The sequence below is a fragment of the Accumulibacter sp. genome (assembly GCF_023806635.1).
In the GTDB taxonomy this organism is placed as follows: Bacteria; Pseudomonadota; Gammaproteobacteria; order Burkholderiales; family Rhodocyclaceae; genus Accumulibacter.
Genome location: NZ_JAMTDQ010000095.1, coordinates 1 through 57,671, shown reverse-complemented (window position 1 = coordinate 57,671; position 57,671 = coordinate 1). Strand labels below are relative to the sequence as shown.

43 protein-coding genes (1 of these 43 running past the window's edge) are annotated in these 57,671 nt (G+C 65.5%); 18 read left to right on the top strand and 25 right to left on the bottom strand.

The window, feature by feature from the left end; all coding sequences use genetic code 11:
- Nucleotides 1-73: the final stretch of an orotidine-5'-phosphate decarboxylase gene (gene pyrF, locus NFW30_RS16835; protein ID WP_295358221.1), read on the top strand. 767 nt of this gene lie to the left of the window's left edge; 73 of the gene's 840 nt are visible here — the last part of the coding sequence; its start codon lies beyond the left edge, outside the window; its stop codon occupies nucleotides 71-73.
- A gap of 63 nt (nucleotides 74-136) precedes the next feature.
- Here pyrF and gyrB read toward each other — a convergent pair whose 3' ends face one another.
- The 3 genes from gyrB to dnaA form a co-directional block, all read right to left on the bottom strand.
- Complete coding sequence (gene gyrB / locus NFW30_RS16830; protein WP_295358228.1) at nucleotides 137-2,608, bottom strand: DNA topoisomerase (ATP-hydrolyzing) subunit B; 2,472 nt, start codon at nucleotides 2,606-2,608, stop codon at nucleotides 137-139.
- 65 nt (nucleotides 2,609-2,673) lie between these two features.
- A complete protein-coding gene (dnaN, locus tag NFW30_RS16825; RefSeq protein WP_295358219.1) occupies nucleotides 2,674-3,807 on the bottom strand; it encodes a DNA polymerase III subunit beta in 1,134 nt (377 codons plus the stop codon).
- 214 nt (nucleotides 3,808-4,021) lie between these two features.
- The gene (dnaA, locus tag NFW30_RS16820) at nucleotides 4,022-5,422 is read right to left on the bottom strand and encodes a chromosomal replication initiator protein DnaA (protein ID WP_295358216.1); all 1,401 of its coding nucleotides are present in this window, start codon (nucleotides 5,420-5,422) and stop codon (nucleotides 4,022-4,024) included.
- A 315-nt stretch (nucleotides 5,423-5,737) separates the two neighbouring features.
- Between dnaA and rpmH the strand changes: the two genes are divergently transcribed.
- From rpmH to mnmE, 5 genes are read left to right on the top strand one after another with little or no spacing between them, the layout of a single operon-like run.
- Nucleotides 5,738-5,872, top strand: coding sequence for a 50S ribosomal protein L34 (rpmH, locus tag NFW30_RS16815; RefSeq protein WP_287693549.1), 135 nt, complete (start codon nucleotides 5,738-5,740; stop codon nucleotides 5,870-5,872).
- Nucleotides 5,869-6,267, top strand: a complete 399-nt coding sequence (locus tag NFW30_RS16810; protein ID WP_295358212.1) for a ribonuclease P protein component — start codon at nucleotides 5,869-5,871, stop codon at nucleotides 6,265-6,267. Before rpmH ends, NFW30_RS16810 begins: the two co-directional genes overlap by 4 nt.
- A gap of 4 nt (nucleotides 6,268-6,271) precedes the next feature.
- Entirely contained in the window at nucleotides 6,272-6,481 is a 210-nt protein-coding gene (gene yidD / locus NFW30_RS16805; protein WP_295358209.1) for a membrane protein insertion efficiency factor YidD, read from the top strand.
- A gap of 25 nt (nucleotides 6,482-6,506) precedes the next feature.
- Nucleotides 6,507-8,222 (top strand): membrane protein insertase YidC, encoded by a 1,716-nt coding sequence (yidC, locus tag NFW30_RS16800; protein WP_295358206.1) that lies wholly within the window; start codon nucleotides 6,507-6,509, stop codon nucleotides 8,220-8,222.
- Nucleotides 8,188-9,564 carry a tRNA uridine-5-carboxymethylaminomethyl(34) synthesis GTPase MnmE gene (mnmE, locus tag NFW30_RS16795; RefSeq protein ID WP_295358203.1) on the top strand — a complete coding sequence of 459 codons (1,377 nt, stop codon included), beginning with the start codon at nucleotides 8,188-8,190 and terminating at the stop codon, nucleotides 9,562-9,564. The genes yidC and mnmE overlap by 35 nt, the downstream gene beginning before the upstream one ends.
- Nucleotides 9,565-9,664: 100 nt before the next feature.
- On the opposite strand, the gene brxL is transcribed toward mnmE, so the two are convergent.
- The 10 genes from brxL to NFW30_RS16745 form a co-directional block, all read right to left on the bottom strand.
- Nucleotides 9,665-11,710, bottom strand: a complete 2,046-nt coding sequence (gene brxL, locus NFW30_RS16790; protein ID WP_295358200.1) for a protease Lon-related BREX system protein BrxL — start codon at nucleotides 11,708-11,710, stop codon at nucleotides 9,665-9,667.
- Nucleotides 11,700-14,039 carry a BREX-1 system phosphatase PglZ type B gene (gene pglZ, locus NFW30_RS16785; protein ID WP_295372364.1) on the bottom strand — a complete coding sequence of 780 codons (2,340 nt, stop codon included), beginning with the start codon at nucleotides 14,037-14,039 and terminating at the stop codon, nucleotides 11,700-11,702. Before pglZ ends, brxL begins: the two co-directional genes overlap by 11 nt.
- Before the next feature lie 2 nt (nucleotides 14,040-14,041).
- Nucleotides 14,042-14,488 carry a hypothetical protein gene (locus tag NFW30_RS16780; protein ID WP_295358195.1) on the bottom strand — a complete coding sequence of 149 codons (447 nt, stop codon included), beginning with the start codon at nucleotides 14,486-14,488 and terminating at the stop codon, nucleotides 14,042-14,044.
- Nucleotides 14,485-15,657 carry an AAA family ATPase gene (locus NFW30_RS16775; RefSeq protein WP_295358192.1) on the bottom strand — a complete coding sequence of 391 codons (1,173 nt, stop codon included), beginning with the start codon at nucleotides 15,655-15,657 and terminating at the stop codon, nucleotides 14,485-14,487. The genes NFW30_RS16780 and NFW30_RS16775 overlap by 4 nt, the downstream gene beginning before the upstream one ends.
- Nucleotides 15,654-19,637: a DUF559 domain-containing protein gene (locus NFW30_RS16770; protein WP_295358189.1), complete on the bottom strand. Its 3,984-nt coding sequence runs from the start codon at nucleotides 19,635-19,637 to the stop codon at nucleotides 15,654-15,656. Before NFW30_RS16770 ends, NFW30_RS16775 begins: the two co-directional genes overlap by 4 nt.
- Before the next feature lie 7 nt (nucleotides 19,638-19,644).
- Nucleotides 19,645-20,232 (bottom strand): mobile mystery protein B, encoded by a 588-nt coding sequence (locus tag NFW30_RS16765; protein ID WP_295358186.1) that lies wholly within the window; start codon nucleotides 20,230-20,232, stop codon nucleotides 19,645-19,647.
- Between the two features lie 2 nt (nucleotides 20,233-20,234).
- A complete protein-coding gene (locus NFW30_RS16760; RefSeq protein WP_295358183.1) occupies nucleotides 20,235-20,705 on the bottom strand; it encodes a mobile mystery protein A in 471 nt (156 codons plus the stop codon).
- Between the two features lie 88 nt (nucleotides 20,706-20,793).
- Nucleotides 20,794-24,261, bottom strand: coding sequence for a BREX system P-loop protein BrxC (gene brxC, locus NFW30_RS16755; protein ID WP_295358181.1), 3,468 nt, complete (start codon nucleotides 24,259-24,261; stop codon nucleotides 20,794-20,796).
- A 30-nt stretch (nucleotides 24,262-24,291) separates the two neighbouring features.
- Entirely contained in the window at nucleotides 24,292-24,846 is a 555-nt protein-coding gene (locus tag NFW30_RS16750; RefSeq protein ID WP_295358178.1) for a DUF1788 domain-containing protein, read from the bottom strand.
- Nucleotides 24,843-25,550, bottom strand: coding sequence for a hypothetical protein (locus NFW30_RS16745; RefSeq protein WP_295358176.1), 708 nt, complete (start codon nucleotides 25,548-25,550; stop codon nucleotides 24,843-24,845). The genes NFW30_RS16750 and NFW30_RS16745 overlap by 4 nt, the downstream gene beginning before the upstream one ends.
- A 775-nt stretch (nucleotides 25,551-26,325) precedes the next feature.
- Between NFW30_RS16745 and NFW30_RS16740 the strand changes: the two genes are divergently transcribed.
- The gene (locus NFW30_RS16740; RefSeq protein WP_295358173.1) at nucleotides 26,326-26,637 is read left to right on the top strand and encodes a pyrimidine/purine nucleoside phosphorylase; all 312 of its coding nucleotides are present in this window, start codon (nucleotides 26,326-26,328) and stop codon (nucleotides 26,635-26,637) included.
- A 68-nt stretch (nucleotides 26,638-26,705) separates the two neighbouring features.
- On the opposite strand, the gene NFW30_RS16735 is transcribed toward NFW30_RS16740, so the two are convergent.
- The 5 genes from NFW30_RS16735 to gltA all read right to left on the bottom strand — a co-directional run bounded on the left by NFW30_RS16735 (nucleotide 26,706) and on the right by gltA (nucleotide 31,850).
- Complete coding sequence (locus NFW30_RS16735) at nucleotides 26,706-27,857, bottom strand: glycerate kinase (protein ID WP_295358170.1); 1,152 nt, start codon at nucleotides 27,855-27,857, stop codon at nucleotides 26,706-26,708.
- Nucleotides 27,858-27,938: 81 nt separating this feature from the next.
- Entirely contained in the window at nucleotides 27,939-28,511 is a 573-nt protein-coding gene (locus tag NFW30_RS16730; protein WP_295358168.1) for a hypothetical protein, read from the bottom strand.
- 1 nt (nucleotide 28,512) lies between these two features.
- The gene (locus NFW30_RS16725) at nucleotides 28,513-29,691 is read right to left on the bottom strand and encodes a M48 family metallopeptidase (RefSeq protein WP_295358165.1); all 1,179 of its coding nucleotides are present in this window, start codon (nucleotides 29,689-29,691) and stop codon (nucleotides 28,513-28,515) included.
- A 5-nt stretch (nucleotides 29,692-29,696) separates the two neighbouring features.
- Entirely contained in the window at nucleotides 29,697-30,383 is a 687-nt protein-coding gene (locus NFW30_RS16720; protein WP_295358162.1) for a hypothetical protein, read from the bottom strand.
- 165 nt (nucleotides 30,384-30,548) lie between these two features.
- The gene (gene gltA / locus NFW30_RS16715) at nucleotides 30,549-31,850 is read right to left on the bottom strand and encodes a citrate synthase (protein ID WP_295358159.1); all 1,302 of its coding nucleotides are present in this window, start codon (nucleotides 31,848-31,850) and stop codon (nucleotides 30,549-30,551) included.
- Between the two features lie 798 nt (nucleotides 31,851-32,648).
- On the opposite strand from gltA, the gene NFW30_RS16710 reads away from it, so the two are divergent.
- From NFW30_RS16710 to NFW30_RS16690, 5 genes are read left to right on the top strand one after another with little or no spacing between them, the layout of a single operon-like run.
- A complete protein-coding gene (locus NFW30_RS16710) occupies nucleotides 32,649-32,981 on the top strand; it encodes a hypothetical protein (RefSeq protein WP_295358157.1) in 333 nt (110 codons plus the stop codon).
- Nucleotides 32,978-35,578 carry a [protein-PII] uridylyltransferase gene (locus NFW30_RS16705; RefSeq protein WP_295358154.1) on the top strand — a complete coding sequence of 867 codons (2,601 nt, stop codon included), beginning with the start codon at nucleotides 32,978-32,980 and terminating at the stop codon, nucleotides 35,576-35,578. Before NFW30_RS16710 ends, NFW30_RS16705 begins: the two co-directional genes overlap by 4 nt.
- A 56-nt stretch (nucleotides 35,579-35,634) precedes the next feature.
- Nucleotides 35,635-39,012, top strand: a complete 3,378-nt coding sequence (locus tag NFW30_RS16700) for a transglutaminase family protein (RefSeq protein WP_295358151.1) — start codon at nucleotides 35,635-35,637, stop codon at nucleotides 39,010-39,012.
- A 38-nt stretch (nucleotides 39,013-39,050) separates the two neighbouring features.
- Nucleotides 39,051-41,597 carry a circularly permuted type 2 ATP-grasp protein gene (locus NFW30_RS16695; RefSeq protein ID WP_295358148.1) on the top strand — a complete coding sequence of 849 codons (2,547 nt, stop codon included), beginning with the start codon at nucleotides 39,051-39,053 and terminating at the stop codon, nucleotides 41,595-41,597.
- Nucleotides 41,598-41,602: 5 nt separating this feature from the next.
- A complete protein-coding gene (locus tag NFW30_RS16690; protein ID WP_295358145.1) occupies nucleotides 41,603-42,595 on the top strand; it encodes a transglutaminase family protein in 993 nt (330 codons plus the stop codon).
- A 61-nt stretch (nucleotides 42,596-42,656) separates the two neighbouring features.
- On the opposite strand, the gene NFW30_RS16685 is transcribed toward NFW30_RS16690, so the two are convergent.
- Nucleotides 42,657-43,262 (bottom strand): GNAT family N-acetyltransferase, encoded by a 606-nt coding sequence (locus tag NFW30_RS16685; protein ID WP_295358142.1) that lies wholly within the window; start codon nucleotides 43,260-43,262, stop codon nucleotides 42,657-42,659.
- A 541-nt stretch (nucleotides 43,263-43,803) separates the two neighbouring features.
- Nucleotides 43,804-45,528 (bottom strand): arylsulfatase, encoded by a 1,725-nt coding sequence (locus NFW30_RS16680; RefSeq protein WP_295358139.1) that lies wholly within the window; start codon nucleotides 45,526-45,528, stop codon nucleotides 43,804-43,806.
- A gap of 572 nt (nucleotides 45,529-46,100) precedes the next feature.
- On the opposite strand from NFW30_RS16680, the gene ilvB reads away from it, so the two are divergent.
- Nucleotides 46,101-47,783: an acetolactate synthase large subunit gene (ilvB, locus tag NFW30_RS16675; RefSeq protein ID WP_295358136.1), complete on the top strand. Its 1,683-nt coding sequence runs from the start codon at nucleotides 46,101-46,103 to the stop codon at nucleotides 47,781-47,783.
- 3 nt (nucleotides 47,784-47,786) lie between these two features.
- Complete coding sequence (ilvN, locus tag NFW30_RS16670) at nucleotides 47,787-48,095, top strand: acetolactate synthase small subunit (RefSeq protein WP_287693583.1); 309 nt, start codon at nucleotides 47,787-47,789, stop codon at nucleotides 48,093-48,095.
- A gap of 48 nt (nucleotides 48,096-48,143) precedes the next feature.
- Here ilvN and NFW30_RS16665 read toward each other — a convergent pair whose 3' ends face one another.
- Both NFW30_RS16665 and bioB read right to left on the bottom strand, forming a co-directional pair.
- Nucleotides 48,144-49,034, bottom strand: a complete 891-nt coding sequence (locus tag NFW30_RS16665; RefSeq protein ID WP_295358130.1) for a methyltransferase domain-containing protein — start codon at nucleotides 49,032-49,034, stop codon at nucleotides 48,144-48,146.
- Nucleotides 49,035-49,040: 6 nt separating this feature from the next.
- Nucleotides 49,041-50,036: a biotin synthase BioB gene (gene bioB, locus NFW30_RS16660; RefSeq protein WP_295358127.1), complete on the bottom strand. Its 996-nt coding sequence runs from the start codon at nucleotides 50,034-50,036 to the stop codon at nucleotides 49,041-49,043.
- A gap of 68 nt (nucleotides 50,037-50,104) precedes the next feature.
- Between bioB and NFW30_RS16655 the strand changes: the two genes are divergently transcribed.
- Nucleotides 50,105-50,899, top strand: coding sequence for a ComF family protein (locus tag NFW30_RS16655; protein WP_295358124.1), 795 nt, complete (start codon nucleotides 50,105-50,107; stop codon nucleotides 50,897-50,899).
- Here the strand turns inward: NFW30_RS16655 and NFW30_RS16650 are convergent.
- Entirely contained in the window at nucleotides 50,812-51,270 is a 459-nt protein-coding gene (locus tag NFW30_RS16650; RefSeq protein ID WP_295358121.1) for an Lrp/AsnC family transcriptional regulator, read from the bottom strand. The two genes, NFW30_RS16655 and NFW30_RS16650, sit on opposite strands and share 88 nt — an antisense overlap.
- A 98-nt stretch (nucleotides 51,271-51,368) precedes the next feature.
- Here NFW30_RS16650 and NFW30_RS16645 point away from each other — a divergent pair, with 98 nt between their 5' ends.
- The gene (locus tag NFW30_RS16645) at nucleotides 51,369-52,034 is read left to right on the top strand and encodes a LysE family transporter (RefSeq protein ID WP_295358117.1); all 666 of its coding nucleotides are present in this window, start codon (nucleotides 51,369-51,371) and stop codon (nucleotides 52,032-52,034) included.
- A gap of 58 nt (nucleotides 52,035-52,092) precedes the next feature.
- On the opposite strand, the gene NFW30_RS16640 is transcribed toward NFW30_RS16645, so the two are convergent.
- Both NFW30_RS16640 and NFW30_RS16635 read right to left on the bottom strand, forming a co-directional pair.
- A complete protein-coding gene (locus NFW30_RS16640; protein ID WP_295358114.1) occupies nucleotides 52,093-53,214 on the bottom strand; it encodes a DUF2914 domain-containing protein in 1,122 nt (373 codons plus the stop codon).
- Nucleotides 53,208-54,281, bottom strand: a complete 1,074-nt coding sequence (locus NFW30_RS16635) for an AraC family transcriptional regulator ligand-binding domain-containing protein (RefSeq protein ID WP_295358111.1) — start codon at nucleotides 54,279-54,281, stop codon at nucleotides 53,208-53,210. Before NFW30_RS16635 ends, NFW30_RS16640 begins: the two co-directional genes overlap by 7 nt.
- A 161-nt stretch (nucleotides 54,282-54,442) precedes the next feature.
- On the opposite strand from NFW30_RS16635, the gene NFW30_RS16630 reads away from it, so the two are divergent.
- Together NFW30_RS16630 and NFW30_RS16625 are read left to right on the top strand one after the other, a co-directional pair.
- Nucleotides 54,443-56,953, top strand: coding sequence for an arylsulfatase (locus NFW30_RS16630; protein WP_295358108.1), 2,511 nt, complete (start codon nucleotides 54,443-54,445; stop codon nucleotides 56,951-56,953).
- 19 nt (nucleotides 56,954-56,972) lie between these two features.
- Nucleotides 56,973-57,380: a hypothetical protein gene (locus NFW30_RS16625; protein ID WP_295358106.1), complete on the top strand. Its 408-nt coding sequence runs from the start codon at nucleotides 56,973-56,975 to the stop codon at nucleotides 57,378-57,380.
- Nucleotides 57,381-57,671 lie beyond the last annotated feature (291 nt).

The window sequence follows — 57,671 nt, the reverse complement described above, 5'->3', positions numbered from 1 at the left end:
CACCGTTGCCCGCGAAACCCGCGACGCCATCAACCGCCATCGGCCTTCGGCATGTCTGGCGGCCTCGCCATGAGCGGGCTCTGTAACCGACCGCCGCAGACCGTCGCGTCGGTATCGACCGCGATCGCGGCGTCGATCACACGTCGATGTTGCGCGCCGCCAGCGCATTCGTCTCGATGAAGTTGCGTCTGGGCTCGACCAGTTCCCCCATCAGCGTGCTGAAGATCTCGTCGGCACCGATCGCGTCTTCGACCTGCACCTTGAGCAGCCGGCGCACTTGCGGGTCCATCGTCGTTTCCCATAGTTGCTCCGGGTTCATCTCGCCGAGACCCTTGTAACGCTGCTTGCTGACGCTGCGCTCGACCTCGCTCAGAAGCCATTGCATGGCCTCGGCAAAGCTGCTGACGCTCTTCTTCCTGTCGCCGCGGGCGACGAAGCCACCAGGGCCGAACAGGCCGGCCAGGATCTCGGCAGTCTTCCGCAGCTGGGCGTAATCACCGCTGAGCAGCAGGTCGTCGTCGATCACCCCGAGCTTCAGATTGCCATGCAGGATCTTTTCGAGCCGCAGTTGCCGGCGCTCGTTGACCGAATCATAGCCGGCCACGATGTTGATCTCGGACCGGCTGTGCAGCGCTGCCATCAGCGCCCTTGCCGTCGCCGCCGCGGCCTGTTCATCGGCGAGATCAAGCTTCAGGTTGCCGTCGATCAGCGCATGCAGGACTTCCGGGTTGATCAGATGCGACAGTCGGTTGATCACTGCCTCGGCGAGCAGGTACTCGCGTGCCAGCTGCTCGAGTGCCGAGCCGCCGATCGCCGCAGCACCAGCCTGCGGCGTCAGCACGGCTCCTTCGAGCGCCAGGGTGAGGAGGAACTGTTTCAGCGCCTGGTCGTCCTTGATGTAGCGCTCGACCTTGCCGTGCTTGACTTTGTACAGGGGTGGCTGGGCAATGTAGATGTGTCCACGTTCGACGAGCTCCGGCATCTGCCGGTAGAAGAAGGTCAGCAACAGCGTGCGGATGTGCGCTCCGTCAACGTCCGCATCGGTCATGATGATCAGCCGGTGATAGCGCAACCTCTCGGGCTTGTACTCGTCCTTGCCAATCCCCGTACCCAGGGCGGTGATCAGGGTGGCGATCTCCTGTGACGAAATCAGCTTGTCGAAACGCGCTTTCTCGACGTTCAGGATCTTTCCCTTCAGCGGCAGGATCGCCTGGAACTTCCTGTCCCGACCCTGCTTCGCCGATCCTCCGGCTGAATCGCCCTCCACCAGGTACAGCTCGCAGAGAGCCGGATCCTTTTCCTGACAATCGGCCAGCTTGCCCGGCAAACCGACGCCATCGAGGAGACCCTTGCGTCTCGTCATCTCCCTCGCCTTGCGAGCCGCATCGCGTGCCCGTGCCGCCTCGACGATCTTGCCGGTGATGACCTTGGCGTCGATTGGCCGCTCCTGCAGAAACTCCGCCAGTTTCGCGGCCACCACTTCCTCGACTGCCGGACGTGCCTCCGACGACACCAGCTTCATCTTCGTCTGCGAGGCGAACTTCGGGTCGGGCATCTTCACCGACAACACGCAGGCAAGTCCCTCCCGCATGTCGTCGCCGCTGATGTCGACCTTCGCCTTCTTGGCGATCTCGTTCTCTTCGATGTAGCGGTTGATGACGCGCGTCATGGCAGCGCGCAAACCGGTCATGTGCGTACCACCATCCGCCTGTGGAATATTGTTGGTGAAACACAGGACCTGTTCGGCGTAGCTGTCATTCCACTGCATCGCCACCTCGACGCTGATCGCTCCGCCGGCGGTCACCGATTCGCCCGCAGCGTGGAAGATGTTGGGGTGCAAGACGCTTTTCGTGCGGTTGATGTATTCGACGAAGCCCTTGACACCACCGAGAAAGGCGAAATTCTCCTCCTTGCCCGTGCGCTGGTCGTTCAGCCTGATCTTGACACCATTGTTGAGAAAGGACAATTCCCGCAGCCGCTTGGCGATGATCTCGTAGTGGAACTCGACATGGCCGAAGATCTCCTCGTCAGCCATGAAGTGCAGTTCGGTACCGCGCTTCTCCGTCTCGCCAACCACCCGCAGCGGCGAAACCTCGACGCCGTCGCGCATTTCGACCAGACGGTCGAGCACGGCCCCGCGCCTGAACTCGATCATGTGTTTCCAGCCATCACGGCGGACGATGAGCCGCAGCCAGCGGGACAGTGCGTTGACACATGAGACGCCAACGCCATGCAGCCCACCGGAAACCTTGTACGAGTTCTGGTTGAACTTTCCCCCCGCGTGCAGCACGCACATGACGATCTCCGCCGCCGACCGCCTTGGCTCGTGCCTGTCGTCGAGCTTGATGCCGGTCGGTATGCCGCGCCCGTTGTCGCTGACGGAAATCGAGTTGTCAGCATGAATGGTGATCACGATGTCATCGCAATACCCCGCCAGAGCCTCGTCGATCGCGTTGTCGACCACCTCGAAGACCATGTGGTGCAGGCCAGTCCCATCCGATGTGTCGCCAATGTACATGCCGGGCCGCTTGCGAACGGCTTCCAGACCCTCCAGTTGCTGAATGCTCGACTCGTCGTACGTCTCCGTCTGCTGCTTCTCTTCGTTCATCATCAACCCGCCATCCTGCCGCCGTTCAACCTCTCTGCCACGATCCTTGCTCCTGCCGCTGCGATTCAGATGCGCATTGGCATCACCACATACTTGAAATGATCATTCCCTGGTATGGTCAGCAGCGCACTCGAACTGGCATCGTTGAATCCCCAGTCGATCATCTCGCCAGCACTGTTGTTCAGGACATCAAGCAGATACGAGACGTTGAAGCCGACATCGAGTGGCTCGCCACTGTACTCGACCTCGATTTCCTCCTGCGCTTCCTCCTGCTCGGCGTTGGCGGCGATGATCTTCAGGCTGCCGTCGCCAAGAACCAGGCGAACACCGCGGAACTTCTCGTTGGTCAGGATGGCTGCCCTGACCATCGACTGCAAGAGGACACTCCGCTGCACGCGAATGACGTCCTTCAGTGTCAGCGGTATCACCCTTTGATAGTCCGGGAACCGGCCATCGATCAGCTTCGAGACGAGGCTGATCTGTCCGAACTGGAAACGGATCTGGTTCGTCAGGATGTCGATCTTCAGGGGCTCGTCCGTGTCGGCAAGCAGACGGTTGAGTTCCACTACGGTCTTCCGCGGCAGGATCAACTCCTGGCGGACCTCGCTGCCCTCGCCACTGCCACCCGATTCCTCGGCTAGCGGCATGCTGGCGTAGGCAAGCCGGTGGCCATCGGTTGCCACGGCCCGGAGCTGACCATCGGCGAGCAGCAGCAGAAGGCCATTGAGGTAATAGCGGACATCCTGCGTCGCCATCGAGTAGTGGGTCTGCGCGAGCAACTGCCGGAACTCCTTCTGCGTCAGCTTGAGGCTGCGCGCGTCCTCCTGCTGCGACAGGCTCATGCTCGGGAAATCCTCCGCCGGCAGCGTCTGCAGGTTGAAACGGCTCCGGCCCGCCTTGACCTGCAAGCGTCTGTCCTCGAGCAGCACGCTGACCTCCGCCGTTTCCGGAAGCGATCGCAGGATCTCCTGCAACTTCCGCGCTCCCACGGTCACCGCGCCCTCACCTTCGCCGCCGACATCGGCGGTCGAAGTCGTGATCTGGATTTCGATGTCGGTAGCCAGCAGGGTCAGCACCTCGCCACGCTTCTCCAGCAGCACATTCGACAGGATGGGCAACGTGTGGCGTCTCTCCACGATTCCCGAAACAGCCTGCAACGGTGCCAGAAGAACGTCTCGCCGTGTTTTGATAAGAAGCATATATATCTCAATCCTATAAAGAACAAGGTTCGAACAACTCTGTTGATATCCTCATTTACATCATTCAATTCATCACTTTAGCCGCTCTGAGGAAGGGTGTAGAAGGGCGGTATGAAGCTGTGGGGAAAAAAGGAGAACTTGCTTCCGGGACGCTTCGTCAGCGGTTGTCCACCCTCAGCCAGTCGATTGCCCACCGACTTTTCCCCTGCCCCGATCACCCCTTGAGCACCTGCTCGAGCACGTGCACATCGTGGTTCAAAGCCTCATCCTTGATGCGCAACTGATCGATCGTGCGTACCGCGTGCAGCACGGTCGTGTGGTCGCGGCCGCCGAAGTGCTCGCCGATCGCCGGATAGCTCAGCGATGTCAGGTTCTTAGCCAGCCACATCGCGATCTGTCGCGGTCGCACCACGACGCGTGTCCGCTTCTTCGAGAAGAGGTCGGCCACCTTGATCTTGAAGTACTCTGCGACCGTCTTCTGGATTCCTTCGATCGTGATCTGTCTGTTGACCGAACCGATGACGTCCTTCAGCGCCTCCTTGGCAAGTTCGAGAGCGATCTGTTGGCCATGAAACGCGGAGTAGGCAAGGACCTTCTTCAGGGCTCCCTCAAGTTCGCGGACGTTCGAGCGCAGGTGTTTGGCAATGTAGAACGCCACTTCGTCGTCGAGCGCCACCTTTTCCTGCTCCGCCTTCTTCTTCAGGATCGCCACCCGCATCTCGGTCTCCGGCGGTTCGATCTGTACCGTCAGGCCCCAGTCGAAACGCGTCACGAGGCGGTCCTCGAGACCGGAAATGTTCTTCGGGTAGGTGTCACAACTGATCACGATCTGTTTCTTGGATTCGCTCAAGGCATTGAAAACGTAGAAGAACTCTTCCTGTGTTCGGTTCTTGCCGTTGAAGAACTGAACGTCGTCGAGCAGCAGGACGTCGAGCGAACGGTAATACCGCTTGAAGACATCAAAGGACTTCTGCTGATAGGCGCGGACGACGTCGGAATAGTAGTCTTCGGCGTGGACGTAGCGCACGACCTTGTTCGGACGCTGTTGCAGGATCGCATTGCCGATCGCGTGGATCAGGTGCGTCTTGCCGAGCCCGGCACCGCCATAGATGAACAAAGGGTTGTAGCTGCTGCCTCCAGGGCTGTCGGCGACGCGATGCGCAGCGGCGCGGGCCAGGTCGTTGGCCTTGCCGACGACCAGGTTGTCGAAGGTGAAACCAGCGATCAGACGTGTCTTCTCGTAGCCGGAGCAGTCTCGCTCGCTACTGCCGACTGCGATCGAGGCAGCCGCAGAGCCCGTCGCGGCAACGGTTCGCGCAGCTTCTCCCCTCTCGGCGGCAGCGGCTGAAGCTTCGCTGGTCGTGCTCCGTCGCTCCGCCAAGCTGAGCGTGATACTGACCGGCAGTGCGAAATACTCGCTGCCAAGCGCCTCGATGCGCGCCAGGTACCGCTCCTTGACCCACTTGAGGATGAATCCGTTGGGCGCCAGCAAGCGCAGGCCGTTGGCCACCTCTTCCTCGCCCTCGAGACGAAGCGGACGGATCCAGGTGTTGAACTGCTGAGGCGGTAGTTCCTGCTCGAACTGACTCAGACACGAGGCCCAGAAACTACTCATCGGCGATCATCGTGACAACGTCCGCGTGCCAGACCAAACCCTGGTCCGCTACGAAAAACAGTGGCTTTTCCCATGGAATCAGAAGCATCGCTGGCGTTGCCCGGGATGGTTGGCGGCCACGACAGTACCTGTCCAAGCGATGCCGACCTTCCCCCGATGGCCCGCTGCCGCTCCTGTCAGAACCCGCAAGGTGCAGATTCTAACCCGTTGCGGGGAAGTTATCCACAGCTCCGGAAAAAATATGGCCTTGACAAGGGTTGCCCCGAAGCTGTCTAATCGCGACTTTTTTCCGGCTTTCACTTCAAGGGCTTAGCCATGAAACGTACCTATCAGCCGTCAGTCGTTCGCCGCAAGCGGACACATGGCTTCCTTGTCCGCATGTCCACTCGTGGTGGACGTGGCGTGATTCGCGCCCGCCGCGCCAAGGGTCGCCATCGCCTTGGGGTTTGAGCCACCGGCCGCAAGCGGCGTGTGAGGGCCAGACGCGCGCGGCGGCTTTTCCAAGGACCTGCCGGCTCCTCAGGACGGATGAGTACTCATCCGTTTTCGCTTTCCGCAGGGCACTGAAGAGCCGCCATTTCCTGCTACATTATCGTCCCCGGCAGGCTGTCGAAGGTGCCGGAGCGCGGCTCGGTCTGGTCGTCGCCAAGCGTTTTCTGCGCCGCTCCGTCGACCGGAATCTGCTGCGACGGCTGGCAAGGGAAGAATTCCGCCTGCTGCGGGTCGACCTGTGTTCGCATGACCTCGTCCTGCGCCTGGCGGTCAGGCCGGCGCCTCTCGACCGGAAGGCCATGGCCAAGGAAATACGCCGCCTTCTCTGCAAGCTCGCTTCACCCCGACCATGAGCCGATGAAACATCTTCTGCTTGCGCTGATAGCCTTCTACCGCTACGCGGTCAGCCCCATGCTCGGGCAACGCTGCCGCTTCTTTCCCAGTTGTTCGCAGTACGCAGCCGAGGCGGTACGGCGTCATGGTGCCTGCCGCGGCGTGGGCCTCGCACTGCGTCGGCTGTCACGTTGTCACCCCTGGAATCCGGGCGGTTTCGATCCGGTACCCTGACCAACGACTGAACAAGTAGGTTTTCATGGACCACCGACGCCTCCTGCTGCTGCTCATCTTCTCTTTCTCGCTGGTCATGCTGTGGGATGCGTGGCAGAAGCACAATTCGCCGAAAGCGCCACCGGTTGCGGCGGCTGGCACGACCGAAGCGCCGGCCCCGAAGCCCAGCGGCAGCTTGCACACGCCGCTGCCGGAGCCACCGGCACCGGTCGCTGGCGCGGTCTCCGAGAAAGCCGAGACGGTGACCATCAGCACGGACCTCTTCACGGCCGAGATTTCCCTTCAGGGCGGCGACATCGTCCGCCTGCAACTCAAGGACTATCGCGACAGCGTCCATAAGGAGCGCGTCTTCGCGCTCTTCGAGCCGAAGCACCAGTACTACGCGCAGAGTGGTCTGATCGGCGACGGTCTGCCGAATCACAAGACGCGCTTCTCGGTGGTACCGGGTCTTCGTGAGCTTTCCGCGGATGCGCAGGAAGTGGTGCTGCGCCTCGAAGCGGAGGCGGCCAACGGCGTCCGGGTCGCCAAGACCTACACGTTCAAGCGCGGCAGCTACCTGATCGGGCTGAAACAGGAAATCGAGAACGCCGGCGGCAAGGAACTCGTCGCACACGCCTATTACCAACTGCAGCGCGACGTCAAGGCGCCCGACGGCGAGAGCTCGATGGTTTCGACCTTTACCGGTCCTGCGGTCTACACCGAGCAGGACAAGTTCCAGAAGGTCACCTTCGCCGATATCGAGGCCGGCAAGGCCAAGTTTGCGAACAAGGCGGACAACGGCTGGATCGCGATGATCCAGCACTACTTTGCCAGTGCCTGGATTCCCGAGCCCGGTTTGCCGCGTGAGTTCTACATGCGCAAACTGGAGAACAGCCAGAAGCCGGCAGTTGCCGCCGGCGTCATCGTCCCGGTGCCGGTGGCCGCTCCAGGCACCAAGGTGGCTCTCGAAGTGCCGCTCTACGCCGGACCGCAGATCCAGACGACGCTCGACCAACTGGCGAAACCAAAGGCCGACGGCGGCATCGGTGCGCAGGGACTGCCGCTGGTCGTCGACTATGGCTGGTTGACGGTCATCGCCGCGCCGATCTTCTGGTGTCTCGAGGCGATCTACAAGGTGGTAGGCAACTGGGGTTGGGCGATAGTCATCCTGACGATCATCATCAAGCTGCTGTTCTTTCCGCTGTCGGCCGCCAGCTACAAGTCGATGGCCAAGATGAAGACGGTGACGCCACGGCTGATGCAACTCAAGGAGCGCTACGGTGACGACCGCCAGAAGCTCAACCAGGAGATGATGGCGCTCTACAAGCGCGAGAAGATCAACCCACTCGGCGGCTGCCTGCCGATTCTCGTCCAGATCCCGGTCTTCATCGCCCTCTACTGGGCCCTTCTCGGTGCCGTCGAAATCCGCGACGCGCCCTGGATTCTCTGGATCAAGGATCTCTCGGCACCGGATACGCTGTTCGGCGTGATTCCGGTCATCGACATGCCGATCGGCCTGTTGCCGATCATCATGGTTGCCTCCATGATCCTGCAGACCAAGCTCAACCCGACACCGCCGGATCCGATCCAGGCCAGGGTCATGCTGATGATGCCGTACATCTTCGGCATCATGTTCTTCTGGTTCCCGTCCGGCCTGGTGCTCTACTGGGTGGTGAACAACATCCTGTCGATTGCCCAGCAATGGCAGATCACGCGGATGATCGAGAGTGGCGGAAAGGCCGCCAACGACAGCAAGGCCTGAGCGGGCAGGAGCCAGCGACACCATAGCCGCCATTGGCACGGCCAGTGGCCGTGGCGGCATCGGCGTGATTCGGGTGTCCGGCGCGGGCCTGCTGGACTTCGCGCATCGCCTGAGCGGCAAGCGACCGGCGCCGCGGCATGCGACCGTCTCCGACTTCCGTGCCGCCGACGGTACGCTGATCGACCGCGGTCTGCTGCTCCACTTTCCAGCGCCGCATTCCTTCACCGCCGAGGATGTGCTCGAGCTGCACGGGCACGGTGGTCCGGTCGTCCTGCAAATGCTTCTCGGCCGCTGCCTCGAGCTCGGCGCCCGACTCGCCGAACCGGGTGAGTTCAGCCGCCGCGCCTACCTCAACGGCAAGATCGACCTCGCGCAGGCTGAAGCCGTCGTCGACCTGATCGATGCGGCGACGACCGCCGCCGCCCGCAGTGCCCTGCGTTCCCTGCAGGGCGAGTTCTCGCGCGAGGTGGGCCAGCTTGTTGACCAACTCGTCGAACTGCGGGCACTCGTCGAGGCGACGCTCGACTTTCCCGACGAGGAGATCGATTTTCTCGAGGCCGCCGACGCCCATGGCCGCCTCGACCGCCTGCAGGCGCGTCTCAACCGGGTCTTCGAGCGCGCCCGGCAAGGCCGTCTGCTGCAGGCCGGCCTGCATGTCGTCCTCGCCGGCCAGCCGAATGTCGGCAAGTCGAGCCTGCTGAACTGCCTCGCCGGGGACGACCTGGCGATCGTCACCCCTGTGCCGGGTACGACACGCGACCTCGTTCGCGGCACGCTGCAGCTCCAGGGGGTACCGCTGCACATCATCGATACCGCCGGACTGCGCGAGACCGAAGACCAGATCGAGAAGATCGGCATCGAGCGCACCTGGCGCGAGCTAGAACGCGCCGACGTCGTCCTCCTCCTTGCCGATGCGCGTCAGGGTGTCGGCGCTGCCGAGCGCGAGATCCTCGCCCGCCTGCCCGCGCATCCGACACGATTGACCGTCTTCAACAAGATCGACCTCGTCCCGGCGCGCCCGGAACGCCGCCAGCGGGACGATGGCGTGATCATCTCGCTTTCCGCCCGCTCCGGCGAAGGCGTCGAGCTGCTGCGCCTCGAGCTGCTGCGAATCGCCGGTTGGCAGCCGGCCGAGGACGTCTTCATCGCCCGCGAGCGCCATCTGCAGGCGCTCGTGGGTGCGCGTGAGCATGTCGCCCTGGCGCAGGCACAACTGCCACGGCTGGAACTCCTGGCCGAGGAGCTGCGCCTGGCACAGCGCTCGCTCGTGGCGATCACCGGCGAGTACAGCAGCGACGAGCTTCTCGGCGAGATCTTCGGCCGCTTCTGCATCGGCAAGTAGCGAGCCTTCCGCAGAGCCCCGCAACGTACAGCTAACCACCTGAAAGAGTTTGGCGGATCCGCCAATGATCTTCCCGACCTTCTTCATGATGTCCCGTTGCTCAATCCACCAGCGCCTTCAACAGCGCATCCCTGGCATCCTGGTAGAACTCCACATCCAGCCGGGTCGCCATGTCGTCGGACAGGTCGAACAACTGGCGGCGGCAGGAAACCGGCAACAACAAGGAGTTCGCCCCCTTCTCGACCGCGAGTTCGGCCAGGCTGACGGCGTTGTGGATCGGCTCGATGGTGCCACCCAGCGTGACCTCGCCGACGACAACCAAACCGCCACGAACCGACTTGCGCAGCAGGGCACTGCACAGCGCGATCAATGAAGCCACGCCGGTCTTGGCACCGCTCTTCGCGGCATCAAAGCCGCGCAACTGCACGGAAAACTCATGGGCGCGCGGATCGCGGTCGCCGACCAGTTGCTTGGCTCTGGCGTAGAGGTTCTGCTCGGCGCAGCGGATGGATTCCTGGAAGGCTTGCGGCACCGGCTTGTTGAGCACGCGCACGCCACTGCCTGGCCCTTCGGTCACTTCGAGGCGGAACAGGCCGGGATGCTCATCCTGGCCACCCGGCGAGAGCGTCCAGATTTGTCCGGCTTCGAGCGGCTCGTCACCGATGCCGCCCTGACTTTGCAGTTCCGGCGTCGAGACGAATTTCTCGACGCCTTCCGCGCCCAGGGTATAGCTGAAGAGCGTGTTGCGGAACTCGGCAGCGCCGATGCGCTTCTGTTGTTCCTTGACGCGCCGACGCACTTCCAAGGCCAGGCGCACGGCCCATTCAAGGTCTTCCTCGCTGACCTGAGCATCCTGGCCGGGATAGAGAAGCTTCAACAAGCCGCTGACGGTTTTGTTGACGCTGTTGATGTCGCGGCCCGACAGCGCCCCGCCGAAGAAAACGCGGTTTTGCAATGTGGCCAGCCGACTCTGGTTCCGCAACTGAGTGAAGCACTCGGAGAGAAAATCGCTGACCAGGCCGAAGTGATCGGTGAAGATGTCCGGCTTGAGCTTGGGCACGTCCCATCCTGGCAGGTAGCAATGGATGCGATCCATGAAGGCGGTGTCGTCGCGCATTTCTGGCGGCAGCGGCTGGAACAGGTGACCAATGCGCTGCTGGTGTTCGACATCGACATCGAAGTTGCCCACCATGACGATGGAGCCATCGGCGCGGATGCTTTCCTTGCCGCGCGAGAACTCGCCCGACTCCATGTAGCCCTTCATGATGTTCACGCCGTCCTTCTGGTCGAAGGAGATGCCCGACACCTCGTCGAAGCACACCACGTCGTACTGGCAGACCAGGCCGCGCTGGCCGTTGGCGTTATTGACGAACATGCGCGCCACGGTGGCCTTGCCGCCGGAGACCAGATGCGCGTAGGGAGAGACCTGCTGGAACAGGTGCGACTTGCCGGTGCCGCGCGGGCCGATCTCGACCAGGTTGTAATTGCGTTCGACGAAGGGAATCATGCGCAGCAGGATCGCGTCCTTGTTGCGCTCGGGCAGTTGCGCCGGTTCCAGGCCGATGGAGCGCAGCAGGAAGTCCTTCCACTCCGCCGTCGTCAGCTTGGCCCGCGCAGCGGCCATCTTGTCGAGTACGTCGCGCTGCGAAAGCTGGATGGCACGCAGGCCGTCGATGCCGAAGGGCCTGCCGTTCTTCTCCTGGGCGATGGTGGCGTCGTAGCCCAGCGTCACCTCGGCATAGAAACCGCCGGTCAGCATCCGCTGGTGCTCGGTGACCAGTGCCGCCGAGATGCGCACGTCACGCAGCTTGAGCGAGGGCAGCTCGGCGACATAGGAATCGGTCCTGGCGTCCAGCCGCGCGGTGATGATGTCGATGATGCGCACCTGGCCCTTTTCACGGGCGACAGACTTGATCAGTTCTTCGTTGCCGGCGCGTACCGTGCGCTCGGAAAGCTGGCGCTGGACGATGGCCAGCCCCTCCTGAATCTCGCTCTCGTCGATCGTGGCGCAGTAGCGGCCCAGCATGAACTCGACCACATAGGTAGGCACCGGAAACTGGCGCGAAAACTGGCGTACCAGGTCCTTGCGGACGATGTAGCCATCGAAGGCTTCGGCGGCCTTGCGGTCCAGGGCATCAAGCTGCATTCGCGCTCCCTTCCCACGCCTCTCCAAAATTCAAGCGTTCCTCGGCCACCTTCTGGCCGTCGCTCCGCAGCACCACGGCGATCTGCTCGCCGATCAAGTCATCCACTTCCTCCAACACCACGCGGCCCTTGCCGTCGTTGTCGATGGCTTCCCCATCGCCGATTGTCGACCCCAGCCGTTCAATGCTGACGGTCAGACCGGCGGCATCGTTCGCCCTCACCGTGCAGATCGTCCTGCGGATGTTCCAACTCACCGCGACCAGCCTCGGCTGCCCGGCGACCGGTCCATGGCGCTGGACGCGCAGGAAGGGCACCACCGACTCCTGCAAGCTCAAGCCACCATGGTCGTATTCGCGGCCACTGGAAAACGCCGAGATGCCGGGAGCCAGCGCCACGCGCACGGCGGGGTCGAAGCTCCACGGCAACACCAGCCAGTCGGCGTCCGCCGCCGCATCCTTGAGCACCGCGCAGCGGCCCCACTTCGTTTCGGTCAGCCTGGCGGGAAGTTCGGCCTTGGGCAGGCCGTCCGGCAGCAGCAACCAGCCGTGGTCGGTCACCACCCAGACCTGCTTCCAGCCGGCATTCAGCAGGCGACGGATGGCCTTGGCCAGATCGTCGAGGTGGGCCGGAATGGCACGCGCCAGTTTCCGGCCCTTGGCATGGCCGTCGCTATCGATGTCGCCGGGAAACTCCGCCCAGCCCCTGCCGTAGGCGAGGCTCGGATTCTCGGTATCGACAACGGCGACGCCCTCCGGCTCCATCGCCTTGCGCAGCTTGGCTGCCGTGTAGGCGCCCTCGGTTTTCCCCAGTTGCAGCCTGGGCGCGAAGTCACCGCCATTGCCGCCATCGGCGAGCTTGCGGGCGGGAGAGACCCAGACCTTGCCGCTGCTGGTCACCGAGGGAATGCTGGTGAAGCCGGGTTCCAGCCCGACCGTCAAGCCGTTGTCCTTGTGCAGCGTGGCCTCCAGTTCGCGTGCCAGATCGAAGCGCAGGCCATCGACGAACAGTACCACCGTGCCATCGGCCACCGCCGGCAGGTTCCAGGTCGGATAGCCGTCCTTCTTCACCATCCACTGAAAACCTTCGGCCTGCTTTTCCAGCCAGCGGCGGTAAAGGGCGACCAACACGGCGTGGATCGGCTTTTCCAGCTCCGCCTGCTGGGCCATCGCCATGGCACCACGAGCGGCGGCATCGACACGCCAGCCGTTCTCCGCATAGCGTCGGGCCGCCTCGGCGGGCTTCCCCCCCGCCACTGGCTCAAGAAAGGCCTTGGCGATGAGTGCGAGGTCGGCCAAGGCTGTGGCCAGGGGGGCGTGGCCCTGCCGTGCCCACAGCGCTTCCCGCCGCGCGGCGTGCCTGCTTTCGGCGGCCAGCACCGCCTGGGCAGCGGCCACCGGCTCCAGGCTGGCGGCCTTCAGCAACTCGTCGGCCAGGCGCCTTTCATCGGCGTCGTTCTCACGCGGATAGCGTTCCGCCCCCTGCAACAGGTCGGGCGGCGCGATGCCCCGGAACACCTCGTAGGCATCGGGATAGCTGTGCCAGTGGGCAACATACTTCTCCCACAGCGGGTGCGCCGCCTCGCCGGACTTGCTGGCGAGTATGCGCTGCGCGACCTCCATCGGTCCCTTCGCCAGATCGACGCCGAAACGCTTCTTCGCGTTGGCCGCGAAACTCTCCCACGAGGTGCCATGTTCGGCTCGGGTCGCTTCCGGCGCGGTCAGCCAGCGCAGCACGGTTTCGTCGGGTGCCGGGTTGATCAGGTCGTTGAGAGTGCGCTCGTCGATGGCCATGGCATCGAGGGCGGGCAGATTCTGCATCAGCAGCTTGCCCATCGCCGCCTTGAGCGCCTGTGCCGCTTCCTGGCTGGCCGAAACCTGCAGCCCCAGGCCACCGCGCCGGGATTCGAGAAAGGCGCGCAGCGTCCAGTCCTTGCCGTTTTCCTGTCGCCAGAAGCAGCCCCGGTATTGCAGTTCGGCGAGCGGTGCGAGTTGCGGATCGCCCTTCAGGCCGCGCAGGTCGGTGCGCAGTTGGCCGTTGCCTACGCCAGGCAGATAGAGAATGGCTGTCCTCTCGGGGTCGACCGAACCAGCCTGGCCATCGGCCACCATGCGCAGCCAGACGCCGGGGCCGCTACGCTGGTCGGGTTCATAGGCGCCCAGCGCAAACAACTCCGGTAGCGCTTCCTTGATCCTGGGCAGCACGGGTTCCCACTCGCGTCTTTCGTCCGTCCAGAGGATGGCGACGGGGGCAGATTCCAGCGCCGGGTTGAAACGCTTTGTCTGCTCCTTCAGGCGAATGGTCAAGGCTTCGAGAACAGTTTGCGCTTTCATGGTCACAGGCTCAGATGGTTACCGCCATAGCGCAAGCCCCGATTGGCCAGGGCGCGCAATTGTGGACTACGTTGATTGAAGGCCGACTTGCCGCTGGCGATCCACACGATCTGCTTCGGATAGGCCGCAAGCGGGGTCGCTCTCATCCACTCTGCAAGCCAATCGAGCTTGGCCGCAACCTCGTTGATATTCCCAGTAGAACCAGCGGGGTGTACCTCAATCCAGTGCAGATGCTCGCGATTTCCCTGCCGCTTTCCGACAACGTAATCCCAGCGGGCGGCATCGGGTTGACTGGCTCGCAAGGCTGCATCCACATTCACGCTACCCGGGAGTCTTGTCGATGCTGCCTTTGTGACACGCGCCCGGTCGACTGCCAACAAAGCACCTAAACCTTTGCAAAACGCTCCATCGAGATGCGGAGTCGCCTTTACATCCGCGGCAAAGCTCATTTGCTTTCCACGAATAGATCGCCGGACGCGAACTCGGGCGAGTTGGCCACTGCCTTGGCCACGGTCTCGTTGGCTCGGGCGCTGAATTCCAGCAGGCCGCCCCAACTAGCCTCCTGCGCTTCGGCGGAAGAGGGGTCGAGATCGGTGATGTCCTTCGCCGTTCCCGCCGGATCGAAGTAATAGACCTTGGAGGTCTTGCCGAGCGCCGCTCTCGCCATCTCGCGCAAACCGGCGCTGTGCGGCGCATCGAAGAGGTTGAGCAGATCGTCGGCGCTCCCTTTGTGCTTTCGTAACACCTCCAACGCCCAAACCAGTTCGAGCACTTGCGGCGAGTGGGTTGATAGGCACACCTTGTAGCCACGCGACATCAGTTCGAGTACCAGAAGCAACACGACGGAAATCGCGCGCGGATGCAGACCCATTTCCAGTTCTTCGATCACCACCCATTCGATTCCGCCCCGGCGTGCCACCTTAGCCGGCGGCATCAGCCAGTAAAGTCCCAACAGCAGCGGCACGAATTCACGCTGCCCGGCCGACCAGACCATGTAGGGAAGCGGCTTCTCATCGGCCTGAAGGACCAGGCGTTTCTGCGCCTGCACCTTATCCACGGACAGAGAAAAGTTGGCGAAGACACTCTGCTGCAACAGCTTGCGGTAGTCGCTCTTGAGGCGATTAGACTTGGGGAACAGCGGACCCGACCCCGTGAATTCGCGCTCCATCAAGAGGCGCAAACCCTCGCTGAAGGCACGCACGGTGTAAGGATCGCCGACGCTGTAGCCCTGAAACGGCCTGGGCCAGCCGCTGGTCAGGGCAATCACGCGCTGGGCGGGAATAAAGAACGCCGACTCCGGTTTTTCCGGCTGCAAGCGGCCGATGCGCCATTCTGTATTCAGCGCCTTGCCATCTAACTGGATGGCACTGTGTTCCTTCCAGATCGACTGCATGCCCTCGCCGAAATAGACGTCGAGAAACTGCTTGAGGCTGCCGTCGTAATCCAGACCATAGGTCTTCATCTGGCGCTGAATCAGGCCGGTGTCGGCGAGCAGCTTGAGCCATTGCAGGCTGATGCTCTTGCCGCTGGCCTGGGGACCTACCAGAACGGTGAGGTCGCCGAAATGCAGGTCGGCTTCCTTGACCTGGCCGACGTTCTTCAGAGTCAGTCGTTTCATGCTTTCACCTTAAGTTTCTCCCGCGCCTCTTTCTTCTCAGCCAGCGTGGTGTGGTGGTCGTTGATGCGTGTGCCTTCTGGCTGATTGTAGGTCGGACCGAGCTTGAACCAAGGGGCGGAGGCGACATCCTTGCCGCGATCCGCGTCCCATTTGATGCCGAGCTTGGCGCGGGGGATGCGCAGCACGCCGGCCTCGACGAAGGGGCGGATGTTCATGCGCACGCCGTCGTTGAGGTCGAGGTCCCAGCCGAGCGGCTGCAGGTGCAGCGGCTTCCAGCGCACGAAGATGTCGTAGGGCGGTTCGCCTGCCAGGATGGCTTCGAGTTGCGCCTTCAGTGCCTCGGCCTTGGCGAGCTTGAGCGTGGCATCCGAGTTACCGGCATCGACGGCACGTTTTTGCTGGGTGATCCAGTCGCCCAGATAGAGGTTGATCAGGGTGTTGAGCTTCTCGCGCGTCAGCAGGTGGTAGTTCACCAGCGCCGCGAAGCCTTCCTTGTGGCCGTCCCAGACGTGCCAGATGAAGGGGCGCTTCTGGAAGCGCGCGACGTGCTCCTCGAAGAACTTGTCGCGCAGCCATTGCGCCAGCGGCAGGCCGTCGCAGCCCGCGTCGCGCAGCAACTGACTTTCGCGTGCCGCCGACCAGTCGCTGCCGAAGGCTTTGGCCAGCAAGGCGCGCAGCCGCGATTCCGCCGCCGCTTCGCCGCGCACGGCGGGCAGGCAAACGATGCCATCGTCGTCGGTGAGCGCGTCGAGTTCGCCGCAGCGCTTGATCCAGGCGCGTGCCTCGTCCGAGAGTTCCATGTATTGCTCCCCTCGCCCCCTCGCGGGAGAGGGGCCGGGGGTGAGGGCGCTTTCCGCAGGCCAGCGGTAGCCGAGCAGACGGGCAATGGCGACTTGCAGCGGATCGCTGGCCGGTTTCGGGTGGCCGTGGAAAATCCACTGCGTCGGGTCGTCGGAATAGGGTTTGGGCAGGCCGTGGGGGTAGCGTTCGGCGGCGACTAGTTGCCAGTAGGTGAGGTCGAAGGGCACCTTGACCAAGGTAGTGTTCGTTACGTTGACCTTCTGATCAATTTTGCGAACTGCTTCGTTGTACTTTGAAGACGAGCAAAAACACCAGATCGCCGGTAGATGCTTTGAATCGTTCGGCAATACCACAGCCACATTCTTGTCGAATATCTCTCCAAGATGTAAGGCACAAGGCAAGTTTCGCATCTGACTGACAGCCACCCCCAATTTACCCCAGGCACTTTTCCCTGCCGGTATTGCAAGACCAGCCTTGCCCATTTCTGCGAGAATTCCCTTTCCTTGTTGCCAATACACCGCCTGCTCATAGCCGCCCCAAAGGCCGGTTTTCTCTACGGTGGTTTGCATTAATTGCCAGTCTGTTTCGAAGCCGTTCAATTCCCAGAATTGCCGGAAGAATCGTGGTGAATCCTTGCTTCCGAAGCCATGAACACCTTCAGCAGCCTGCGCGAGCAGAGCTAAATCCATAGCTGCTTCGAAGGTGATTCTGGCATCGGGATTTCTCAACTGCCCCATCTGCCCTACCGTCACCACCTCGCCCTCGCGCAGCAGCGTCGCCTTGTCCTCCGGCGTCTTCGGCGCGCTGGCGTCGACGCCGCCCAGGGGGTGATCCTCGGCGGGACGGGCGTGGGTGAGTGTCAGCAGGACGGCGTTGACCACCTCGCCAATGATGGTCTCGAAAGCGCCCGCCCCCAACCGCGCCAGCAGGTTCCAGGTGGCGAACTTGAGCAGGTGCTCGCGCTGTTTCTGGTAGCTCTTGAGAAACAGCCAGTTCTGCGGCATCACAAATGACACCGCACTGCCCGGCGCGCAGAGCTTGAGGCTGCGCTCCAGAAACACGTTGGCGAGATCACCCTTGGCGGCCTTGTAGTGTTCCTCGCAGAAATCCTTGAGCACCGGGCCGTGCTGCCCCGCGCCGAGGTAAGGCGGGTTGGTGATGACCAGGTGATACTTGCGCGTCAGGATACGCGAGGCGTGCACCATGCCCTGCGCGGCGACACGGGCTTCGATGTCCTGATCGTCGCCTGCGCCCTCACCCCCGGCCCCTCTCCCGCTGGGAGAGGGGAGTAAAGCCTGCTCCAGCCGCGATTCGAGTTCTTGCCAATGCGCATCGAGCAGATCGCCGCGCGTGGCGGCCATCGGGTCGATGAGGCTGCCGAGTTCCGGGGCTTTCTGGAACAGGGCGTAGAGCGCGGCCATGCCGCCTTCGAGTCGTTCGTCGCCGCCGGCGAGCTTGAGCCAGTCGGCGCGTCTGCTGCGCGGCGCGACGCCGACGCAGGCGATGTTGAGGCGCGGCAGGGGGCGGTAGCCGATGGGTTTTGCCCTCACCCCCGGCCCCTCTCCCGGGGGGAGAGGGGAGTCTAGGTCGGGATAACGCCAGGCGGCTAGCGCCAGCGCGAAGGCAGCGATCTCGACGCAACGGGCATCGAGTTCGAGGCCGTGCAGGTTGTCGGCGAGCACGCGGTCGACAGCATCGCGCACCGAGAGCTGTTCGGTGGCTCGGCGCAGCGGCACCAGGTAGTGGAAGGCCGAGACGAGGAAGTGGCCGGAACCGGCGCAGGGGTCGAGCAGCTTGAACTGGGACAGGGTATCGGGCCAGGCCGGGAAAGTTCCGGCGACGGGTTCGCCCTCACCCCCGGCCCCTCTCCCGGGGGGAGAGGGGAGAACTGCATGCTTGCCTCCGGACTCTCGCCCGATGTGAGGGAGAGAAGTCGCTGCTGGCGGGACGGCGCCGTAGAGCCCCTCTCCCTTCGGGAGAGGGGTTGGGGTGAGGGCGCAGTCATCGTGCAGCGCCTGCCAAATAACCTCTTGCACAGACTCCGTTTCTGCCAGTACCTGATTGTTCCAGAAGCGAAGGACGCGAATCCCGTGGCCAGCCAGGTAGTCATCGCGACGGGCATCATGTGCCTTGGCTGCTTCTTCACTGTGCTGCCCGCCATCAAGCTCGATGGCCAGCCGCTTTTCGTGGCAGTAGAAATCAACGACGTAGGGTCCGAGTGGATGCTGACGACGAAACTTGGCATCGGCCAGACGGCGATTGCGAAGCAACGACCAGATCAGGTCTTCGGCGTCGGTTTGTGTGGCGCGAAGCTGGCGGGCGAAGGCGATATGCTCGGACGGGATGTCGTGATGTTTGGGCATGGAAACGCCCTCGCCCCCAGCCCCTCTCCCGGAGGGAGAGGGAAGAAAGCGCAGGTAGGGCATCTCCACCGGCAAGGCCATGTGCGGGTGGCAGCGGTGCCACCAGCCGCCCAGCGCGTTCTCGAGCAGGAAGGCGACCATGTACTGCTCGGTGAAGAGCTGGGTCACGGCGGGCAGTTCGTCGGCACCGACCTTGGTGCCGGCCTGCTTCATCTGCCGCTGCACTTCTTCCTTCTTCGGCGCCTGCCAGAACTGGTAGCTCCAGCCCAGGCTGTCGTCGGCTTGGAAGACGGTGGCGGGTAGCTTGGCGAGCAGGGCTTCGAGCGCCTGCTCGGTTTCCAGCGGCATCTGGATCGCCAGCGCCGGGCTGTCGGGACGGAAAACGTTGGGCAGCATGCGCGCGGCGTAGCGACCGGCGACTTCCCATTCACTGCGCGCCGGGGGGTCGAAACTCTCCGCATCTTCCTTGCAGTCGGCCAGGCTGACCGGGTAGCCATCCGGGTGCATGAGCAGATCGCTTTCGGCGAGGAAGCGCGCGAAGAGCATGCGGTGCCAGTGCTCGTAGGCGATCTCGGTGACGAGGTGGTCGATGGCTTGCGTGTCGTCGGGGTGCAGCAGGTCGCCGAGCGCCCGGCCATGCGCGCGCAGGCGGACGCGCAGCTTTTTCTGGGCATCGCTGGCGTGGCCGGGGGCTTCCTTTGCACCAACGGCCAGCGCCTTGAGGGCCTTTTCGGCACCCGCTTCAGCGGTAGCGCGCGCCTGGGCGACGGTGGCTTCGAGGATCTTGCGGTGGCCGCGGGAGAGGGTTTGCTTCATGTCGTCCTCAACTACGGGCAAAGGCGAGCAAGGGCGCGATGTCGCGCCGGTCTGCGGCTTGCAGGGCGGCGATATAGGCTTGCCGGGTGGCACTGGCATCCACCAAGCTCTGACTGCCCCAGGTGAAACGCGGCTTGCCAAGGCGCTCGATGAGCAGGTCGGCCATCAGGCGCGCATGGCGGCCATTGCCGTTGGGGAAGGGATGGATGGCGACCAGGCGATGATGGAAGCGGATGGCGATCTCATCCGCCGGGAAGCTGCCGTGCTCGACCTGGTAGTGCGTGTCATCCAGCAGCTTCTTGAGTTCGACGCCGATCTTGAGCCAGTCGACGCCGATGTTCTTGTCGGACTTGCGGAACTCGCCCGCCCACTTCCAGGTTTCGCCGAAGATCTGCTGGTGCAACTGGCGGACAAAGGACTCGGTAAGGATGTCCTTGCGCTGCTTCCTGGCCCACTGCTCGCCCTGGACGATGTTGAGTTGCTCCCACTCGTTCAACTCGCCCTGGGTGGTGATGTGGCCGGGAATCATGCTGGTGAGTTCGTCGCCATCCAGCGGCGTGGCGCCGGGGGGATAGTCGAGGTTGATGGACACCATGCCTACTTGGCCTCCCGCCACAAGGAACGGCGAGAGCCTTTGAGCAGACTTTCGGCCAGGGCGCGGGTCTGCGCCTCGACGGTGTCGCGCGAGGTGGCTTGGGCTTCCAGCGCCATGGTGTGCGTCACCGTGGCCATTTGCTGGCGTGCCAGCGTCAGGGCGCGGCCTTCCAGGGTATCGGCCAGGCTCTGCTTGGGCACCAGGGCGTACTGCAACTCGCAGCCCAGGGCTTCGGCGGCACGGCGCAAGGTGGCCAGGCTGATGGTGTCGTCGGCCTCGGAGGTCTCCAGCCGGGTGACGGTGGAGGTGGTGACGCCCAGCCGGGCGGCGAGATGCGTCGCGGCCATGCCCAGGCCCTCGCGGATGGCCTTGATCCAGCCAGAGGTTGGGCGTGGCGGCAGTTTGGCGTTGCGCCAGGTGGTCAGGGACGCGTCGAGTTGGCGCAGCTTGAGATCAGAGAAGTGGGCTTTCATGACATTGCACCATAATGCAAGATGATGATTTTGTATATTGCACCATGATGCAATACTTGTGAATCATTATTTGCACTGTAGCGCAACATCAAAGCTGCACCGGCCCGTCGGACAGCTTCGCCAGCACGGTTTGTCGAACCTCGGCCAGCCAGGCATCGAGGTCGGCCTCGTTGTACAGGATGCGGTGCGGTGCGCTTACGGGCTGCGCCTTGGGTTCGAGCTTCTGGGCGGCCAGGGTAAAGGCACGGCTCAGTTGGCCGCCGAGGGCGTCGCGTTTCTCCGCCCAACGCTGCGGCGAGCAGGCCGCCAGCGAGTCGAGCAATTCGGCCAGGGTGCCGAGCTTGGGGGTGTCTTCCGGGGCGGATAGCTGGATATCGCGCAGGATGGCAGCGCGATCTTCCGGCGCCAGTTTGCCCCACTGGGGCGCCTCTTCGAGTTCCTGGGTACACCGTTCGTATTCGCTGCGGTAGGCGCCGAAATTCTTGTTCATGACGGCACGGAGGGCATCGGCGGCGCGATGGACGAGCGGCTCGACTTTGTCCGGATCGTCGAGCAGCAGGCGGCCGCCGCGGATGGCATCGCGTTCGGTGGTGAGCGCGGCGGCTTCGGCGCGCCCTTTCATGTAGCCGAGCAGGTCATTGAGTTGCTGCCACTGCGGTTCGCGTTGGGCGATCTTGCTGGCTTGGGCTTCGAGGGCAGCGAGCAAGTCGGCGGCGGCCTTTTCTTCTTCAGCGAGACGTTTGACCAGATCGCGGCCGGAGGTGGCCGAGAGTTCGTCGATCAGTTCGTTGGGCCGCGCTTCTGGACGCGGCGCGGCGCCCGTGGCACGGGTCAGCGCGTCCTTGAGCTTGGTGACAAACTCGGACGCGCACGCTTCGGCTTCGTCGGGCTTGCACTTGACCAGCCGGGCGATGGCGCGTTTCTCGTCGTTGGATAGCGGCGCAGTCTCGCGGGAGAAGGTACTGGCGGTGACATCGCGGACGATGAACCTGCCGGGGGGCCAGGGTGCGCCGCTGGCATTGATGATGCGCAACTGGCCGACATGGAACAGCGTGGCGAGCAGTGCATCGACGGCATCCTGCGACCAGCCGTAGGGTTCAGCCATGAAGCGCTCGCGCAGCTTGTTGCCCTTGGCGGCGCCCGGTCCGATGAAGGCGAGAATCTCTTGTGCTCCCGGATGGGTTTGCGGAGCGCCGGCATGGCCGACCTTCTCCAGCGCGCTGGTCAGGCCGCGCTGAGCGTCTTCCAGCGCCTTGCCCCAGCCGGGGGCATCGACCATGGCGAACTTGCGGAACAGCCGGGTTGTGGCGTCGGTACCGGCCTTCTTGAGCCGGGCATCGAGGGTGCTGCCCTCATCGACGACCTGGCCGCCGCCCTGGACGACTTGGCCTTGCTCAAGCGCCAGCTTGATCAGTTCATCGGCGCGAGACTCGGCGTCGCGCTTCTGCTTGGCCAGAGCATTGCGCGCCTCCAGGCCTTCCGGGGTCTGCGCCTCGCCAAAATGGCCGAGGGTGCGCTCGGCGGCTTCGCGGGTGATGATGGCGCGCACCAGTTCGTCCTTGCGCGGCAGGGCGACGTGGGCGAAGACGATGGCCGAGTTGATCCCGGCACGCGTTGCATCCACCAAGACTTCTTTGGCCTGGGTGCCATCCAGGTCGGAACGGAGCCAGACGGGCACGTCGCCCTCGACCCTGGGGGCGGCGATCGGATCGCTGTGAATCTTGAGGCGGCGAATCTCGCGGCTGACGCCCTGCGGTATGGCCAGCTTGCGTATCTGCTCAGCGGCCCGTTGCATGAGTTGCTCGCGGATCTTGCTTTCGTAGGCCGATGGGTCGCTGCGCAGAGCCTCTTCCTCGCCCCTTTGGTAGGCAAACCAGTCGGCGCTTTCCTTGGTTTGCAGGCGGTACTCTTCGAGGCCTCCTGCCGACACCTTCATCAGCAGGCGGTCTTTCGCGACCAGCTCTTCGAGTACGACAGCGACATCGCCGCGCAGGGCAGAACTGTGTTGGGTCAGGTCATCGACCAGGACATCGGCGATGGTCTGGGCATCCGTGTGCAGGCCGGTATCCTGGGCCGAGTTGCTGCTGACGCGGGTCAGCAGGAAGACGGCCTTGAGGGCGCGGGCCTTGAGCCGCGAACGTTCGTCCCTGGCGCCGTCGAGCTTGTCGATGGCGTTGGCGGTCTCGGCGCTGATCTGGCTGGACTGGCGCAGGCGCATGCGGATTTCGTCGTAGATGAAGTCGCCGCCGACGATGTGCCCGAGTTGCGCATCCTTGCTCTTGCGCACGGCATCGAAGGCGAGGCGCAACTGCGAGCGCAACTGCACGCCGGTGCCGCTGGCGTCGGTGGTGGCGAGGACGCGCTCCCAAAGCCGTTGCCGGGTGGGCAGCAGCGGGTAGCTGGGGCCAAGAAGCCCTTCATCGTCGCGCCGATGCGCGAAAGTGCTGCCCTGCAGATGCGCAGCGATCTCGCCCAGGCAGCCCGCCGGGCCGAACAGTTCCTTGAGCGGCTGGCTGCTGCTGGCTTTCTTCTTCAGCACGGTTTCGCGCAGAACTTCCTCGACATCGGAATCGGCGAGTTGCACCTGCACGGCAAAGCGCCCCAACAACTTGGAGAGCACGGGAGTGCCGGTCAGGGCGCTCTGGCCGGTGGCGATGAGCAGCACGCGACCATCGAAGTGCTTGCTCAGGCTCTCGATGACTTCCTGCACGCGCATGGCGCGATCCGCGCTATCGGCGATGTATTGCTGGAGTTCGTCGAGCACCAGCAGGAAGATGGGCATCTCGCCGTCGCGGCTGACGGCCTTGCCGAAATAGGCCAGAAAGTCGTCTTGCGTGATGTCGCCCTTGGTGGCGAACTGCATTTCCAGGGTATCGCCCAATTCAATCGCATCGCGTGCCAGGCTCGGCTTGGCCTTCAGGATGGCGTCCTGGAGATGGGTCGAGACATAGAGATTCTTGATCTCCCCCACCAGGCTGCGACTCTTCGCGGCGAGGGTGGCATTCACCTCCGCATCGATACGCTCGTCGCGAAGCCACATCAGGGCCCTGGCTTCGTCGAACCTTGAAGGCAGGCCGACGGCCTTGAAGACGATGCTGAGCACGGCCTTGCGGATGCTGTCGCCTTCGCCCTGGCTCAGGGTGCCGGCGGCAGCGCGCAGGGTGGTCTTGCGCTGGCGTGCCAGGGTGTCGATTTCCTTGAGGGTGTCCGCAACCGAGGAGGGGAGCCGGGCGATGTCGCGCGGCGTGCGACCATCGGCGAAGGGTTCGTTCGTCCACAGCGCACGGGCCATCTTGACCAGGTGCGACTTGCCGCTGCCGAAGAAGCCGGAGACCCAGGCGGGGGGCGATTCGTGCCTTCTGCGCAGGGTGTCGGCGAAGGAGTCGAGAATGCGATGCAGGCCTTCTTCATAGTGGCCCCTGCAGACGAAGGTCTCCAGTTCGAAGCGCAGGGTTTGCCGTTGCTGCTCGTCAAGTGCCTCATCGACCTTGGCGACCCCCTGGTTTTCGAGGGAGAAGGCGTCGATGTCCTTGTCGAATACGTCGCGGTTCTTCATCGTGGTGTCCGTCGTGGATGTCATCGGCAACTAGCAGGTGATGGGAACGGCGAGGTAGCCCCAGCCGTCCTTGGCGCCGAGCAGGCGATAACTGTTGCTCCTGGCGTCGTGCTCGCCGGGAAAGAAGATCACCAGCCGACCCGGAATGTGGCTCTCGATGTGCTCGATCAGAGTCGAGACACTGTGCAGGCCAAACAGGCCGCCACTGCCGACCAGGGCCAGCACGTCATTGACGGTCAGGCTGCGGGTGATGTCGGCGATCCTGTTCACCAGGTATTCCTCCAGGCCACGCACATTGCCGCCATCGTCCCAGAGCCGCTCGGGACGACTGAGGTAGCGGTCGCGGTATTCGTAGTCCGCCAGCCAGGCAGAGAACTCAGTCGCCAGGTCATATTCGGTCCAGCCGTGGCCGGTGGTCCTGATCTCGCTGGCGAACTCGCCGGTTTCGATCAGGCGGCGCAGCTTGCGCTCGTCGCTGGGGGGATAGACCACCATCACGACGCGTTCGCGGGGAGAGACGTTGTCCGGCCATGGCAAGGCGAGGTGTTCCTTGAGGCGTTCAAGTATGGTCTGCGCCAGGTTCATGCCGTGAGCCTCGCTTCATCAGGTTTCAGGAAGCCGGGAAAGGCCAGATCGAGCACGCCGCCCGAATAGGCGGCCCTGAGCAGGCCTTGACGGCCTGCCGCAGTGAGCACGGCAATGTGCTCATCGGTGCCGACATCGAGCGCCCTCGAATAAGGGCCCTGCAGCAGCGAGACGCCGCTCATGCCGTGCAGCCAATCGAGGAAGGCGGCGTAGGTAGTCGATGCGATACCGACCTTGGGGTGGATCCGACTGCGCGCGCTGCCGACCGATTCGCCGAGATAGCCGAACTGATGGAAGGAACCATAGAGGTTGTGGCTGAAGCTGACGAACATGGATTCGGAATACTGGCCGGGCGCATGACGACGCATCCAGTCTTCAAAATGCTGTCGACCGATGCTCTCGCCAATGGGAACTGCCAGCACGCTGCCGAGACATTCCCGCAAGATCGGCTCCCGTGCCATGGCCAGCAGACCCACCAGGAGCCGGGAATCACAGGCTGCAAAGCGATGCAGGCGACGCAGCTCGCGGAACAGGCAGGTCGCCGGATCGAGGGCGTAGAGACGGCGCAGAAACTTGAAGGTCTTTTCGCGGTTGGCAGCGGTGGCCTTGTGGAGAACGTTGTCGTTGACGATGGCTTGGCGGTAGGCGTGCGCCCCGGCATCAGGTGGCACGGCAGCAGCAAGGGCCTCGAATTCAGCCAGCATGGCCGTGCGGGAACTGATCGCACCGCCGGTTGAGAATCCCAGGCGGTCAGATCGGCTTGCGAGAAATGCTTTCCGGGTCATCGCTGCGGCTCACGTCCAATTTGTGTCGCTTCCTGCCCGCCTGGCTCCCATTCCAAGCGGTTGGCCGCAGACTCTATCACTTTCAGGAATCCCTTGCCTTCGCTGCGGGGCCAGGCAACTGCGACGCTGACAGCGAAGCGTCAGCGGCGAGAAGCAACCGCGCGCAATCGGTATTCTCGTTGCCCCGCCGCTGCTCTCGATGGCGCTCGATCATCATCGAGCACTGCGAGACGCCGGGTCTGCGGTGCGTGTTCAGCAGCAACGGCGACGGCTTCCTCTCTCGCGACCGCACCAGCCACGCCGGGCAGATCGAAAGCCAACTCGCGCGCGACCAGCTTCCGGCACCGGATGAACTCTGGCAGCGCTCCTGCACGTGGAAGGGACTCGCGACACACCGGCCAGCCGCGAAACCGTCGACGGAGGATGCGCGCCCAGCGGCCGGCGGTCAGCACGGGTCCGTCCGCACATCGCTTTCGGGACGCTGCATCGACCACTTCGCCGCCCAGTTTCTCCTCCCGCCCGCTTCCCCGCTGTGGCAGAATGCGCCTGCTCGCCGCGGCCGCCAGGCGCTGGCGGATGGTGTGGAACAACGCCGGCTGCTGGCGCAGCACGCAGCGGTGATGAGGAATCCGGCAGCGGGCCTGGCGTTGCCGTTGTCCCTGTCGCCGTCTGCCGGAGAATCGAAAGGAAAACCATGTCGCAGTTCGACAACGTCTCGGTGGTCAAGAAGGCCAACATCTATTTCGACGGCAAGTGCGTCAGCCATACGCTGCTGCTTGCGGACGGCACGCGCAAGACGATCGGTGTCATCTTTCCCTCGTCGCTGACCTTCAACACGGCCGCGTCCGAGGTGATGGAACTCAACGCCGGCCGCTGCCGCATCCGCCTTGCCGGTGAGAGCGAGTGGCGGAACTACTCGGGTGGTGAGCGCTTCGCGGTGCCCGCCAACTCGAGTTTCGACATCGAGACTCTCGAAACCCTCGATTACGTATGCCACTTCGGCTGAGGCGCTGCCCTCGGCGCAGCTTGTCACGGCGCTGAGCCAGGCCGCCCCCCGCGTTCGCCGCGCCGCTTTCAGGCGCACCCGCGGCCCTGCCGGCTGGCGCGGATGATGCGGCACAGGCGGGCCGTCGCCGATTCGATCAGCGGCCCGGCCGTTCGCATGCATTCGTCGAGCGGCATCGGCCGCTCGCAGATGCTCATCGTCGCGTCGATTCCCTGCTCCAGGACATCGTCCGCACCTTCACCGAGAGCACCCGAGACGCAGAACACGGGAACGCCGAATCGCCGGGCGAGCCTGGCGACGCCGATCGGCGCCTTGCCGAAGGCCGTCTGGAAGTCGGTGCGGCCCTCGCCGGTGACGACGAAGTCGGCGTGCCTGACGATCTCGGCGAAGCCCACCGCTTCGAGGACGATGTCGACCCCCGGCCGGAGTTTCGCCGGTGTGAAGAAGAGCAGCCCGGCGCCGAGCCCGCCGGCGGCTCCGGCACCCGGCAACCCGCCGACGTCGCGACCGGTCGCCCGGCGAACGTGCCCGGCGTAGCGAGCGAGAGCGGAATCGAGCGCGCCGACTGCGGTGGCACTCGCTCCCTTCTGCGGGGCGAAGGTGGCCGAAGCGCCGCGCGGCCCGCAGAGCGGGTTGTCGACGTCGCAGGCGACGATGATCCCGGTCTCCTGCAATCTCCGGTCGAGGCCCGCGATGTCGACCCGCTCGAGCCGCGCCAGCGCCGCGCCGCCGTCGGGCAGCTCGCGGCCAGCCTCATCGCTGAAGCGTGCCCCGAGAGCGCGTGCCATGCCGGCCCCACCATCGTTGGTCGCGCTGCCGCCGAGCCCGACGATGATCCGGCGCAGTCCGCAGTCGAGTGCGGCGCGGATCAGTTCGCCGGTGCCGAAGCTCGTCGTCCGGCAGGGATCGCGCTGCGCGGGTGGCAACAGGGTGAGCCCCGATGCGGCCGCCATCTCGATGACCGCCGTCCTTCCGTCGCCGAGTACGCCCCATTGCGCCAGCACCGGCTCGTGCAAGGGCCCGCTGACGCGCGTCTGGCGCAGCGTACCGCCGGTGGCGGCGACCAGCGCGGCGACCGTACCCTCGCCGCCATCGGCGATCGGCACCAGTCGCACATCGGCGGCGGGAAACACCAGCCGAATGCCGCGCTCCATGGCCACAGCGACGTCGCTCGCCGGCAGGCTGCCCTTGAAGGAATCCGGAGCGACGACGATGTGCAAGGCCATTCTCCCTGTGGTCACGACGCAGAGCCGACCGCTCCGGTCAAGTGCCGACCCGTCAGCGCTGGCCAGGGCGGTGCTTCAGCCGCGGATGCGTACCGACTGCACCACCGCTTCGAAGCGGCCGACGTTCCGCGCATAGTAATGGCTGCTCGCCGCCTCGAATATCAGCAGATAGAGCTTGCCAGCACGTATTGCACCGTAACCGATGCCGCGCATATCGAGTTCATCCCCCTTGCGCACGCGCGAGAACTCGAAACGGAAGCCGTCGCCACCGGCAAAGGGAGCCGGAGCCAGCTTCAGGCGCTGGAACGAGCTGCCGTCGTGGGTGGCGAAGACCTCGTACATCTCGACGACCTCGTGCGCCTGCATGCCTGCCCGGAACTTCGGAATCTGACGGTCCTTGCGCTGCCCAAGTTCGGCCAGCGCCTCGCCGTCGGCGATGCCGACGAAGAAGACGAGGCGGTCGAGCGGCAGACCGTCGAGGGTCCACACTTCGCTCTTGCGTGTCAGGCCGATCGCATACTGGTTCCAGGCGCCGTCGAGGGTCACCGCGAGGGAATCCCGCACCGTCACCTCGCCCGGACCGACCTTCGCCATGCCGGCACAACCGGCGAGCAGCGTCAGCAGCAGAAGCAGCAGCCAGCGCGACATCTCAGCGTCCCTCCTGCAGATAGCTACGGATCATTTCGGCGTCGTCGGCAGCGGGGCGCAGCGCCAGGTAGCGGCTGAACGAAGCGCTCGCGGCTGCCGTCTCGCCAGCCTGCCGCTGCAACAGCCCGCGCGAACGGTACATCTCCGGCGGGCAGTCGGCGTGCGACTCGGCAAGCTCATACTCGGCAAGCGCGCGAGTTCCGTCGCCGTCGCCGGAGCGCAGCCGGTAGGCCTCGCCCAGGAAGAAACGGGTTTCGCCGTCATCGGACTGTCGCAGCAGGCGCTCGCAGAGTGCAATCGTCTCGCCCGCCTTGCGCCGGCGCAGCTCGTCTTCCAGCCACTGCCGGCGGTGGCCACGGATCTGCCGTGCGTAGGGGGCGCTCGCCACGTCGCCGCGGTCACCGTTCATCGTCGCTGCCCGACTCGCCATCAGCTGGCTGCGCTCCTCCGGATCCGGGTGGCTGGCGAAGAAGACACTGCGGCTGCCGGCGTTCCCCGACCACTCCTCTTCCGCCTTGAGTTCGGCAACCAGTTGTTGCCAGACCTTAGCCGCTTCGATCGGCGGGTAGCCGGCGGCGGCGACGAGTTCCTGGCCGATCCGATCCGCCTCACGTTCGTGCTCGCGCGAGTAGGCGAACATGCCTGCAAGCAGGGCCAGTTGAGCGAGCGAACCGGCCGCGCCGACACCGGCGGCACCGAACGCCATGCCGAGAAACTGGCCGAGAGCGGTGCGCGACTTGGCGTCGCGCAACTGCTCGAGGCCGTGGCGGCCGACGTAGTGACCGATCTCGTGACCGAGGACGGCCGCCAGTTGCGCTTCGTTGTCCATCCGCAGCAGCAGGCCGGTCCACACCTGCAACATGCCGTTTGGTGCCATCGAGGCGTTGAAGAAGGGCGAGCGAACGATATACACGCGGATATCAGGGCAATGGTCGCCGCCGAGACGGCACGCGAGTCCGGACACGTAGGCGTTGAGGGCTTCGTCGCGCAGCAGGAAGCGGCTTCGCTGCAGGCGTTCCTCTTCGCGTGCCAGCAGCGACCAGAGCCCGCCCTCGTCGCTGCCTGGCCCTGGCCGGTCGAGGCGTGCCGGCAACACGGCCTGGCTGGCGGCGAGCAGCGTCGATGCGCTGGCCAGCAGCCCGCAGCAGGCGCAACCGCTGACGAACCGACGCCGCTCCACGGATCCTACTCCGGGAACTTGTCGAGCAGCGCGTCGCACGATTCACGTGCCTTTTCCGGCTCGCGCAGGTCGCCCGAAGCCCGCAGCAGGGTGTTGAACCAGACCACCTGTCCGGTCGCCAGATCGACCAGCGAAGCGTAGCCCACCTGCATGCCGCCGCCGAGGCCGACGCCCAGCAGGAGACCGACGACCATCATGGCAACCCGTTCGTTGCTCGCGTAACTGTCACGGACGAAGGCGAAGAGCGCGTAGTCGGCGCCGGTGCGCTCGCGCATCAGCGCCGCCTCCTCGCCGAGCGACCAGTCGAGCCTGCCCTCCTTGGTCGGCAACGCGAAGGCACCGCGGTGGTGCAGGGCGATCGCTTGGCCGACCGCGCCATGCAGGCGGTTCAGTCGCTCGACGACGTCATCGGCTTCACCCGGCAGCGGTATGAAGTTGATCTGCAGCGCGCTGCTGCGGGTCAGGAAGGCCTGCCTGAGGTTGGCGTGCGCCTTTTCGGTCCACTCGGCCTGCGGTTCGAGAATTCCGCCGGCGCTGACCGAGAAGAGCTCGATGTCCAGCGGCATCAGCAGAACCACGGCGCCTGCCGGCAGGCGGGAAAACCCTTCGGCGAGGCTCGCAGCCCTGACCGGATGCGCCACAAGGACGATCAACGCCAGCCAGAGCGAGATCCAGCGTCTGCAACGAAACATGGCCATCCCCCGGCGACCGCCACCGGGTGACGCAACGGTCACCCTGCAACTGCTGCGGATTATGCGCCGCGAGCAGTCTGCTGGTCAACGAGCGGCCAGCCGGCAGGCCGCGATGCCGCTGCGCTGGCGCCAGCGCCGATCGTGGTGCCCTTGCCGGCGAAGCGGTCAGCTTGCCGGCGCCGCCGCCAGCGGCCGCCGCAACGGTCCGGCATAGAGCTGTCGTGGGCGCGCGATGCGGTACTCCGGGTCGGTCAGCATCTCTTCCCAATGCGCCATCCAGCCAGCGGCCCGTGCCATCGCCAGCGTGCAGGCGAACATCGACGATGGAATTCCGAGTGCGTGTTGCGCCACCGCGCAGTAGAACTCGGTGTCCGGTTGCAGACTGCGCTCGACGAGAACGCGATCCTCGAGCGCGACGCCTTCGACCGCCCGCACCAGCCTGCCGAAGCGACCGTCCACCAGGCCGGTTTCGCGCAGGACTTCGTGGCAGGTCTCGCGCATCACCGGCAGGCGCGGGTCGTGCGCTCCGCAAGCGCCGCCGCCGCCGAAGCCGGGCAACCTCGCGCCTGCGGGCAACTCGCGCGCCCGCGCGACGAGCTCGCCGGCGCGGGCGGCGTCGCCGATGCCGGCGAGCATCGCCAGGCATGCCTCACCGGATCCGCCAAGCGCCTTCCCCGACAGACAGGCGATTCCTGCCGACAGGCAGGCGTAGGGGTTGGCTCCCGAAGAACCGGCCATGCGCACCGTCGCACTCGCGGCATCGAGCCCGCAGTCGGCGTGCAGCGTCAGCATCCGGTCGACGGCGCGGGCGAGCACGGGATTCGGAACGTACTCCTCGCGCGGCGTCGCGAACAGCATGTGAAGGAAGTTGGCGCCGTAGGAAAGGTCCCGGCGCGGTTTCATGAACGGTTGTCCGATCGAATACTTGTAGGCCATGGCGACGATCGTCGGCAGCCGGGCGACGACCTGCTCGAAGCGAAGCTGTCGCTGTTCGGGCGCGTTGAACTCGCCGGCCGCGTGATCGAATGCCGACAGGGCGCCGACGACACCGACCATCACCGCCATCGGCCGGGCATCGCGGCGAAAGCCCTCATAGAGCTTCACCATCTGCTCGTGCAGCGCCGCCTGACGCCCGATCGCCTCTGCGAAGGAGGCGCGTTGGTGCAAGTCGGGCAACTCGCCGTTGCGCAGCAGGTAGGCGACCTCGAGGTAGTCACACTGCTCGGCCAGTTGCTCGAGCGGGTAGCCCCGATAGAGAAACTCGCCGCTTTCGGCGTCGACCAGACTGATCCCCGACCGACAACAGGCGGTCGAGCCGTAGCCGGAGTCGTACGCGAAGCAACCGCTGCTGGCGCCTAGACTGCGAATGTCCAGGCACGTGCTGCCCTGAGTCGAGCGCAGCAGCGGCAGTTCGACCGCCGGCTCGGCATCCACCTTGAAGATCGCTACCGGTATCCCGCTTCCCATGTCGTTCCTCCCGAGTGTGCACGAACCTCGTCGCTGGCTCCTGGCAGGCAGCGTTCAGCACGCGCCGGTGCCCATTCCAGGGACGCCGTGGCGCGGCGACGCTCCGTCATCATGCCGCCTGTCACCAGCCCGCGGAGCGGATCGTGCTTGCAGGCATGGCAGACCGTCGCGGCGCTGCCACAGCCAACAGCAAAGCAAGACGCGTACCTGGCTGCAAGCGCAGACACCCAACGCCGCTTGCGGTGCGGCGAGAGAGCCTCGCGCAGTGACCGGCTGGTCGCTGCGGACTCATGAGCGAACCGCCGGCGCCGCGGCCGTGCTGGACAGGACGAAGGATCGCGGTGCCTTGTGGACCGTCGACCGCGAACAGTCCGTTGCCCCAGGGCTGCCGTTGCCGGCAGCCGCCCAGCCGCTCTTGTCGCCAGCCAATGCCCAGTCCTGGGGCCCCATGCCGGGTCGACGCACCGTCGTTGTGCCGCCATGCCCCGCAACGAAGAGGGTCCTTGCGACCGCAGGCCGAAGCTCCCGGCTACCGTGTCCTCGGCCGCAGCACGGCATCTCCCGGCAACCCGTGAAGCCACCGACGACTCGGGCCGCGAAGCGGCAGGCAGGATCGCCGGGCCGGGGAGCGACAACCGCACGCCCAGTCGCGATCGCTGCTCGCATGGATCTTGCTAGACGAGCAGGCCAAGACCCCTGTCGCGCCAGGTGGACGGGTGAGGTGTGGCACCGTGTGGCCGCCGGATTTTTGCTTCCCGGCGCGCAGCGCCGGGCCAAACGCAGAGTGGAGCAACGCCGATGAGAACACCGATGCTTCTTCCCTGGCTCGCCAGCCGGGCACGAGTCAGCGAAGCGCGCGCCGAGGTCCTGTGGCGCGCAGCGATCCTGCGCGCCGAAGAAATGGTCGGCGAGACGGATTCGTCCGCCTACTGGGGCGCGTCCCTGGCGACGCTGCAGGAGCTGCTCGAGATCGAGCGCTGGCGACCGCAGGTGGTGGTGTCGTGGCCCTGGCGCATGCTGCGGGGTGGCCTCGAAAGCTGGTCCTGGTGGTCGCGGCACTGGCTGTGGTCCGGACTGCTGTCGTCCGCTTGGTCTTCCAGGCGGCTCGCGCCCCTCGTCACCCGACGATGAGTCGGCAGACGCCGGCGCGGCAGCTGCTCGTCGCCGACCTCAAGGCCAGGCTGCTGGAGGGGCAAAAGGCCCTCGAGGAGTCCTTCGCCGCCACCGCCGATGCCGCGGTCCTCCTGCGCGACCGCTGCCGGCTGACTGACGCGGTGCTGCGCGATGCCTGGGAAGCGCTGGCCATACCGGCATCGCTCGCCCTCGTCGCGGTTGGCGGCTATGGCCGCGGTGAGCTTTACCCGGCATCGGACATCGACCTCCTCGTCCTGTTGCCGGCAGAGGCCGATGGGCCGCTGGCCGAGCGTCTCGAACGGCTGGTCTGCCTGCTTTGGGACATCGGACTGGAGACCGGGCACAGCGTGCGCACCGTCGAGCAATGCCTGGAAGAGGCCGCCGGCGACGCCACCGTGCAGACGGCGATGATCGAATCCCGACTGCTCATCGGTGACCAGCGTCTGTTCGCCGGCTTCCGCTCGATCCTGGCCGACAGCATCGACGCCGTTGCCTTCCTGCAGACGAAGCGGATCGAGCAGGAAGACCGCCATCGTCGCTTCAGCGATACGCCGAACAGTCTCGAGGCGAACTGCAAGGATGGGCCGGGTGGGCTGCGTGACCTGCAGCTCGTCCTCTGGATCGCCAAGGCTGCCGGTTTCGGCGAGTCCTGGCACGACCTCGTGCACGGGGGCTTCATCACCGCGGACGAGGCCAGGTTGCTGGTCGAGTGCGAAGACTTCCTGCGTCACCTGCGCACGCGGCTCCACCTGCACGCCGGACGTCGCGAAGACCGGCTGCTGTTCGAATACCAGATTGCGCTGGCCGCGAAGCTGGGCTGCACCGGCAGCGCGACGCAGCTTCCGAGCGAGCAACTGATGCAGCGCTACTACCGGCGGGCGAAGACGGTCACGCAGGTTTGCGGCATCCTGCTGCAGAACCTCGCGGCGACCCTCCTGCCACCGCCCGACGAGCCGCCGCTGGCGATCAACGAGCGTTTCCAGAACCTGCACGAGTTCCTCGATGTCGTCCACGAAGAGGTGTTCGTCGACCAGCCATCGGCGATCCTCGAGGCCTTCTTGCTGCTGCAGGGGCATCCCGAGCTCAAGGGCATGAGCGCAAGGGCGCAGCGGGCGCTCTGGCGGGCGCGCAAGCTGGTGGACGACGATTTCCGCCGGCGCCCGGAGAACCGTTCGCTTTTCCTGCGGATCCTGCAGCACGAACGCGGCCTCGTCCAGGTGTTTCGCCTGATGAACCAGTTCGGTGTCCTTGGCCGCTACCTGCCGTGCTTCGGGCGCATCGTCGGCCAGATGCAGCACGACCTGTTTCACGTCTACACGGTCGACCAGCACAGCGTGCAGGTTCTGCGCAACCTGCGCCGCTTCACGATGGACGACTTCGCACACGAGTATCCGCTGTGCAGCCGCCTGATCAGCGACCTCGGCAAGCCCTGGCTGCTCTATATCGCCGCGCTGTTCCACGACATCGCCAAGGGGCGCGGTGGCGACCATTCGGAACTCGGTGCCGTCGACGCGCGCGAGTTCTGCGACGAGCATGGTCTTGCGGCCGAAGATGCCGAACTGATCGTCTGGCTCGTCCGCCATCACCTGCTGATGTCGCGCGTGGCGCAGAAACAGGATGTCGCCGATCCGGGCGTCGTGGCGGCATTTGCCGCCGTCGTCGGTGACGAGCGACACCTGATCGCCCTCTACCTGCTGACGGTCGCCGATATCCGCGGTACCAGCCCGAAGGTGTGGAACAGCTGGAAGGCGCAGTTGCTCGAACAGTTGTTCGACACCACCCGGCGCAGTCTGCTCTCGAACGGCGAGACCCTGATGAGCCGGGGTGTGATCGCCCAGCGGCAACGCGAGGCGATGCGACTGATGCGTTACCTGGCGCTGCCTGAAGGAGCGCACGAAAGGCTGTGGCAACAGCTCGATACGGTGTACTTCCTGCGCCAGTCGCCGGAGGAGATCGCCTGGCATGCGTCTGCCCTGCACGACCGTGTCGACAGTTCCCAGCCGGTCGTCCATGCCCGTCTCAACCCGCGCGGCGCCGGCATCGAAGTGATGGTCTACACGCATGACGAGGCCGAGCTTTTCCTGCACATGGTCGGCTTCTTCAGCCGTGCCGGCTACAGCATCGTCGATGCCCGCATCCACACCAGCGCGCATGCCTATGCCCTCGACACCTTCGTCCTGCTCGACGTCAGCGACCGCGACTGCGACCGGGCGATGATCAGCTACATCGAACACGAACTCGGCGACCGGTTGGCCCACCGCCTGCCGCCCGAGGCACCGGCGAACGGGCGCATGCCGCGGCAGGTGAGGTATTTCCCGCTGCAGCCGCAGGTCAGCATCAGGCCGGTGGTCAGCCTCGATGCCGACGACAGCGGCCGGCTCTTCGTCCTCACGGTGGTCGCTGCCGACCGGCCTGGCCTGCTGTTCATCGTCGCCAGGGAACTCGCCGGGCACGGCGCCAGCCTGCACACGGCAAAGATCGCCACCCTCGGCGAACGCGTCGAGGATACCTTCCTGATCAGTGGCGGCCATCTCGAGCAGAGCGCCAATCGCGTCAGGCTCGAGGCCGACCTGCTCAAACAGCTGCAGCTCTGAGCCGACAGCGCCTCATCCTGCAGCGGCAAGCCGATTACCCACCCCTGGAGCTGAACGTGTCCATCCATGTCGCCCTCAACCATCTGACCCGCTATCGCTATGACCGACCGGTCTCGCTCTCGCCACAGGTCGTCCGTCTGCGCCCGGCGCCGCATTCGCGGACGCCGATCCTCAGCTATTCGCTGAAGATCACCCCGGCGCAGCACTTCATCAACTGGCAGCAGGATCCGCAGGCAAACCATCTCGCCCGCCTGGTGTTTCCCGAGAAGACGCGCGAGTTCTGCGTCGAAGTCGATCTCGTCGCCAGCATGTCGGTGATCAATCCCTTCGATTTCTTTCCCGAGCCGCATGCGACGAGCTTTCCCTTCGCCTACGAGGATTGGCAGCAGGAGGAACTCGAGCCGTACCTCCACCGCCTGCCGCCGACGCCGCTGTTCGCCGAACTGCTGGCGAACGTTCCGCGCACGCCACGCGGCAGCGTCGACTTTCTCGTCGACCTGAATCGGCAGGTTCAGGGCGTCGTCGACTACGTCATCCGCCTCGAACCCGGCGTCCAGACGCCGGAGGAGACGCTGGCGCTGGGCCGCGGCTCGTGCCGCGATTCAGCGTGGTTGCTGGTGCAGTTGCTGCGCCATCTCGGGCTGGCTGCCCGTTTCGTTTCCGGTTACCTGATCCAGCTCGTGCCCGACGTCAAGTCGCTCGACGGTCCTTCGGGAACCGATCGCGATTTCACCGACCTGCACGCCTGGTGTGAGGTGTACCTGCCCGGTGCCGGCTGGATCGGCCTCGACCCGACCTCGGGCCTGTTCGCCGGCGAGGGACACATTCCGCTCGCCTGCTCGCCGCAACCGTCTTCGGCCGCACCGATCACCGGCTTCAGCGAAGAGTGCGAATGCGACTTCGAGCACCACATGCGGATCGAGCGCTGCTGGGAAGCGCCGCGTGTGACGCTGCCCTACAGCGACGCGCAGTGGCTGGCGATCGACCAACTCGGCGAGCAGATCGACACCGAGCTCGCGCGTGGCGACGTTCGCCTGACGATGGGCGGCGAGCCGACCTTCGTCTCGATCGACGACCACGACGGCGCCGAGTGGAACACCGACGCCCTCGGACCGAGCAAGCGCCTGCGCGCGGCGGAGGTCTACCAGCGTCTGCGCGAGAAGTATGCTCCGCATGGCCTGCAGCACTTTGGTCAGGGCAAGTGGTATCCCGGCGAGCAGTTGCCGCGCTGGTCGCTGAACTGCTTCTGGCGGCGTGACGGCCAGCCGGTATGGAACAACCCGGCGCTCTACGCCGATGAAGGTCGCGACCACGGCGCTGACGCGGCGCTCGGCGGTCGCTTCCTGGAAGCCCTCGCAGCGCGGCTGCGGATCGATCGGCAGCATGTCTTTGCCGCCTACGAGGACGTCTACTATTACCTCTGGCGCGAACACCGCTTGCCGGCAAACGTCGACCCGTTCGATTCCAGGCTCGACGATCCACTCGAACGCGAGCGTCTGTTGCGCGTCTTCCGCCAGGGCCTCGACCATGTCGTCGGCCACGTGCTGCCGATCAGGCGCGCGGCGACAGGTGGCTGGCAGAGCGGACCATGGTTCCTGCGTGGCGGTCGCTGCCACCTGATCCCCGGTGACTCGCCGATCGGCTACCGTCTGCCACTCGATTCGCAGCCGTGGGTGCGCAAGGAGCACTATCCCTACATCCACACGCCCGATCCGACACAGGCCTTTCCACCGCTGCGCCAGCATGCCGAGATCCGCGCCCAGTTCGCCGTCAGCCACAGCCAGGGACTGGGTGCCGAAGAGGCGGCGATCAGTGGCGATCGCTTCGCCGAGCGCGCAATGCAGCACGTCTCCGAGGCAATCGGACATGCCGCCAGTGCGGAAGCGGGCGCCTGGCGTCAGGACGCGGCGGCGGACGTCGTCCGTACCGCGATCTCGGCGCAGGCCCGTCACGGCGTTCTCTACCTGTTCATGCCGCCGACCGAGGCGCTCGACGACTACCTCGAACTCGTCGCTGCGCTGGAGGCGACCGCTGAGGCGCTCGCGACGCCGATCATCATCGAAGGTTATGAACCGCCGACCGATCCCCGTCTCGCCAGTTTCCGCGTCACTCCCGACCCGGGCGTGATCGAGGTCAATATCCAGCCGTCCGCCAGCTGGCCCGAACTCGTCGAGCGGACGACGCATCTCTACGAAGCAGCGCGCCTGTCCCGACTGTGTACCGAGAAGTTCATGCTCGACGGGCGGCACACCGGCACCGGCGGTGGCAACCACTTCGTCTTCGGCGGCGCGCAGGTGCTCGACTCGCCGTTTCTTCGCCGCCCCGACCTGCTGCGCAGCCTGATCAGCTACTGGCACAATCATCCGTCGCTGTCGTACCTTTTCTCCGGCCTGTTCATCGGGCCGACCAGCCAGTCGCCGCGCGTCGATGAGGCGCGCAACGACTCGGTCTATGAACTCGAGATCGCCTTCAGCCAGTTCCCGGCCGGCAGTGGCGACGGCGAGTGTGTCGCGCCGTGGGTCGTCGACCGCGTCCTGCGCAACCTGCTGATCGACTCGACGGGCAACACGCATCGCGCCGAGTTCTGCATCGACAAGCTGTATTCGCCGGACGGGCCGAATGGCCGCCTCGGGCTGCTCGAGATGCGTGCCTTCGAGATGCCGCCGCACGCACGCATGTCGCTCGCCCAGCAGTTGCTGCTGCGCGCCCTGATCGCCCGCTTCTGGCGCTCGCCGTACGCTCCGGATCGCCTGGTGCGCTGGGGCACCGAGCTGCACGACCGCTTCATGCTGCCGCATTTCGTCCAGCAGGACTTCGCCGACGTCCTCGCCGAGCTGCGTGCTGCCGGCTACGCGTTGCAGGACGATTGGTTTGCACCGCATTTCGAGTTCCGCTTCCCGCTGCATGGCAGGATCAACGCCCTCGGCATCGAACTCGAGTTGCGGCACGCACTGGAACCGTGGCATGTCATGGGTGAAGAGGGCAGCATCGGCGGCACCGTGCGCTATGTCGACTCATCGCTCGAGCGCCTGCAGGTCAAGGTCACGGGAATGGCCGGCGATCGCTATGTCGTCAGTTGCAATGGCCAGGCACTGCCGATGCGTTCGACCGGCCGGATTGGCGAATTCGTTGCCGGCGTCCGCTACCGCGCGTGGAATCCGCCGTCGGCGCTGCATCCGACGATCGGCGTGCATGCGCCGCTGATCTTCGACCTCGTCGATACCTGGATGAAGCACTCGCTCGCGGGCTGCCAGTACCACGTCGAGCACCCTGGCGGACGCAATCCCGATCGCTATCCGGTCAACGCCAATGAGGCCGAAGGTCGCCGCCTGGCGCGTTTCATCCCCTTCGGTCACACGCCCGGCGCGATCGACCTGCAGCCGGTTCCGGCGAATGTCGGCTTTCCGTTTACGCTAGACTTGCGGCGATCCTGATCCTCCCTGGCGCGGCGTCATCGCCGCGCCTCGTTTGCATGCCGCCATCGCTCGTTTCGTTCTACCCGAAGAAGTCCGACCGCTTCGACGAAATGCTCGCCGAAGACGGCAGCGTGCGGCCGTCGTGGCAGTCTTTCGTCACGCAGCTCGATGCGGCAACGCCGGAGCAGATGCGCCATCGGCTCGACTACGTGCGGCGGCGCATCCTCGAGAACGGCGTCACCTACAACGTCTACGCCGATCCCAAGGGCGCCGATCGTCCCTGGGAACTCGATCCGCTGCCGCTGATCCTGTCACCCGGCGAGTGGCAGAAGCTCTCGGCAGCGGTCACCCAGCGGGCACGACTGCTGAATGCCGTACTGCAGGACCTGTATGGTCCGCAGACCCTGCTCCATGACGGCAGCCTGCCGCCGGCACTGATCTTCGGGCACAAGAACTATCTCTGGCCCTGCCGCGGCCTGCGGCCACCCGGCGACATCCATCTGCACTTCTATGCCGCGGATCTGGCGCGCTCGCCCGATGGCCGCTGGTGGGTGATCGCCGACCGCACGCAGGCGCCTTCGGGCGCCGGCTATGCCCTCGAGAACCGGACGATCGTCGGCCGGGTCTTTCCCGAGCAGTTTCGCGACCTGCACGTGCAGCATCTCGCGTCGTTCTTTCGTGACCTGCAGGACAGCCTGGCGTACTGGGCGCCAACTACCGGCGAGACGGCGCTGGTCGTCCTGCTGACCCCGGGACCGTACAACGAGACCTACTTCGAACACGCGTACCTGGCGCGCTACCTCGGCTACCCATTGGTCGAGGGGCACGATCTGACGGTACGCGGCGAGCGCGTCTACCTGCGCACGCTCAGCGGCCTGCGCCGCGTCCATGCCATCCTGCGGCGTCTCGACGACGACTTCTGCGATCCGCTCGAATTGCGCAGCGACTCGGCGCTGGGTGTCCCCGGCCTGTTGCAGGCGGTGCGTGCCGGCAACGTGCTGGTTGCCAATGCACTCGGCAGTGGCCTTCTCGAGTCGCCGGCGCTGCCCGGCTTCCTGCCGGCGATCAGTGAGAGGCTGCTCGGCGAGAAGCTGCTGATGCCTTCGGTTGCCACCTGGTGGTGTGGCGAACGGACGGCCCTCGAGTTCACCATCGAGCACCTCGACGATCTGGTGATCAAGGGATCCTACCCCTCGCAGCGCTTCGACCCGCTCTTCGGCAACGAACTGAAGGGCAGCCAGCGGCAGGAGATGATCGCTCGCCTGCGCGCCAGACCACAGGCCTATGTCGCCCAAGAACTCGTCAACTTCTCGCAGGCGCCGGCGTGGCACGAGAGCCACGAGCGCGCGCTGCTGCCGCGCGGAGTCGGCCTGCGCGTCTTCGTCGCGGCGACGCCGGCCGGCCACGTCGTCATGCCGGGCGGCCTGACGCGCGTCGCCGCGGTTTCCAACGCGCGCATCATCTCGATGCAGCGCGGCGGTTCGAGCAAGGACACCTGGGTGCTCACCGAGCAGGCAGTCAATACCTTCAGCCTGCTCAAGCACTCCGTCGGCAAGGCGGACCTCGTCCGTGGGGGGCGCAACCTGTCGTCGCGCGTCGTCGAGAGTCTCTACTGGTTCGGCCGTTATGCCGAACGCTGCGACAAGACATCGCGTGTGCTGCGCGTTGCCCTGGCGCGACTGATCGATGCCGGTGGCGACGCGCAGAACGCGCTCGGCGCCGTCTGTGATCTCGCCCGCATCCTGCAGGTGCTGCCGACCGCAGACCAGGCTAGCGGCAAGGTCGATGCTGCCGAACCGCCGCCATCGCGCGAAGCGGAACTGCTGCGCGCCGTCTGCAGCCAGGAGTGGGGTGAGGGTCTGGCCGGCGACATTCGCCGCCTGCTCTGGGTGGCGACGCAGGTGCGTGAACGCTTCTCGCTCGACAACTGGCATGCGATCAATCGCCTGCAGCAGAGGTTGCAGCGTTACGGCGCCGCTGGCGAGTCGCTGCCGCTGGCACCGAGCGATGCGCTCGCGTTCCTCGACGAGGTGCTCCTCACCTCGTCGTCGCTCGCCGGTTTCGCGATGGACAATATGACGCGCGACGATGGCTGGCGTTTCCTGATCATCGGCCGCCGCATCGAACGGCTGATGTTCCTTGCCAACATGGTCGCCGGCTTCCTGCGGCTCGAGTCGACGCGGGCCGCCGGCAGTCTGGAGTGGCTGCTCGAGCTGAGCGACAGCATCATCACCTACCGTTCGCGCTACATGACGCAGCCGCAGGTGTTGCCGACCATCGACCTGATCGTCTTCGACGAGGGCAATCCGCATTCGGTGTCGTTCCAGTTGCAGATCCTCGTCCGCTACCTCGACAACCTGAGCCGCCTGCTCGGCGGCCCGCACGACGAGAGCATGCGCTCGGCGCGCGCAGCGCTGCAGGGTTTCGACCTTGGCCGCTTCGAGGGACTGAGCTTCAGCCAGTGTCGCGTCTGCGATCCCTGCCTCGACCTGGCGCTGCTTCTCGGCGACATATCGCTCGCTGCCGCGGCGCTCTCCGATCGTCTCGAGATGCGTTTCTTCAGTCACGTCGGCGATGTCAGCCGGCAGACCTTCGCTTCCTGATCATCGTGACCCCGCCACCGGCCCGCTACCACGTCCTGCACGAGACCAGATACCGCTACGAGAGCCCGGTGTCCCTGTCACGCCAGCTGCTGCACCTGACGCCGCGCGATTGCAGCTGGCAACGCTGTCTCGAGCACCGGATCGGTGTTTCGCCGCAGCCCACCGCCGAGCGCGAGCGGCACGACTGCTTCGGCAACTCGGTGCGCGAACTCGCGCTCGAATTCCCGCACGACACGCTCGAGGTGCATGCCGAGAGCACGGTCGAGGTGGCGCCGCACCTGCCGCGGGAAGCGGCAGCGGTACTTGCCGGCGCCAGGGAGGCGGCGGTCGCTTCGCCGCGCGCGCCCGGTTACCTGAGTGCCTCGCCGGCCTGGGAGCGCGTACGCGATGCGCTGGCCTACGGCGTGCGGCCGGTCCTGCTCGACGCAGCGTGCTACCAGTTCGAATCACCGCATGTGCGGGTGAAGCACGAGTTCGCTGCCTATGCGAGAAGCTGCTTCACCCCCCGACGCCCGGTGCTGGAGGCGGTGCAGGCCCTGATGAGCCGCATCTACCATGAATTCGAGTTCGATCCCGAAGCGACGACGGTGGCGACACCGGTTCTCGAGGTGCTGGCGGAAAAGCGAGGGGTCTGCCAGGATTTCGCCCACCTGATGCTTTCCTGCCTGCGCTCGCAGGGTCTTGCCGCACGTTACGTCAGCGGCTACCTGCTCACCCATCCGCCGCCCGGGCAGCCCCGGATGGTCGGAGCGGACGCCTCGCACGCCTGGGTTTCGGTCTACTGCCCCGAACTGGAGGGCGGGCGCTGGGTCGATTTCGACCCGACGAACAACCTGTTGCCCGACGCGCAGCACATCACCCTCGCCTGGGGGCGTGATTTTGCCGATGTCTCACCACTGCGAGGTGTCATCCTGGGCGGTGAAGCACACGATCTGGAAGTCGCCGTCACCGTGACGCCGCTCGCCGAAGCCGGCGGCGAAGGTCCGGCGCCACGCTGACCGGTGCCTGCCGGCCGCAGCCGTGGTGCGCGTCGCACTGCCGCCGGCAACGACCCGGCGCTCACAGTTCCAGTCTGACGTGGACGACGCCGGCGACGCGACGTCTCTCCATCGGCAGGCCGCTGCGCTCGAAAACCGCCAGCATCGCCTGGTTCGCCGGCAGCATCTCGGCGATGAAGCGCCTGACTCCCAGCGTCCGCGCAATGTGTGCCAGGTGCTGCAGCAACCTGCCGGCGAGGCCCTGACCCTGGAAGTCTTCCTCGATGGTGAACGAGATCTCGGCGCTGGCGGCTTCCGCGCCTGCCAGCCGGAAGCTCGAAGCACCGCCGATGATGCGCTCGTCGCCGTCATCGGCGGCGATGCATGCCACCAGGCGGATGGTCGATACGAAATCGACTTCGGTCCAATCGCGCAGTTCCCTCGCCGTCGGCTCGCGGCGTGGGGCGAAGAACCGCATGTACAGGGTGGCCGGGTCGAGGCCATGGTAGGCCTCGAGCATGGCTGCCTTGTCTTCTGGAGTGACCGAACGGATGACCACCTTTCTGCCGTCACGCAGCGCTTCCTCGGCACGATAGTGGCGGGCGTCGATCATCTTCTCCTTCCTCCCTGGCAGCTTGCTGCCGCGCCGCCAGACGGTGAATGCGGTGCAACGGGGTGACTGTGCCACGGCAGCCCGATCCGATCAAGCAGCGGCCGCGGCCATTGACCCGGTCACGGTTGCCACCGGCGTACCATCTGCGCCGGCGGGAGCAGCAAGCTGGCGCTGCCACCGGGAGCCGGGCATTCCGCGTCGATCTCCCGCGGACGCCCCAGTGCAAAGGACGGTCGAGCGCGACTTGCGCAGCAGCCGTCGCGGAAAAAAGGGGTCGGCCAGATGGGTGGCGGTTTCGACCATTCGCCGCGTGTTCGGTTCGGCGGAGGCGATAGAGGGCCCTGTGGTCAGACGCACGGGCGGCAGACATCGGGAGACGGGTCGGGCAACCGAGCGGCAAGAGCTGTACGCCCCCCGTACAGCTCTTGCCGAAAGCCTTCTGGTTGCAGGACGCACCCCGGAGCGCATCAACTGGGTGAACGTTTCCCTCGCTTCCCCAGTCCTGACAGCCTTCCCCTCGTTGGAGCAGGGTCGGCTGCCGCATCACTCTTTTCGAGGCCTGCTCAGGCGAGCCTACAGATAGATTGGCTTGACGGTCACTGCCCCTGCATCGAGCCTATTGGCCCGGATGCTGCTGGCCCATCTTCTTGACCTCCGCCAGGACGGAGTCGAGGTTGTAACTCGCCGGATCCTGCATCGGCGGAAACTGAACGTAGGACTCCAGCTCCTTCAGCCACAGCAACTGGCCGATGGGCAGAATGTTCCAGTTGTAGAGATAGGCTGTGCTCGGTGCAGCAAGTGCGCCGCCGTAGCCGAGCAACGACTTCGCATCGGCACCGACCGTCGTTTCGAATGGATCACGCAGGATGTTCTGGAGTTGGGTCCAGTGGAACGTCTGCGCTCCGAACAGGCCGCCGGTCGCGGTGTCCGGCACCATCGTGTAGTAGAACTTCCAGTTCTTGTAGCGGACGGCAGACGGTCGCGCGCCCGTGTAGTAGAAGAAGGTGTCGCGCGCCGACTGCTCCGACTTGCCCTCGAGGTACGCGCGCTGGTTGACGCCGTCGAGCTTGGTCTTGACGATCCCGGGGTACTTCCCGGCCATGATCTGCTCGTTGAGCGAATTGCCCTTGGCGCCGCCGGCTATGTCGACGAAGGTTGGCAACCAGTCCAGCGAAGCGAACATCTCCTTCATGACCGTACCCGGCTTGATGACGCCCGACCAGCGCATGACCGCCGGCGCCCGCATGCCACCTTCCCAGGTCGTCAGCTTCCCGCCTTTGAACGGTGTGGTGCCACCATCCGGGAAGGTGATCGTCTCGGCGCCGTTGTCGGTCGTGAAGACGACGATGGTGTTGTCAAGCTGGCCCATCTCCTCCAGCTTCTTCAGCACATAGCCGATGTTGTCGTCCATCTGCTTCATGCCGGCCTCGTTGATACCCCAGTCCTTGCCGCCCTTGGCGCCCAGCATCGCTTCGTACTTCGGCGAGAGCATCGTCGTGACGTGCATGCGTGCCGGGTTGTACCAGACGAAGAAGGGCTTGCCGGTCTTTTTCGGGTCGTTGCGGTCAAGGTAGTCGATGACCTTCGCCGAGATTTCCTCATCGACCGTTCGCGAGCGATCGAGCGTCAGCGGACCCTGATCCTGGCACCTCTGGTTCTTCGCCGTGCCGTCGGAGGACTTGCACCAGATGACCGGACGCGGCGGCGTCAGGCACGTCGTTGTCTTGGGATCGACGGCACCGGGGACCTCGGCGAGGCCGGGAACCGGCGTGTTCCTGCACGGCGGAGCGATACCCTGCTGCGTCGGCGAGACGTTGATGTCGTTGAAGCTGACGCCCTGCATCGCGTCGAGGTGGTAGAGATAGCCCCAGAACTCCTGGAAGCCGTGCGCGGTCGGCAGTGAGTCGGTATGGTCCCCGAGGTGGTTCTTGCCGAACTCGCCGGTGTTGTACCCCAGGTCGAGCAGGAACTTGGCGAGCGCCGGAGTACCCGGACGAAGATAGCTTGGGCTGCCGGGAAGCTGCGGTGGGATCATGCCGGTGCGCAGCGGATGCATGCCGGTGAAAAAGGCGTTGCGCCCGGCCGTACAGCTCTGCTCGGCGTAGTAGTGCATGAAGATGGCGCCTTCCTGAGCGATGCGGTCGATGTTCGGCGTTTCGCCGACCATCAGCCCACGGTGGTAGACGCTCGGCTGCATCCAGCCAATGTCGTCACCCATGATGAACAGGATGTTGGGCTTGCCGCCGGCCGACGCCGGTGCCGCGGCAGTGGCTGGTGCCGAGCCCAGCACCGCTGTCGCCAGGGCCAGTGCCATGGCCCACAGACTCTTTCTCATCTTCATCTCCCTGAGGTGAGCAAAGGATAGGAAATCCAACGGACACCATGGACTGTATAGCGGCCGATGCATCAGCGTCAAGCGTGGATCAGTCTGATTGCGAGAGCACGAGGAAGAGGGCGGAGGACCGGTTCAAGCGGCGGATCCAGCCACCCGTAGACCAACCCTTCATGGACTCCACATCCGCCATGCATCCCGCGTGCTCTCCCCGCCAGGCCACTGCGGTCAGCGGGGATCGGGTGCGATCGGGGTTGCGTTTCTCGCCGCGCTCGGTTCTAATGTGGCCTTCGTTCGACGACTTCAGGATCTCGCGGCAATGCTCCGTTGTGCCAGGCCAGCAACACATCGACCGGCGGTGGCCACGGCCACGCGGTTGGCTGCCGCTGGTGTGCCCGCAGTCGCTGTAGTACGCCTGGTTGGCGTAGGACCCGGCACACCGTCGAGGGTCGAGAGAAGCTAGGTCGCGAAGACGACGACAGATTCCAGAAACCCCCGCCGGTGAAAGCCGAGCGGGGGTTTCGCCTTTATGCGGTCCAGCGTCCGCCGTGTCCAGGGGCGCCTTTTTCCAGGAGATTGCCTTGAGCAGAGAAGCCCCAGAATCCCTCAGCGGTGCCCAGATCGTCGTCCGTCTTCTCGAACGACAGGGCGTCCGCACGCTGGCCGGGATACCCGGCGGTGCCATCCTGCCGATCTACGATGCGCTTTCCGCGTCGCAGCGGATCCATCATGTCCTCGCCCGGCATGAGCAGGGCGGCGGCTTCATGGCGCAGGGCATGGCCCGTGCCACCGGACTGCCGGCGGTCTGCATGGCGTCGTCCGGCCCGGGGGCGACCAACCTGCTGACGGCAATCGCCGATGCGAAGCTCGATTCGATCCCGCTGGTGGCGATCACCGGCCAGGTACCACGGGCGATGATCGGTACCGACGCTTTCCAGGAGGTCGACACCTACGGTCTGAGCATCCCGATCACCAAGCACAACTTCCTCGTCGGTTCGGCGGAGGAACTGCTGCAGGTCATCCCGCGCGCCTTCCGCATCGCCGCCTCCGGCCGGCCCGGTCCGGTACTCGTCGATATTCCGAAGGACGTGCAGAACCAGGTGATCGAGGTCGCCGAGTGGCCCGCGCCGGGCAGCGCCGATGCGCTGCCGCCGCCGGCAACCGATCTCGTCGCCGAGGCGGCGGCGATGATCAACGAGGCCGCCCGGCCGATCCTCTATCTCGGTGGCGGTGTCGTCCATTCGGGCGCCGCCGCTGCCGCCGTCGCGCTCGCCGAGAAGGCCAGCCTGCCGACGGTGATGACGCTGATGGCGCTCGGCGCGATGCCGGTCGATCACCCGCTCTCGCTCGGCATGCTCGGCATGCACGGCGCCCGGTGCACCAACCTGGCGCTCGACGAGTGCGACCTGCTGATCGCCGTCGGGGCCCGCTTCGACGACCGCGCAACCGGCAAGGTGGCGGGCTTCTGCCCGCAGGCGAAGATCGTCCATATCGACATCGACCCGTCGGAGCTCGACAAGATCAAGACCGCGCATGTCGGGATTGCCGGTGATGTCGGTGCCGTGCTGCAGTTGCTGTTGCCGGTGGTCGACGGCGCGCTGCGCGTGGACTGGCTGGCGCGCGTCGCCTGTCTGAAAGCCGAGCACCCGCTGCGCACGCCGGGCATCGACGATCCGCGGACGCCCTACGGGTTGATCCGTGCCGTCGCCGATTGCCTCGACGACGAAGCGACGATCACCACCGACGTCGGGCAGCACCAGATGTGGGTGGCGCAGGCGTACCCGCTGCGCCGGCCGCGCCAGTGGCTGACCTCGGGCGGGCTGGGGACGATGGGCTTCGGCATGCCGGCGGCGATCGGCGCCGCGCTTGCCGAGCCGCAGCGTACGGTGGTCTGCTTCAGCGGCGATGGCAGCATCCTGATGAACATCCAGGAACTCGTCACCGCCGCCGAGGAGGGAGTCAATGTCAAGATCGTGCTGATGAACAACGCGTCGCTCGGCCTGGTCTTCCAGCAGCAGACGCTGTTCTACGGCGAGCGCATCTACGCCTCGAAGTTCAAGGGCATGCCCGATTTCGTCCGCGTCGCCGAGGCTTTCGGAGTCGCGGCGATCGACCTCGATGCCGCCGCCGATCCGCGGGCGGCGCTCGCTGCCGCGCTGCGCAAGCCCGGTCCGATGCTGATCCACGCCGGCATCGAGATGCGTGAGCAGGTGTTGCCGATGGTGCCGCCGGGCGCCGCCAACAAGGACATGATCGGAGGCTGAACGATGAACTCGCTGACAAGAACCGAGAATCAGGCGCTGGCGCGCGCGGTGCTCGAGCTGGACGTCAATAACCACGCCGGCGTCATGTCGCACGTCGTCGGCCTGTTTTCCCGCCGTGCCTACAACGTCGAGGCGATCCTCGTGATGCCGGTGGGCAACGGTCAGACCAGTCGCATCTGGCTGCTGGTGAATGAGGACGAGCGACTGGAGCAGATGGTGAAGCAGGTCGAGAAGCTCGAGGACGTGCTCGCGGTCCGCCGCCATGGCGCCGAGCACGAGGTCTTCATCCGCCTCGAGGAGTTCTTCCGCTGAGGACTGCTGGCCGGCGGGCAGCGCTCCCCGGAGCCATGCCTCGCCGGCTCAGCGGTCTCGCTGTCGTGGCTCGAAGCGGACGATCGTCCTTCCGTCGGCGGTCTTCCGCGGCTCGCCTTTCCAGGCGTGGCCGTAGACCACCTCGAGAGTTGCCGGCAGGCGTCCTTCGCGTGCCAGCCTGTCGTAGGCCGCGCGCGCAGCCGCCCATGCCGTGCGTCCCATCAGCCCCTGCCGTCGGCCATGCATGGCGCAGCTTGAGCCGCTGCGGCGCAGGTCGGCGATGAGGTCGTCGAAGCTGGCGTAGGTGATCGTCAGCATTTCGGCATCCATCACCGGGTCGCTGAAACCGCATTCGACGAGCATGTCGCCGTAGTCGTGCATGTCGACGAAGCGCTGCGTGTGCGGTTGACCGTCGCTGAAGCTCGTGCGCAGTTCCCGCAGCGTGTCCGGGCCGAAGGTCGAGAACATCAGCAGGCCGTCGACCGCGAGGACGCGATGCATCTCGCGCAGTGCCGGCAGCGGGTCGACGACCCAGTGCAGCATCAGGTTGGTCCACAGCAGGCCGAAGGCGCGTGCGGCGAAAGGCAGCACTGCCGCCTCGGCAGCGAGCAGCGGTGGCCGGTTGCCACGCAGGAAGGGCAGCAGCCAGCGCAGACGGGTGCGTTGTGCCTTGCCGGCGCGCAACATCGCTTCGCTGAGGTCGGCGCCGATCACCGTTGCCGCCGGGTAGCGTTCGTGCAGCGCCGTCAGGCTGGCGCCAGTGCCACAGCCGAGGTCGAGGATGCGCTGCGGCTCGATGCGCACATAGTCGAGCCGCTCGAGCATGCGGCTGCCCACTTCGCGCTGCAGCACGGCGACCTCGTCATAGGTCGCAGCGGCGCGGGCGAAGTTGCGCCGCACCTGGCGCTGATCGACGAACGGCGCCGGTGCCACGCCCATCGCGAACTAGATCGGCCGCAACCCGAGCTTCTCGAACAGAGCCTCGTCGTGGTCGGCTTCCGGGTTGCCGGTGGTCAGGAGCCTGTCGCCGTAGAAGATCGAGTTGGCGCCGGCGAGGAAGCACAGCGCCTGCAGTTCATCGCTCATCTCCTGCCGCCCGGCCGACAGCCGGACGAAACTCGTCGGCATGGTGATGCGTGCTGCGGCGATGGTGCGCACGAACTCGAAGCCGTCGATGGGTGCGACGTTGGCCAGCGGCGTTCCCGGGATCGGTACGAGGTTGTTGATCGGCACCGATTCCGGCGGTGGATCGAGATTGGCGAGCTGGACGATCAGCGCTGCGCGGTTGCGGCGTGATTCGCCCATGCCGATGATGCCGCCCGAGCACACCTTGATGCCGGCTTCGCGCACCTGGCCCAGCGTGTCGATCCGGTCGGCGTGCCGGTGCGTGGTGATCACCTGGCCATAGAATGAGGCATCGGTGTCGAGGTTGTGGTTGTAGTAGTCGAGTCCGGCTTCCTTGAGTTCCTCGGCCTGACCATCCTTGAGCATCCCGAGCGTGACGCAGGTCTGCAGCCCCAGTCCCTTGACGGCACGGATCATCTCGCTGACCTTCGCCAGATCCTTGTCCTTCGGGCCCCGCCAGGCAGCGCCCATGCAGAAGCGCGACGCTCCCTTGTCCTTCGCCGCCTGCGCCGCGGCGATCACCTCGTCGAGCGGCAGCATCGCCTCGCGCTCGGTATCCGTGTCGTAGCGGGCCGCCTGCGAGCAGTAGCCACAGTCTTCGGAACAGCCGCCGGTCTTGACGGAGAGCAGCGTCGAGCGTTGAATCTCGTTGGCGTCGAAGTTCTCCCGGTGCACCTGCTGCGCCCGATGCATCAGATCCATGAAAGGCAACTGGTAAAGGGCTTCGACCTCGGCGACCGTCCAGCGGGCGGCGGCTTTGCCGGTTGCGGCGGTTTCCTCGCGCGGGCGCGCGGCGGCTTGCGGGATGGCATTCATGATGGGTGAACCTGGAGTGGGAGTGATATGAGGGCGGACAGCGCGAATTCTTTACGAGCCCCTGCAGGATGTCAATCTTAAAGCAATCCAAGGCCCTGCTCCGGGCCTCGTACGAGGCGCTGCTGACCCAGGATTGCCTGCTGTGCGCCGCGGACAGCGGCACGAATCTGCTCTGCGAGGCCTGCGAGCACGATCTGCCACGCCTGCCGGCAGCGCGCTGTCCGCGCTGCGCACTGCCGACGCCACTTGGCGAGATCTGTGGTCGCTGTCTCGGCCATCCGCCCCACTACGACGCGACGACCGCGCTCTACCGCTATGCTTTCCCGCTCGACAAGCTGGTGCAGTCGTTCAAGTATGGCCACCGGCTCGCCCTCGGCGGCTGGTTCGGGCAGCGGCTGGCAGCGCTGCCGGAGCGGATCGACGCCGACCTGATCATCCCGATGCCGCTGCATCGGCTGCGGCTGCGCGAACGTGGTTTCAATCAGGCAGGCGAGCTGGCGCGTGCCTTCGGCGAGGTGCGGCGGATCCCGATCGACAACCACAGTTGCCGGCGCATCCGTCACACGGCCGGCCAGGCCGATCTGCCATGGCGCGAACGGGCGAGGAACGTCCGTGGTGCCTTCGACTGCGCGACCGACTTCAGCGGCCGCCGACTGTTGCTGATCGACGATGTGATGACCACCGGCGCCTCCGTCGATGAACTGGCGCGCACCCTCAAGCTGCACGGTGCGGCACAGGTGAACGTCGTCGCGCTTGCCCGTGCGCTGCCACCGGGTCAGGAAGCCAGCGGGCCCTTCGGCGGCGCAACGGGACGCAGCGGGATCGGTGCCGACATGACGATCGAGGTGCGCGTCTCGCCGTAGTGGTTGATGCTTCCCACCAGCTGCTCGAGGTGCGCGATGTCGCGCGCGACGACGCGCAGCAGGTACGAGTCCTGGCCGGTGACGTGCAGGCACTCGGTCACTTCCGGCAGCATTTCGAGGCGGGCGAGAAGGCGAGCCTTGTCGGCTGGCGGGGTGGTCATCGCGATCATCGCCAGTACGCCGTAGCCGAGCGCGGCGACATCGACCGCGGCACGGTAGCCGGTCACCACGCGGGCTTCCTCGAGTCGCTTCAGCCGTTCGGAAACCGCCGGCAGTGACAGACCCACCTCGGCGGCCAGCGCCTTCAGCGAGATTCGCCCGTCACGCTGCACGGCGGCGAGAATCTTCCAGGCTTTCGCGTCGAGTTCCATGATTTGCAGGCTGGTTGTGGCTTCAACCTGAATTGTGAAGCATGGAGGGCATGTTTTCCTTGATTCCTCCATTCAAATGCTCTTCGCGCCCTGCCAGAATGAAGCCTTCCCGATACCTTTCCCGGCTGCTCGCAGTGGATGGCTTCCTCTTTCTCAAGGCAGGACTGATCGGTCTCTCGATCGCCGCACCGGTCGGGCCGATCGGTCTGCTCTGCATTCAGCGCACGCTGGCCCATGGTGCCCGCATCGGTTTTGTCAGTGGCCTCGGAGCGGCCGCCGCCGATGGCGTCTACGGCGCCGTCGGCGCCTTCGGCCTGGCAGCGGTGACGCAGTTCTTCGTCACGCTCGCTCTGCCACTCGCCATCGGCGGTGCGCTCTTTCTCGGCTGGATGGGCGTCCGGCTGTACCGCACGGCGCCGCTCGCGCAGGAGGAAGGAGCCGCCGATGGCGTCGGCGCCTGGCGCGCCTTTGCCACGGTCTTTGCCTTGACCTTGACAAATCCGATGACCATCCTGTCGTTCATCGCCGTCTTCGCGACGATCGGCGGCAGCGCGGCGACGACCGGTAGCGCGGCAGTGATCATGGTGCTCGGCGTATTCTGCGGCTCGGCGCTGTGGTGGCTGGCGCTTGCCTCGGCAATTGCCGGCATCCGCCAGCGAATCGGCTCGCGTGCCCTGCAGGCGATCAACCGGACCGCCGGTACCTTCCTGCTCGGCTTCGCGGTCTGGCAACTGATCACCGTTTTCCGCGGCCATTGTGCTTGATGCCGGCGTTCTCGTGCGAGCGATCGACGTCCTGCGGCTGCATGCCTGGCGGGATCGCTCAATCGATCTCCCGGACGACCACTTCGCTCGCCGCCGGCGTGCCACGCTCGACCTGCAGCCGCAGGATGTCGATCGTGCGGCCGTCCTGCGTGGCGACGATGAAGCGCCAGTCGCCCGGCGGCGGGTTCAGAACCCAGGAGTAGCCGCGAAAGCCTCGATCGCGCCCGCCGGTGGTCGTGAACGGCCGACGGTACACGAGCCGCCAGCCGTCCGGGTCGCGAAGCTCCCAGCGGTGCTCGAGATCCGCCGTCACCCCGGGTGGTGCGAACACCGCCGACAGTCCGTACAGCCGCCCGCCTTCCGGCACATGAACGACGTTCGCCTGGTCCCGCCACCACTGCCACCATGCCGCCCGTTCCACCTGCAGGGAATAGCGCCTGGGCGTCTGGACGAAATCCTGTCCCACTGCCATTTGCCGTTTGACGAGCGGCACCGGGGCGATCATGTCGAGGCGAAAAGCCAGCATCAGGACCAGGGCCAGTGCCCAGGCGGGCCCGATGCGGCCGGGTCGGCCGGCAGCGAGCCAGCGCAGGATGTGCGTCAGCGTGACGCCGGCGACCGTTGACGCGTAGAACCACAGGGGGTGCAGGCTGCCGAGGGCATGCGGCAGCGCGAAATTGCAGAGCAGGATCGCGTTCAGCGCGAACAGGGTCCAGGTCAGCGTGAAGCGTCGTCCGTAGCGGTTGCCGGCGAACTCGTTGCCGACCAGCAGCGCGGCGAGGACCGACGCTGTCAGCCAGGTGCCGAGGTGTCCGGAGCTCTTGAAATAGAGAATGAACAGGGCCGAGAAGATGCCACCGAAGAAGAACTGCAGCAGCAGGTAGGGGGCTTGCCACGCCAGCGAGGCGAGCCGCCCGCGCAGCGTCGCGCCGGGCGCCGGCGGCGCCAGGCCAAGCGCCTCGCGACGGGCCAGCCAGAGCGCGAGCAACGCCGCGCCGACGAGGAACATCCCCAGGCGCCAGAAGTCGACGACGCGGATGCGCTGGCCGATCGTCAGCGCATCCCAGGTGAAGCCGCCGAGGAACGCCAGCAGCGGATAGAGGCGGCGCAGGATGGCTGTTGATCGGATCGCGCCCGCCTGTGCCGGCAGCGATCCGTCGGCCGGGCGATCGCTCAGCACAGTGGGTCGCGTGCTGCTGCGCGCGCGCGCCACTGCCGCGGACTCAGGCTTGCCCAACTGCGGAACGCCCGCGAGAACGCGTTCGGGTCGTCGTAGTGCAATGCCGTGGCGATCGCCGTCACGGTCAGGTCGGTGTTCTGCAGAAGCTGCCGCGCCAGGTCGAAGCGCGTCCGTCGGATCAGCAGCTGCAGGCTGGCACCCTCCCGCTCGAGGCGCCGCCGCAGCGTGCGCTCGTGCATCGCGAACAGCCTGGCGACGGCTCCCGCCGACGGCAGGCCGCTGAGTACCAGCTGTGGCAGGACATACTGCACCTGTTCGGCGACACTCAGTGGCGCATGGGCGTGCGCTGCGCGGATCGTTCGCGCCAGAAACTCGCGGCGTGTCGCGTCGGCACCCGCGATCGTCCGTTCGAGCCAGGTCGAAGCGAAGACGACTCCGCAGACTTCCGCGTCGAAAGCCACGTCCGCCCGGAAGTGCCGGCGATGGGCCGCCGGGCTGTCCGGCGGGCGGTGCGCGAACTGCACGCGCAGCGGGCGCCACTGCGGGCCGCACAGTTCGCTCATGATCCGGTTGGCGATGGCGATCGCCGTATCCTGGACCTGGGCCAGAGCCGGCGTACCGTGGTCGTAGACCGAATAACCGAGAACGACGATCCCTGGCTTGAGGTTGAGCAACAAGGGGGCCGCAGCGCGATCATGCAGGTGCAGGTGCAGGATCAGGTGGTGCACCGCGTCGCCGACAGTGGCGCAATGGCGGAGCAACTCGCCGAGCGTGCCGAAAGCGGACAGATCGAAGCGCTCGCCGATCAGCAGCCCGAAGTGCGGGCAGCGCGTCAGCCTGACGCAGGCATCGAGCAGCCGCCCAAGCGACTCGATCGGCGCGCGGCCATCCGCATCGGCCAGGATCCGTGGATCAAAGCCCGCGGCCGCGAAAGCCTCCGACGGATTGACTCCCAGCTCGGCGAGCAGATCCGGGATCGCGCGCAGTGGGCCGACGCGCACCTCGCCTGGGCCGCTCGTCGCCAGTGCATGCCACGACCCCGGTGGCGAACTGTCGTACTGCTTCACATGCCTGCTCCGTCGCCGCTCGAACTGCTCGCCTCCCCGGTCGCCAGTGTCCTCACGACCCGAGGATCCCACCCGTTCGCAGAAGAATGTCCGAATCGGCAAGGTATCACAGGATGCGGCCCTGCTATAGTGCCGCGAAGATTCATCGCCGGGAGGTCACCATGCAAGGGATTCGCAACTGGCTCTGTGCTTCGTTCGTGTCGCTCATCGCCCTGTTCGCCGTCAGTCCGACGGCGGCGCAGCAGGTCACCGGCGTGCTGGGTTCGCCCGGCGCCACCACGACGGTCAGCAACCGGCAGCTGCCGGCTCCCGACCCGAGCTTCGGTGGCGTGATCCGGGACGACGCGCTGCAGTCCAAGTACTGGTGGGCGCCGCGCATCGTGCCACCGAAGGGCGCGCCGAACGTGCTGTTGATCATCACCGACGACGCCGGCTTTGGCGTGCCGAGCACCTTCGGCGGCGTGATCCCGACGCCGACGATGGACCGCATCGCGCAGGAAGGCCTGCGCTACAACCGAGTCTTTTCCACCGCGCTGTGCTCGCCGACGCGGGCCGCGCTGATCACCGGGCGCAACCACCACTCGGCCGGGTTCGGCGTGATCTCCGAGCAGTCCACCGGCTTCCCCGGCTACAACAGCATCATCGGTCGCGACAAGGCGACGATTGGCCGCATGTTGAAGGACAATGGCTACGCCACCGCCTGGTTCGGCAAGGACCACAACGTGCCGGCCTTCCAGGCGAGCCAGGCCGGGCCCTTCGACCAGTGGCCCATCGGCATGGGCTTCGAGTACTTCTACGGCTTCGTCGGCGGCGACGCCAACCAGTGGGAGCCGAACCTGTTCCGCAACACGACGCAGATCTATCCGTTCAAGGGCCAGGAAGGCACCTGGAACCTGATCACCGGCATGGCCGACGACGCGATCGACTACATCTCGCGCATGCATCAGATCGACCCGGCGAAGCCGATCTTCATCAAGTACGCGCCGGGCGCGACGCATGCTCCGCACCACCCGACCAGGGAGTGGGTGCAGAAGATCCAGGCGATGAAGCTGTTCGACGACGGTTACGAGAAGCTGCGCGAGCGCATCTTCGAGAACCAGAAGAAGCTCGGCGTGATCCCGAAGGATCTGCAGCTGACGCCGTGGCCGACCCAGATCCTCAAGCCATGGGACCAGTTGTCGGCGGAGGAGAAGAAGCTCTTCATCCGCCAGGTCGAGATCTTCGCCGCCTATGCCGCATACAGCGACTACGAGATCGGCCGCGTGGTGCAGGCCTTCGAGCAGGCCGGCCGCCTCGACAACACACTGATCATCTACATCAACGGCGACAACGGCACCAGCGCCGAAGGCGGGCCGCTGGGCACGCCGAATGAGGTGGCCTTCTTCAACGGCCTGAACGAGCTGCCGGCCGACGTGCAGTTGAAGTTCTACGACGTCTGGGGCACGCAGTACACCTACAACCACATGTCGGCCGGCTGGTCGTGGGCCTTCGACACCCCCTTCGACTGGTTCAAGCAGAACGCCTCGCGGCTGGGCGGCATCAACCAGAACATGGTGGTGTCGTGGCCGGCGCGCATCAAGGACAAGGGCGCGCTGCGCGAGCAGTTCGTGCATGTCATCGACGTCGTGCCGACCATCCTCGAGGCCGCCGGCCTGAAGGCACCGGTGATGGTCGACGGCATCAAGCAGGCGCCGATCGAAGGCACGAGCTTCCTCTACACCTTCGACGCCAGCAACGCCAAGGTGAAGTCGCGCCACAAGGTGCAGTACTTCGAGATGATGGGCCAGTGGGCGCTGTACGACGACGGCTGGCTGCTGTCCACCAAGGTCAACCGCGCGCCCTGGCAGGCCTTTGGCCCGGCCAATCCCGACCCGCTGAACAACCAGGTCTTCCAGCTCTACAACCTGAACGAGAGCTGGAACCAGCAGGAGGACGTGGCCGCCAGGTACCCGCAGAAGGTCAGGCAGATGCGCGCGGCCTTCCTCGCCGAGGCGAAGAAGCACCAGGTCCTGCCGCTGGACGCCTCGGTGGCAGCGCGCATCGTCGCGCCGCGGCCGAACATCACCGCCGGGCGCAGCGAGTTCGTCTATACGCGGCCGATGACCGGGCTGCCGCAGGGCGACTCGCCGTTCATCCTGAATGCGTCGTACAACTTCAGCGCCGACATCGAGATCCCGCAGGGCGGCGGCGGCGACGGCATGATCGTCACCTCCGGCGGTCGCTTCGCAGGCTACGGCTTCTACATCCTCAAGGGCAAGCCGGTGTGGCTGTGGAACCTGGTGGACCTGGAACGTATCAGGTGGGAAGGTCCGGATGTGCTGACGCCCGGTCGTCACACGCTCGAGTTCGACTTCAGGTACGACGGGCTGGGCGCCGGCACGCTGGCGTTCAACGACTTCAGCGGCCTCGGCCGGCCCGGCACCGGCACCCTGAAGGTGGACGGCAAGGTTGTGGCCACCAAGACCATGCCCAAGACGCTGCCGATGATCCTGCAGTGGGACGAGAGCTTCGACGTCGGCTCCGACACGCTGACCGGCGTCAATGACGCCGACTACAAGCCGCCCTTCCCGCTGACAGCCAAGCTGAACAGGCTGACGATCAACATCGACCGGCCGCAGCTCTCGCCCGCCGACATCGCGCGGCTCCAGGCAGCGATGAAGAACAGGGACTGACCGGCCGGCGCGTCAGAGAATGACTCCGCAGCGCCGCCGCGCCTTTCGCCACCTGTCCCTGGGGCTGGTGCTGGCGGCGTCGCTGCAGCCGGCCGCGGCGCAGACCGTCGGCTCACCCTACGCGGTGCTCGAGGGCCGCTGGGTGCGACCCGACGGCGGCTACACGATCTACATCCGCGGGGTCGATGCCGGCGGCCGCGTCGCGGCGAGTTATGCCAACCCGCGCCCGCTCCCTTTCGAGAAGGCGCAGGCGGCTCTGGAGGGCAGGACGCTCAAGCTCCAGTTCGAGCTGCGTGCCGGCGGCTACGCCGGCTCGGCCTATACCCTGCTCTACAACCCAGCGAGCGATACGCTGGACGGCGAGTACTTCCAAGCCGTGGCACGGCAGACCTATCCGGTGCGCTTCCACCGCCTGCCCGGGCCGTGAGGCGGGCCAGCCGAGGGCCGCATGGGCCTCGACTAGAGCTGTCGGCCTGTCCCGGTGTTCGTCACGCCCGCGCTGTTCGCTGCGGTGCCAGTGTCCGCGGTGGGGCGCCGGCGGTGGTCGTCACGCCACACCCTGGCGATTTCTTCGCCAGGGTGTTGACCGGCTCGGAAACGCCTGTATAATGCGCCCCTCTTGCTGCTCGGGCAGCACCGCAGTCCGGCCTTCAGGCTGGTCCGCAGCTCTTTAAAAACGAGACAACCGATAGGTGTGGGTTCTTGGTCTGGTGGTGGT

Bases quoted from the DNA above. Each gene is read 5' to 3' on its own strand.
- NFW30_RS16710 (WP_295358157.1), top strand. From the start codon at position 32,649: ATGAGAACACCGATGCTTCTTCCCTGGCTCGCCAGCCGGGCACGAGTC.
- NFW30_RS16760 (WP_295358183.1), bottom strand. From the start codon at position 20,705: ATGAAAGCCCACTTCTCTGATCTCAAGCTGCGCCAACTCGACGCGTCC.
- NFW30_RS16650 (WP_295358121.1), bottom strand. From the start codon at position 51,270: ATGGAACTCGACGCGAAAGCCTGGAAGATTCTCGCCGCCGTGCAGCGT.
- bioB (WP_295358127.1), bottom strand. From the start codon at position 50,036: ATGAATGCCATCCCGCAAGCCGCCGCGCGCCCGCGCGAGGAAACCGCC.
- brxL (WP_295358200.1), bottom strand. From the start codon at position 11,710: ATGCAGCTTGATGCCCTGGACCGCAAGGCCGCCGAAGCCTTCGATGGC.
- NFW30_RS16705 (WP_295358154.1), top strand. From the start codon at position 32,978: ATGAGTCGGCAGACGCCGGCGCGGCAGCTGCTCGTCGCCGACCTCAAG.
- brxC (WP_295358181.1), bottom strand. From the start codon at position 24,261: ATGAAGAACCGCGACGTATTCGACAAGGACATCGACGCCTTCTCCCTC.
- NFW30_RS16630 (WP_295358108.1), top strand. From the start codon at position 54,443: ATGCAAGGGATTCGCAACTGGCTCTGTGCTTCGTTCGTGTCGCTCATC.
- pglZ (WP_295372364.1), bottom strand. From the start codon at position 14,039: ATGAAAGCGCAAACTGTTCTCGAAGCCTTGACCATTCGCCTGAAGGAG.
- dnaA (WP_295358216.1), bottom strand. From the start codon at position 5,422: ATGAGTAGTTTCTGGGCCTCGTGTCTGAGTCAGTTCGAGCAGGAACTA.
- rpmH (WP_287693549.1), top strand. From the start codon at position 5,738: ATGAAACGTACCTATCAGCCGTCAGTCGTTCGCCGCAAGCGGACACAT.
- NFW30_RS16770 (WP_295358189.1), bottom strand. From the start codon at position 19,637: ATGAAGCAAACCCTCTCCCGCGGCCACCGCAAGATCCTCGAAGCCACC.
- NFW30_RS16645 (WP_295358117.1), top strand. From the start codon at position 51,369: ATGAAGCCTTCCCGATACCTTTCCCGGCTGCTCGCAGTGGATGGCTTC.
- gyrB (WP_295358228.1), bottom strand. From the start codon at position 2,608: ATGAACGAAGAGAAGCAGCAGACGGAGACGTACGACGAGTCGAGCATT.
- gltA (WP_295358159.1), bottom strand. From the start codon at position 31,850: ATGGGAAGCGGGATACCGGTAGCGATCTTCAAGGTGGATGCCGAGCCG.
- NFW30_RS16655 (WP_295358124.1), top strand. From the start codon at position 50,105: ATGTCAATCTTAAAGCAATCCAAGGCCCTGCTCCGGGCCTCGTACGAG.
- ilvN (WP_287693583.1), top strand. From the start codon at position 47,787: ATGAACTCGCTGACAAGAACCGAGAATCAGGCGCTGGCGCGCGCGGTG.
- dnaN (WP_295358219.1), bottom strand. From the start codon at position 3,807: ATGCTTCTTATCAAAACACGGCGAGACGTTCTTCTGGCACCGTTGCAG.
- yidC (WP_295358206.1), top strand. From the start codon at position 6,507: ATGGACCACCGACGCCTCCTGCTGCTGCTCATCTTCTCTTTCTCGCTG.
- NFW30_RS16680 (WP_295358139.1), bottom strand. From the start codon at position 45,528: ATGAAGATGAGAAAGAGTCTGTGGGCCATGGCACTGGCCCTGGCGACA.
- NFW30_RS16625 (WP_295358106.1), top strand. From the start codon at position 56,973: ATGACTCCGCAGCGCCGCCGCGCCTTTCGCCACCTGTCCCTGGGGCTG.
- NFW30_RS16665 (WP_295358130.1), bottom strand. From the start codon at position 49,034: ATGGGCGTGGCACCGGCGCCGTTCGTCGATCAGCGCCAGGTGCGGCGC.
- NFW30_RS16720 (WP_295358162.1), bottom strand. From the start codon at position 30,383: ATGTTTCGTTGCAGACGCTGGATCTCGCTCTGGCTGGCGTTGATCGTC.
- NFW30_RS16765 (WP_295358186.1), bottom strand. From the start codon at position 20,232: ATGGTGTCCATCAACCTCGACTATCCCCCCGGCGCCACGCCGCTGGAT.
- NFW30_RS16730 (WP_295358168.1), bottom strand. From the start codon at position 28,511: ATGTCGCGCTGGCTGCTGCTTCTGCTGCTGACGCTGCTCGCCGGTTGT.
- NFW30_RS16695 (WP_295358148.1), top strand. From the start codon at position 39,051: ATGCCGCCATCGCTCGTTTCGTTCTACCCGAAGAAGTCCGACCGCTTC.
- NFW30_RS16775 (WP_295358192.1), bottom strand. From the start codon at position 15,657: ATGAAACGACTGACTCTGAAGAACGTCGGCCAGGTCAAGGAAGCCGAC.
- NFW30_RS16745 (WP_295358176.1), bottom strand. From the start codon at position 25,550: ATGCTGGCTGAATTCGAGGCCCTTGCTGCTGCCGTGCCACCTGATGCC.
- NFW30_RS16750 (WP_295358178.1), bottom strand. From the start codon at position 24,846: ATGAACCTGGCGCAGACCATACTTGAACGCCTCAAGGAACACCTCGCC.
- yidD (WP_295358209.1), top strand. From the start codon at position 6,272: ATGAAACATCTTCTGCTTGCGCTGATAGCCTTCTACCGCTACGCGGTC.
- NFW30_RS16780 (WP_295358195.1), bottom strand. From the start codon at position 14,488: ATGAGCTTTGCCGCGGATGTAAAGGCGACTCCGCATCTCGATGGAGCG.
- NFW30_RS16740 (WP_295358173.1), top strand. From the start codon at position 26,326: ATGTCGCAGTTCGACAACGTCTCGGTGGTCAAGAAGGCCAACATCTAT.